Origin of the sequence: Natrinema hispanicum, assembly GCF_004217335.1 — an archaeon.
Classification (GTDB): domain Archaea; phylum Halobacteriota; class Halobacteria; order Halobacteriales; family Natrialbaceae; genus Natrinema; species Natrinema hispanicum.
In genome coordinates, this window is the sequence record NZ_SHMP01000002.1 from 1 (window position 1) to 57,671 (window position 57,671).

Sequence of the window (57,671 nt, forward strand, 5' to 3'; positions counted from 1 at the left end):
AGGAAGAGCGCATTCGAGCACGAGAGGATGAACTTGAGCGAATCAGTGCCCAGGCCGAGATGGGGCTTCAGGAAGGTCGTGCAAAGCGGACACGAGCGATCGCTGCGGACCAGAGCAAAGCGCGGCGTGTGGAATTCCAAAAACGGGCGGCGAGCGTGGACCCAATGGCGGACCCGGAGCGAGCGGATCCCCGGACAGAACTTACTCAAGAACAGTTGGCGGCCGTGAACAAGCAGTCGATACGACTCGCAAAGCAGTTGGATGGTTGGTCTCAAGCAGCGATCAGCCGGCGGTTGAGTGAGGCCGTTGTCGGTGGTCAAGACCTGACAAGTGCGGTCGTCAACGTGTTCGAGGAGCTGCAGACGGCGCCCGGACACGTCATCCCCATTGGAAAACTCGAGGAGGTTGCTCGAAAAGAGGTGAGCATCGAAGGGCGTGTCGAAACCCTGTGGGATCCTTCGCATCCGAGTATCGCACAAGTCGGTCTCATCGCAGACGACAGTGGACAGACACGCGTGACGATCTGGAAGTCATCAGACGCGCCGTGGATCAAGGAAGGCGAGCAGGTGCGCATTCACAAGGCTGCCCGGAACTGGCACGAGGGCCGTGTCTCACTGGCCGTGACCGGGTGGACGACGATCCACTTCCCCGAGCGCGGTCACTGGTGGGAATAGCCAGGCCTGAGCCTCTTTTTTGCTGGTGTGAACGCATTCACCGCCACCTCCCACCACCTCCACGGTCCGGGCTGCTCACGGCCAGTGGCCGCTGCGCTGCCGGGCTTTCGCCACCGCATGAATCTGTTCCGCGACTTTGCTATCACCTAATAGTAGCCACTGAAAGTCAATGCACACCCGATCGCACGACGGCTGTGCGATCGGTGTGTAAGTCGTTTCAGTTGTTACTATAGTAGTTAGTAACACGACTTTTTCATTCAGAAATATGCCTGAAACTGAGTCGAGCAATTCGGTAACTACATCTGCGGATTGATCGGAGGTTCGTCCTTCCCGGGCGTGAGAGTGACCGAGCCAGAGAGTTCTTGTGTCGCCCATATTCATCATCAGTGTGTACCGAAGAGAAGTGCTCCAGACGATGAGTGTCGGCGCAGTTGCTCTTGGTGGCGGTTGTTCAGGCCTACTCGACTCTCGCGGCTCGTCGTATCTCGAAGACGTCACGATCAAGAATGGGGATGACATCGCTCATGACTTCGAGCTGACCGTCAAGCAAGCAGACTCGGTCGTCCATGAGGCCACGGTCGAACTGGAGGGAACACAAACGCTAGCGACGGTTGCCTGCGAGTGGTCCGGACGTGGTCCTTTCGTGGTGACGTGCACGCTTGATGGAGACTCAACAGAGACAGTTCGGATAGACGACGCTATCCAGCAGGGGGCAGGAGAGTACGCACAAGTCACGTTCACAGTCACTGAGATGGCCGAACTCGACTGGTCGGGTTTCTTGGATGACGGGGGTCGGGAGTGTCCTCGATCAGCATCTAACTGACGACCTTGTCGGCAGTATCCTGTCCGATGATAGGTACATCATCTGTACTTACCGCGAGTTCCGCAAGGAGTCCTGAATAAAGGAACCATGCTACGGTCTACTTCGAGATAGGTTTCTCTACCCCACGAGCTGGTGAGGGGCAGTCGGAGTTGCTCATTGCCCCTCGTGAACACCATGACTTTCAGAGAGGTTTACGAGACAACATTCGACGAAGATGTCCAGCCCAACTCGAGCGCCAGTCCGTGCCCCAAATGCAACGGACGGGTGACCACCAACGCAGTCGAAACTCGTTGTGAAGACTGTGGATTCCTTCTCGAACCGCAACAATACCAGGCCCAGAAAAGAGTCAATCCCACTTAGATAGAATGCTATTTAGAAAAACTACACAAGTATTGCAACAAGATATTTACTGGAGTAACAACATAGATTTGGATAATGCCAGAATGTGATGGCTGTGGCTCTCATGTCACCGAGAACTATTTCCGGGTTTTCGCCGTTGATGGTGATCTGCCAGCATGTATCCACTGTGCCAGCAACCGTGAAGCTCGAGAAGCAGGACTCCGCCACCAATAGCGTCCCAGTGATCACATTTCCAGATTTTCTCTATCGAACTGGAGCCTGCGTCGAGACGTGAGACAACACGATCCACCACCCACCAATGACTGACCGAGATTCTGACTTCGAGGAGCTTCGTCCGACCGGCGAAGCGTCGCATATCCCAGATGAGACACTCAGCGAGTGTACTGAGGGTGAGCCGAATCGACAGCGAGTTGCAACGGCGACGACTGGATATCCAGACACTCCAACGGAAACAGACACTGAGTGTCGCTCCTGTGGCGCACCGATCCCAGCTGATCAGACCAAATGCCTGTTCTGTCTTACTAATCATCTTGAGAACTCCTCTTCTGAGACAGACGCACCAGCGACAGAATGGACACTGCTTGGCGTTGTCCACATGCTTGTCGAGTCGTCGACGTTCTATGGCGCTGTCGCGAAAGGCGCAGCCGCTGCGACACTCCTTGCCTCGAGTGCGACGGAATCAACGGTCGACGACTGCACGATCATCTACGATCTCGAGGACGAGCCTGCAGCCCAATTGACTGATCGGTGGCCTGTACTACCCGCTGCGGTACGGATCTCGTCCACTGACGGTGAGCAGCTTTTCGCAGCGGCCTATGATCGAACAGCGTGGACTGACCAATCAGCGGTGGATAGCGACTGCGAACCAACAACCTATCTCTACGACGAGGGTGGATCCGGCATTCGCGACGAGCAGCGGCTTGCGACGTTGCTCGACAACGCCGGTGATGATGCGTGGCTAGTTCCTGCAATTGCCCTCCAGCAGGCACCTCAAGAACGTGAACCTGAGCATCAGGACAGTGGCATTCCGACCAAAGAACGCCTCGAGTGTCACCAGTGCGGACGCACAACCGATCACCAATTCAGCGCTCATGAATCGGTTCCCGACGAAACCTGGACCAGCCACGCAATCTGGGAGTGCCAAGTCTGCGGGACGCCGCGCTATGGGCCGAGCCCAGAATGACTTGCTCCGCGTCATGTCTTAACCAACAGACGTCGATGGTGCAGCGTGGCTGTTGGTTAACAAACCGGTCGCCTATGCTGTCGTATTCTGTTTGTCTGCGCCGCGATCGGCCGAGGCGCATTCAATGGACCCAGGAAACACACCAGGATACAGACTGCATCGTGCACTCAGCCAACTCAACCATCTCGAGGGCGATCAGCTGACTGACGCAGACAGAGAACGAATCGAGACAGCAACGGCGCTCTTGGAGGAAGTGAGTCTTCTCACTCGACCAGAGCGTGGTGAATCTACTGATACCCACATTGATTCCTAACCGAGCGGGTCATAGGATCTGTCACGGACCCATTTGACGCTGTAGTGAACGGTCAGTACAGGCGGACTATTGAGTGTCTTTTAGGTGAACGTACGAATCCTCGAGAGCAAGGATCCACTTTGTATGTAGCTCATCAGCTGTTGCATTTCCTGGGAAAAACACACACTTGTCAGCTTCTCCCGGGTCTTCGATTACGACATGGATAAGTTCATTTTGATCCGAAGTATCGGTTGAAGGGGCGTTTTCAGGTATTCCATCCATGTCATGTCAGCACACGACCTCTGAGCTGAAAAACCTTACATATGGACAATAGGATGCAGGTCTTCAGACAATAATAGTGATTTCTATTTATGAGTCTATACGCACTGATATATCTGTGTGGGCGTTGTCAGCCCAATTATCTTGAATGAGCAACACTCGACTGGACAGGAGATCGTCGCCATCTGTCCTAACTGTGAGGCCGTTTATCCTGCTATTCGGCTTCCTGATGGGAAAATAAGACGGAAGGTACCCGTATTATCAGTGCGTTATCAAATCCCTTGTCGAAATTGAAAGCAAACAGTAGCCACATCTACTTACCGGCTGATTCAATAAAAGTGAGCTGAAATAAATCGCTCATGAGTCTTCTATGATGTGCTCCACTCAAGGCAGGGGTGCAGTTTCGGAAGGCACTCGCAGCCAATTCGAAGCTGTCGACGAGTCGAGCGACCTGACGATCGCTGTCGATGCTATCCGGATCGCTCTACTCCATGAGACAGACGCGTTGCACCGTGATTTTGTGCGCCGATAATGGCTGCCGGCGCACTGAGTAAGAACAGACGAGTACTGACCAGAGCGTCGGCACAGTGAGGTATCCCAGATGCATATGTTAATTTACGCACTAGTAGAGGCATCGACAGCAGAAGAGGCACTGTCAACCGGAAAGACCGTGTTCGACCGACTGGTTGGCGCAGAGCCGGACTCCTGTGCAGTGTTCGACTACTACGTCACCTTCGACGAAGAGGAGACGACAGTGGCTGGAAAAGCACGGTGGGGCGACCTACCGACAGCTGCACCCGTTACGTCCGACGAAGGTGAAGAACTCCTCGAGCGGGCCTGGAAGACTACGACGGAAACATTCCAACGCAATCTGGACCGGGTGAAGAAAGCACTCGAGGAACATAACGACGACGAGATCATGCGCGACGAGGGCCTCGCTCGGCACGCCTTCCAGCGCGTCGGTGCTTCCCGTGGCCCGTCGATCTGCCTGTATGATCAACACGCGACAGGCATCCGCCATCGCGGACATCTCGATCGCCTCCTCAAGGAGATTGATGAGCGCGAGACATGCTGGGTCGTGCCAGCAGACGTCCATTTCTGAGTACTCATGCCCCGAATCACCAACTGGACACGAGAGAGTCGAACACCCACGCTGGCATATCGAAACACGGAGACTGGAGCACGAGCGGTCCTGCATCGTGCCCCGGATTCCTACGCGTACAAGTGGCGGGCAGCGATCCTTGTCGACGGCTATCCAGTGTGGTCGCAAGGCTTCGAGACGAAGGAGGCGACCAGCGTTCGGGATGAACTTCGGAACCGACTAGCCCCCGAACTCGCTTGTCCTGAGTGTCCGAACGACGACGTCATCGTCGGCCAGAAATCTGCTGCTGGTGCAAAGCTCAAACGATGGTTTGACTGTCCCGACTGTGGCTACGAAGCCCCCTCGAAAATCGTCTATGGCGCAGAACGCTAGCAGCAGGTGAGAGCGCAAGCTGCGAAGTGAGCATCACTGCACGGCGAGTACTTTTAGTGGTCAATACTGACAGCAGAGACATGAGCGAGGATGTGGTCAGGGCCGCGTTTCCCGAACTCGAGGTGATCGAAGACGACGATCTTCGAGCGGGCGTTGTCAGTGCGTGGGCGACGGCCATCGAAGAGAACGACACCGACGACCTCACCGAGGTACCGTGGCTGCCCCCAACACAGCGTGCATTAGGGTTGGAAAACGAACGGCTGGTAAGCCACGTTCGGGACGTAACTGCCTGTGCCGTTGCGCTCGCGGAGACACTTCTTGAGCGGCGCGAGGTCACGCTCTCAGTGGATACGGTAGTTGCTGGTGCACTCATCCACGACGTGAGCAAACTCGCCGAATTCGACGGGATGACCGAGACGCCGGTCTACAACCTGCTCGGACATCCCTACTACGGTGTCTACGTCGTTGCAGCAGTGGACCTGCCAGTCGAACTGGCACACATCGTACTCTCCCATACGAGCCGAACGCCGGTCGAGCCGGCGACGATCGAAGCGGAACTCATCAGGAGAGCCGACGAAGTCGCAGCAGCCGCCATCCGGTCACAGGCGACAGACGACCTTCGAACCGTATAACCGCTGCATCGAACGACCGGTGCTTCCGCTGTACTTGCCGTAGCACGTGGTCATCTCTCACTTGCGGAAAAACCAGTGAGCGATGCAGTTTTTCGTGCCTCGACAGGGGTAGAGGCAACATCCAATGAGCGATACGTCAGAGCAACCTCCAAACTCGAGCGAACTCTCACCAGCTCAGCGGCTCGAGGCACCAAACACACGGCTGATTGATGCCAGCATCGCGACGATCAACGATATGGAGACGCTTCGAGCCTGCATCGCCTATGAAAACCAGCACCAACAACGTGTTCCGATCCTCCGCCTGCTCGAGAAGCGGGCTATCGAACTCCGCTCACAGGACGACGATGACTAACTCGATACTGCCAGTGTCAGATTGCAGGACGACCGGGAGGAACCTTGCCAATTCCTTGCCCAGTACGTGATGACGTGAAAGCCGTCACCAGTCATCGCTGTACTTCTGTCCCTGCTCGGAAACTCGTGAGGTCGTCGATACGCTCTTCGAGTGCTTCGATTTCCTGTTGCAGTTCTTCAGCTTCTGTCTCCTCGCTGGCGGCAAGCCGGTCCTTCAAGCCCTGGAGGCGCGACTCCTTGACGTCGTCGTCGACCTCCTGCCTTGCGAACGTACTCGCTCTCATCGATCTCGTAGACATCAGACTCGGTGAGCGTCGTCACCTCGAGTGCTTCGTCGACCTTCTGGCGATCAACGCTCATGACGCGCTCGCGGTCGATCCCTTCCGCCTCGAGCATGGAGATGACGTCTTCGTCATCTTTGAGCGAGCGGTTACGGCGACTCGTACGCTGGACGGAGCCATACTGACCGGCAACAGGACGGTCGTGATGGAGGCGTGAGAGAAGTACGTCAGCGACCTCCTGGCGAAAGTCGTTGGCGTCACGCTGGACATCCGACAGCAGCGTGTAGAGATTGACGAGCGTGGCCGTCTCCAAGTCAGGCAGGTCAGTTACGTCGTGGCGCTCGAGTGCATCGATCAGTAGCAGCGCATCCGAGTAGACATCAAGACCCTCAGGTTCGGTGCGGTCGTCGTCGGTGTCTGGTTCATGTGCTGTGTTGGCCAGTTGGGTCGTCGTCGGACCATCTGTCTCAGCGATCACACCCGCGTCCTCGTCGATCTCGAACCGGGGATGAACACTCAACACCGCTGGATACGGGTCAGCATCTGGCGGCAGCCGGTCGAGATCGAATCCATCGTGCGCGGTCTGTATCTGATGGTAGAGTGTCCCGAACTGCTCACGTTGGAGCGGACGCTTCTCGCTGGACTCGTCGAACTGGACGATAACGCGGTGTTCCTGGATATCTATGATGTGAAGGCGAGAGTGCGACAACGGTGTAATCAGTGTCGCGTCCGCCGGCAGCTCATCCAGATGCTCGAGAAGCGTGTGCCAACTGACGCTGAATGGCATACGGGGGAATTACGCGCCGTCCCGACTAAACCTTGTTCTCGACGGGTATCAGAGAACTCTCCAATTGGTTTGATCCACCGACGGCTGCGGTGAATTGGCCGGTAAGTAGGTGTACAACTATATTCGTTTCACACACCAAAATACTATACTCAAACACGAGAAAGGTTCTATATGGTAGCTGACACACTGACCGCACTTTCCCAACGCAATGAGGCTTTCTGGATAGGCCTAGGCTTACTGTTCACAGGCGCGCTCGTTTCCTCATTCGTCCAGATTAGCAATCCGCCAGTTGGAGAGATACTTGGAATACTCGGAGTGACTGTTCTCGCGGTCAGACTTCTTGTAGGCCTCTATAAGATACTCCGAACGTCGGCCAAAGCAGGACGAACAGGGTATCAAGAAAGCAAACAAGATAACTGATATAGCGCTTCTCTTTACTGTTCACGCTCGAGGTCTGAGAGCGTCTTGATTCGCTCATCAGTTAGTGGATGTGGTCCAAAGAGGTAGCGTTTGAGTCGGTGTGTCCACGTCACGAGCCACCAATACGACGGTTCAGTGTCTCCTTCCGGTCCGACATGACTTTTTCAGGTTTATCCAATTCAAGTGGGAGAATGGATAACGAAGAGACGCTCGAAACTTCACGCAGATCTCGAATCAGTGTGTCGGCTATTTCCTCGTCGAGTTGCCGGAGGAGAGTCGCAAGCACAGCAGGTGATCCGGTCAGCTCTGCAGCTGCTCGATCCGCCGCTCGTTCTCTGGTTCGGGACAGGCGAGCCGTGATCGCTGATTGCAGATGAGCTTCAGCATTCTGCCCACCAAATCGTCGGCTAATTACCATCTGGCGTGAAAATATCGTTCCATGACTGAAATCGGACTGGTGAGTTGCACGAAAACGAAGCGCGAACACGCAGCACCACCGGCGAAACTTTACTCTCCGTCGGCGTTGTTCAGCAAAGCGCGACAGTATTGTGAGCAATATCACGACGACTGGTATATCCTCTCGGCGAAGCACCAGCTACTCGAGCCAGACGGCCCACCGATCGAGCCGTACGATGAGACGCTGGCCGGCGCGCGAGTCGCACGAAAGCGAGAGTGGTCTCAAGCTGTATACGAGGAGGTGAAAGCAGCAGGTCTGCTCGAGTCCAACATCACGCTCGTGTTCCATGCAGGGAAAGCATACTACGAGGAACTACTCCCGCTGCTCGAGGACCACGACGTTGCGATAGAGATTCCAACGGAGGGGCTACTGATCGGAGAGCGACTCAGTTGGTACAATCAGCATCTATGAACGAGCGAGAGCAGGTTTCAGAAGGTGCGACGGGCAAAGCAGCGGTGTGGGAATCATGGCTCGAGGACACGCTCTTGCCGGACCTCCGCTCTAATGAGACACCGGACCCAGTCCCGTTTTTCGAGTCTACTGACAACGGACTCGAGACGAGCGATGCACTGGGGAGCTACAAATGGGGGATGAACGACGGTGACTACCTCTATTTGATCTACCTCTTGGATGGGCCGGCTGCAGACGCTCAGAGCGTGATCCCTGTGTACGTGGGTGAATCGAACGACATCAGCTCACGGATCGGACAACACTCCCGGAAGATCCGCAATTCGCTTCCAATTACGGAGTGGGAAGACGACGGCGAGTGGGGAAGCTTCTCGAAATACGATCAGATCGCAGCAGTTGCCGAACGCGCAGATAGCCCGTTGTACGTCTGGATCGTTGACGTCGACAAACTCGAATCCGGACCCTATAGTTTCGAGACGTATCGTCAGGAACTCGAGGCAAAGCTCGTTGGATTGGTTCACGCACAACCCGAGTACGAGCGGATCTTCGCCAATCGCGAGTTCGTTCCAAATCGGATTCTACACGAAATCGGCAAGGCTGGGACGGAGTGGGTCGCAGACGAAATTACCGCACAGGACAGACAGTGGCCGAGTAGCAGCGAAAATACGCCAGCCACCCCCATGACGAAGGCCGAGTGTTGGGAAGCGTGGGCTGAAGAGTACATACTGGCTGATATCCAAAGCGAAGGACAGTCAGATCCGATCCCGCTCTTTGATGTGACTGACGACTTGCAGGTTCGAACACGCGACGACGGAACGCTCGAGCGTTCTGCCGAGATCGATTCCTGGATTCGCCGTGAAGGCCGGAAGTGTGTCGACAGTGATGGCATCCGTGCGGACGGCGACGATGGCCTGCTGTACATCATGTACCAGCTCGAGGAACCTGCAGAGACTGCGACACCTACTGATATCGTGCCTCGGTATATCGGCAAGGCAGAGGCATACGGGAAGAAGCGAGAGCTCAGTGCGAATTTCACAGAGATCGCCCACAAGCGGGATGGGACGCGAAGCTTTGCGCGGTGGGGCGGTGGAAACTACTGGCATATCGGCGAACTTTCACAGGCACTCGCTGGCGACGACGAACGCAAACAGCACTGGGTTGAGGCACTCTTTGAGCCCGACTCACGGACGTTATCTCAGCAGACGTATCTCTGGGTCCATGCCTGGAATGGGACAGCGGACAGCAGCCCATATGGAGCACCCGCAACCCTTGCAGAGGTCGAACCACTGCTAATCGGGACGGCGTACGATGCATACCCAGCGTCTCTCCTGAACAAGAGCGGAACGCCAGATGACGCGCCGATCAAAGTGGAGAAGCCAGCGTCCGCTGATTAGCGGCTCTTCAGCTGCTCGAGTCTGGCGTCTTTTTGAGACCCCCTGAGGGGTGGAGGTCTTCTCGAGTTCAGTTCGATTCGATTCGACTCGAGAAGCAGTGATCGAACATGGCTACGAGCAGCAGCTCCCGGGAAACGTTCGACGATTCGGACACCCGGCACGACAAGATGCACAGTACGATCGAGGCGTGGGTCCAAGACCTCGTCGACGAAGTCGATGACGCCGTCTCGAGCGAACAGTTCACAGAGTGGTTGGACGTCCAGAGTCGTTTCCACGACTACTCGCACCGAAACACGCTGTTGATCAAACTCCAGTGTCCACACGCGACACGCGTTGCCGGCTATCGAACATGGCAAAACGAGTTTGACCGGCATGTGAAGGAAGGAGAGACAGCGATCTGGATCTGGGCACCCATCATCGCAAAGCAGTGTCCCGACTGCGGAAACTCGCCGTCGTACCACGAGCGCAGTGACTGTGAATACGATGAAACCCCTCCGGATAGCTGGGAAAAGGGACTTGTGGGCTTTCGGCCAGCACCCGTCTTCGATATCTCACAGACTGACGGCGAGCCACTGCCCGACCTCGAGACGGAAGCCAAGGGACAGGCTAACGAGTTAGTCCCTGCACTCCTCGAGGCAGCAAACTCACTCGAGGTAGACGTGGAGGTCGTGCCACCCCAGGACTGGTCGCATGGGAGTGCCAAGGGCGTCTGCGAGTACCGGCCTCAAGAGCAGCCACGCGTCGTCGTCCGTGATCGCGAGAACGACGCTGATCTCGCCGTCACGCTCGTTCACGAGTACGCGCACGCGCTGTTACACAGCGGCGTCGACGACGAGGCTGAGCGATCGAAGCGTGAGCTCGAGGCCGAAGCGGTCGGTTACATCGTTGGACGGCACTTCGAGTTGGATACCAGTGGGTCAGCGTTCTACCTCGCCGCGTGGCACGGTGACGAGCCAGAGACGATCCTCGACCGGCTTGAGCGCATTAGTTCGACCGCCCAGGAGATCATCGACGTCACCAGCGAGGTGGTCGACGATGAGTGATCGACCGCTTCTGCTCGAGATCATCACTGCACTCGAGGAACAGGGCTTCGATCGAGACGAGTACCAACTACAGTGGATGATCGACGCCGAAGCCCTCAAGCGGCTTGTAGACTCGATGGGCCCACAGACTGATCTCGAGGTTTGATTCTCGGTTAGTGAGTTCCGTGTGGTGGTGACATCATCCGATGTTGCCGTAATCAAGACTTCGTAGAACAGGACGCCAAAACAAGGCTGTCATAGACTATTTTACTGTTGAGCTGATAATCGCAATGAATGATAAGTACAGGGCAAGCAGTTATCGAAGTGGCTATCCATCTATCCGAACTATGCCAAAAGCCGCCTGCTGAATAGAGAGGATGTGGTCAGCAGCACATCTTGGCTGAAGTGAGATCCTAAATACTTATCACCTACTCACAATAACAGGCGATATTATGGCTGAAGGGAAATGCGACTTTTTCCATAGGGTTTGGCAGAATTGGATAACCGAAGGTGGTGCTGGCCCTTGTGACGGGTGTCCAGCACACTGGTCTATCAGAGAAGATTTTCCCGGCGATCCAGAAACGCGGACAAACTCATTCGGTCATCGACCATTTTTCGGTGATGGTGCGTTGACAGACGTTGATGTAGCGATTTTAGGCCATGAGCCGGGGAAGGCGTCAATTCCGGAGTACACCGAGGAGAAAACAAACCACACACAGAACACTTTCGACGAGGTCCGAAGGGACGACGTGACCAAAATTCCCAACATTGCGGGAACGATCCGTTTGGCAAAGCCGTTGTTTGAACTGCTTGATAAGGAATTTAATGTATACTGGACTCAAGTCAAAAAATGTAATGAGATCCATTACGGAGAAATAGGGATAGAGCCGGATGGACGAAATCGTACAGCCGAGAAGCAATGCGCGGGTGTAGGTGGGTATTCCGGGCATCTCTGTGAGGAGTTACATACGGTTGATCCGAAATATGTAATTTCCCTTGGCAAACGACCTTACGAGCTATTCTGTGAAGTCTTTGATGTTGAAAGCCTTGGGGAGAATTTCAGTAGGGGGATTGGATCAGGAAATCACAAGTCGGGACTTCGAACACTATCTGTAAGCGGTGAATCTTTCATCTACATACCGACTGCTCATCCAACACGAGGGGTTCACAAACAAACCACCGAACAGCTGTCGATTACCGAAAAGAGTAATCAAAGTAAAACCGAACGGTACTATGAAGCCTTAGCGGAGGATCTAATCAAATTCAACCAAATTAATACATAATCCACTTTTAGTTTCTTAGCCGTAAGATGCGCGCTCTGTATTCATCACGACTCTTCGAACAGATACGCTGGTTGGTAGGTATCTCAGCGGTCAATAAGCAGATCCATTTGTCGGCCGATTCATCGAGAAGTGGAGGCAATTAACTTCATGAGAAGTGGTCTGTGACACACTCTATCAAAACCACTAGCCGTGTGATGGCTTCACTGAACGAGAAGATTTAGGATTCAGTGATTCGTTCTGATCGACATGTCTCTCCTCTTCGAGAGTGCGATCGGCAAGTTCGACCTCTCGAGTGCTGCCCTCCATTCACCGGCAGACGAGACGTTTGAACCGGTGCGAGATGACCCCATTCCAATCGATGGGATCGTTGAATATGCGAGCTACCACGACCAACTCGCACATCCCGAGAAAGACGACTGGATCGTAATTCCACTCCATGCGCGCAATAGCGCAGCACTCTCGGGCGAATATCTCGCCTTCACAGAACACGCACTCCATGGCGACATTTTCATCTACGATGATGGCGACGACTATGCTTCGGTCGATCAAGACACGTTTGCCGTCTCATCGCTAGCCAACCGGGTACGCTTCTGGCACTCCGATTACGCGCCTGACGATCCGCCGTCGTACTTCGACTCACCCATTGCAGAGCGGGAACCACCGCGAAATCCGCTTTCCGACAACACGGACTCCTTCTTTGACGAACTCGAGTCATTTGTCCAAGCGGAGATGGATGCCCAACGTGATGAAAACCGAGCGAAAGCAGCCGCTTCAACGCCCGAAGCACTCCGTGCCGAGGGGTTCGGTGCGATTCCATCGCTTGCATCCCTTGGTCAACCAGAAGATGGTGTCTACCGATTCAGAATCGATGACGGGCAAGTAGATCGGCAGCATGACACGTATCGAGTCGTCCAGAGCGAATTCCGGATCTTCGAAGGAAACGAAGTGCTCCTCCACCCACCAAGTAAAGAACACTCACCAGACGCGTTCCCGATTCCAGCGACAGTCGATGCGATCGAGGGACTAACCGTCAGTCTCGCTATCGACTGGTATACGATCGAGAACCGGTCGGCTGTCGGTGCGTTCCTCCGCCAGAAGCGACGGGATTTTGCACTCACTCAGCTGTTAAATCCCGTTCCGTACGAGCGCGAACTTGCTGCGATTACGCGCGTTCGCGAGCGTGATGATCAACGCGCGCTCTTGACAGGCGACACAGCAGTCACCTTCGGGGACACGGCTGGTGTCAAGAGTAGTCAGCAAGACGTCGAACTGAATCAAGAACAGGAGCTTGCAGTGTCCTGTGCCCTCCTTGCTGATCACCTCTTCTGCATTCATGGACCACCAGGCACAGGCAAGACGCGAACGCTCGTCGAAGTCGTCAGACGGTCAGTCGAGGCTGGGGACGACGTCCTCGTCTGTGCCGATTCGAACCAAGCAGTCGACAATCTCGTTGCTGGCTCGAGTACAGCGACTGAGACCGACGACCGATCACTGCACGCCCATGCACAACACGGTGCCGGCGAGTTCGTACTCCGACGCGTGAACGCCAGCAGATCATCAAATGAAGTCGTTAGCACCCAGTATGCTACCTGCGACGGACTAGCCGATGTTGTCGCAGCGACGAACAGCAGCGCAGCGACCCTCGAGCGAGAGTTCGATGTGCTCGTCCTCGACGAGGCGACACAGGCGACATGCACCGCCTCGTGTATTCCGCTTGCGCGAGCGGACAAAGTGATCCTCGCAGGCGATCACAAGCAATTGCCGCCATTCAGTGCAACCGAAGAACCGCCGGAGTCTGCAGCCGGTCTCTCCCTGTTCGAACACCTCTACGCTGACGGCGGTATTTACGAGGAAGTCGGTATCCAGCTCCGAACGCAGTACCGGATGCATCGCGATATCGCCTGGTTTCCGAACAGCCGCTTCTACGACCGGGCCCTGCGGCAAGGGCGTAACGTTACCGCACTCGAGGACCGGCCTGCATTCGTCGGATATGATATCGGTGGAAGCGAGGAGACGATCGATCACTCCAAGCGCAACGACGCAGAGGTGCGACTCGTTGCCCATATCGTCGGCGAACTGCTCGCCGATGCAGATCTCAGCCCATCCGAAATCGGCGTCATTACGCCATACACGGCTCAGGCTAACGCGATTCGAAAGAAGCTAGCGAGACATCTTGATTCTGGAAGAGACATCACGGTCGACACGATCGATTCCTTCCAAGGGAGCGAAAAAGTCGCAATCGTAATTTCGTTGGTTCGGAGTAACACAACGGGCGAGACAGGCTTCCTCGGCCGTCCACTTGATGGTCCCCGACGGTTGAACGTCGCGATGACTCGTGCCCAACAGTTCTGTGCGATCGTCGGCGACTGGTACACGTTACGCTCATCCCCAGACGGCACTGACGAAGACACTGGCCTGTACGGCGATCTCTACTCGTTCCTCGAGAGCACCGGGAGACTACGTCAAGTCGAACCAGAGTTCATTCCTGTTCCCAAGTGACCGCATGGTTCGGTTTCTGTGGTGCCACATTGGTGGACACCATGACAGATCATCCGACGCTCTCGGAGTTCACCACGAATGAGACAACTGACTCGAGACCGGCGAGTCAGCCATCGACTGAGGAGACCGTGACGATGACGGCTGACGAGCGGGTCGCAACGTACCTCATCGAAGACCAGATGGCGGATCTCACAGACGCGATCCGTGAAGCGGTCCAAAACGGCATCGACAGTCCTGGGTCATCCCGTGTGCTGGTCAGTATCTCGCCTGAGCGGTCGCTCATCCTCGATGACGGCGCTGGTGTCGATCTCGAGTCGACCGAGGGACGACGCAACCTGTCGGTGCTTGGTGCGGGAAGCAAGCAACGGTCGGACGACGAGACAATCGGCGAGTGGGGCATCGGCAAGGGTGCGATCATCGCGAAGGGTGCCGTTCGTATCTGGAGTCACGACACCGCATTGTGTTTCGACTACCGAGATCGACGCGACTCGGGGCCGTGGGCAGACGTCAGCGGGCGCGATGGCCAGCTCGTGGACACTGAGCATCATCTCGAGGGGATGCTCGTCGAGATCGATCACTACGAAGACGAAGTGCCGGACCCGGACAGCTACCGGTGGCGGCGCTACGTTCGCGATCTTCGCAAGCGCTTCGCGTACGTTCAGTCTCGAACGGGCGTCACAGTCGTGATCAACGGCGAGCCAGTCGACAACGGCAATCCACTCGAGGCAGTGGCCGACTCACCGCATCCGTCGCTCACCCGTGAAACTGAGGATGCGATCCTCGCACTCGAGTACACGCCCCACGAGGGACTCGATATTTACAGCAATGGCCTGTACGTGACGACGAAACGCGAGTACGGATTGGGTGGGGTAGTCGTCTCGAAGGGGAACTTGGCGCTGAACTTTGCCCGCAACGATATCCAGTCGGGCTGTGACCGCTGGCAGCGGATCGACAGCGCACTTGAGCAGGCACGTGATGACCTGTATGCCGAGGTCTCGGACGACCGGTTGACTGCTGAGAGTCGGGAAGTGATGATCGAGGCAATGGCATCCGAGTCGTCGGACGAGCAGTGGGCCGATCGCAACCTGTTCCAGCTGGCAACCGAGTCCCGCATCAGCCTCGAGGAGATCCAGGCGGCCCCGAAAATCGGGTGGGTTGACAGTGCCCAGAAAGGTGCGGACAAGCTCGTTGAGCGAGGCTATGTCGTCCTCGATACGAGTGATGCGGCGACCCAGCGGCTTCGTGATCTCGCCACTGACGAGGACACATCGATAGCGGTGCCGGAGACGTTCGATGTTGGCGAGCAAGCAGAGTCAGAGGGTGTATGGACGGGCTATCATCGCATCGAGGACGAATCGCAGTTGAACGCTGATCAGCGGCGCTATCTCCGCTTTGCTCGAGTGCTCTCAAGGGAGATTGGGATTGAGCGAGAGGTGTACTACGGCGAGGCGAGTGCCGATGCCTGGACTGACGGCAGGACGTACATCGTGATCACCGACTCGGCCGTGACGAGCCGCCAGCGTGCAATCTGGATGCACGACCTGTATCTCGTGGTGTTACACGAAGCAGCCCACGAAACCTCGAGTCGGGATCGGCCTTCTCATGGGCATCACTTCGAGAGTGCGTTTCGGTCGCTTGTTGAAGATCCAGATAATCGAAGTTCGTTCGCGAAGCTTGTCCAGCAGGTCGTCGACGAGGGATTCGAGTCCGTGTTCAAAGAATATGGGGAGAGGATCTAGCAGAACGCAGCCATCGATTCTGGACAATTCCGGTAATGGAGTGGCGAGATGGAGGACTGATTTGAAGAGACTGCAGTGGCTCGAGATCAGTATAGTGCGCTGACCTATCAAGATGCAGGACGGCTCTTCGAAGAGTCGTTGCCACTGCTCTTCTGGGGATGTAACCCGAAGTTCGTCTTCGACTTCGTAGAAGTAGCCCCGTTCGAGGAGGCGCGTAAGTGCGTGCTCGACGTCCCGTTGCTCGAGTGCTAACACTGCATCGGCGACCAGCATATCGGTGGCGTCGTCGTAGTCGATCAATGGCACACTGTCCTCTCCATGGTCTGGCCGACATGCCTGCGTACACAGCCGGTCGTAGCACTCGAGAACGGACAGCAAGACGGGAACTTCGACGTCTCTGATTTGAGGTAATGTTCTGAGTTTACTTTACATCGACTTCTTTCACGTCTTCTGCCCTCTCCTTCAATAGAATACGGTTTCCACACATAGGGCACCGAATTCCGCCATATTTGAAGAGCGTGACCTTCCGTTTACACTTAGAACATTTGTAGGTTACATTTGGATTATTCGGGCATGGTCGATCCTGAGTAGAACCAGCTGTTGGGATCGGATGACCATGCACGTCTTCGTGACACGGATGACAGAGTGTCTTAAGATTGTTCTTAGAATTGGACCCACCTTCTGAGAGTGGTTCGACATGGTGAACATGCAGTTCCTTCTCTGTCTCACCACAGCTCTTACACTGATACCCGTCTCGCTCGAGCACCTCTTTCCTGATTGAGTTCCAATTTGAAGGATACTGACTATCAGTCCATCCCATCTATAAGATCTGGGAGTGAATTTGTTATCAATATTCCGGCATACAGGTAGACGGTTTCAAAATATTGAGATAGCTTTCTCATCCCGTTGCGTCGGCTTCTTCCTCTCTACGTTGTCAAGGGCATCTTGCAATTCCTCGACAAAGGTCTTGTCGAGATTATCCACTCAGTTTGAGTACAAAGTTCTAACCGATACTATAATTTCGAAACCGTGCAACGAGCTATGCAAGATAAGAACGATATCTATCAGGGGTGATAAGTAGCGCTAATTAAGCGAGTTTATAAGAACGCCCCGCCGCATAGTTGAGATAAGATGGGTCAGTACGAGATTGCGAAACTACTCTACAATTCAGACGAAGGAGTCTCCTTCAGGAGAATTCAAAGCAAGACTGGTGGTGTGGAATCCTCTGTCCGAACATCTATACATAAGCTGATGCGGAAAGACCTCATAGTCGAAGAAGAGCCTGGGAAGATGTATAAGTGGAACCCCGATGCCACTAAAAAAGATTTAGAATCAATTCGTACGTATACAATAGATGAGTTGCGGGATTGATTCGATAGTATGTTAGATGCCGAGCAGACGAATGAAGATTATCTATCTAAAGACGTGTCTATCGCAAATATCGTTGCTTCTGCTCGGTTCGATATGGAAATCGAACTATCTGCAGTTGCAGAAGAATTAGGATCACTTGACAGCGAATGGGTGGAAGATATTGACCATCGATACGAAAAGGGCAACAGACTCATAATAAGTATATCTGATAATAACACAGTAATCATACTCGCTGCATCAGGCGTACATGTCCTTACAGGCGCTAAATCCTATGATGAACTGATTGATGCTCGGCAAAAGTTCTACTACGCACTCGAGGAAATTGGCTTACTTCACTCATCTGAATTCGAGGACATCAGATTCATAGATAAATTTAACGTGAAAAACCTAGTTTGTGTAGGCGAGCTTGACTCAGAGGTGAACTTAAATGCTGCACCAATTGGATTGGGGCTCGAGAATACAGAATACGAACCTGAGCAATTTTCAGGGCTGGTATACCGTCCTGATGAAGGCTCTGCTACCCTCTTGATATTTGCATCTGGGAAAATAGTTATCACTGGTAGCAGAGGTACAGAAACGTCTCAAGAGCTATTCGAACAACTCGAAAAAAGGTTGAATATATTGTTGGAGTAGACCTCTTCTCGTGAAGAGGTGAGGTTAGTTACTTCGCGTCGAACTCGTATTTCCAGACTCGCTCCGTGCTCACCTTGTCGTCCCCATCCTCCTGGTAGACTTCGAACTCGAACAGATAGAAGTGGCTGTTCTCGTCCAGTTTGACGGCGAGTGTTTCTACCGAGTTCGGGTAGTCAGACTTATGTTCAATACCTCGAGTGTTACGGATGAGCTGATTGCGGTTCAGGGTTTCACCAGCACCCTTGGCTTCCACTGCAAGCGCGTGGTGGTTTTCTTCCTCATCGACGCCGACATAGAGGTCGTCCAGTTCAGCTTCGCGCCCCTTAACCCGCATCCGCAGGTGGCTCTGTAGATGGTATGTCTCCAGACCTGTGAAGTCGTCCAGCAGCCCTGCGTACCGCACTTGCGTGAGAGCTCCCTGTTCATCTTTCCCGATGTACTTCTGCACAGGGGCAGGCAGATCGCCAGCGCTCGTGGTGAACGTTGCGTCGATTTCGTCATCATCAGGGACAGGAATCAGCTGTTCCTGCTTCGTGAACATGTACGTCGGGTCAGACCCTTCGCGAGTGTCATCGATGATGACGGCGGTGTATCCGTATTCCGCGATATCCTTGGGAAGTGGACGGCGGCTTCGGTAGGCGTACGGGATATCTGGTACATTCCCCACGCTGATATCCAGCTCCTCCATTGCGTCTTCGATATCACTACGACGGAACGGAATTTCCTCCTCCGTCCCGAACTCTTCGGCCTTCTTCTCGAAGACCCGTTTGATAACGGGTTCGTACTTCGCCATTGCGACCAGACGTTCACATATTGGGACACTAAACATGTCGTTCATTTTATTTATCTTTGTAGATATACCTTAGAAGGCTTTGAAGAACCTCGATAGACAAAAAAGAAAGTTTAGAAATCAACCGTACCTGCGTCCTCAAACACAAAATGATAATCGTCAGGAACTAATTCGAACTCAAGCGACTTCCCGTCCTTTGGTACTGTGAATTCTTTCCGAGGGCGATTCCCAGGACCGCGTACATTCTTCGATTCAAGGAGCCCTCTGTTCTCGAGCTGATTTAGGTTGTTCACTATACTCTCAGCTGTAATATCAAACTCTCCTGAATCAGCTAAATCGGGAGCAGAGATTGGACCGTCTTCTGCTGCTTTCTTCAGCAATCGCAAGCGAACCTCTGAGGCAAGAACCTTGTATATGGATTCTTGGTAGGCGAAATCCTCCGCTTCATCAGACATAGTAGCGACTCCAGAGCGCGAGTTTAAAATACCATTCTTTAATTGAATTATATATAAAGTTATATCAGGAGTGCCTTCATAGAGTCTCGGTAGTAGAATCGAAAAGTAGCAAAGAAAAGAACGAAAAAGACCTACTCGAAACCATGAATACAACTCAGAACAACGAGGTTGATACGTTGAAGCACCAGAGCAATATCGGACGACTCAATGATGTGAGTATCCACAGTTGGTATAGATTTGTCTATGCGTACTCAGATAGGGTGATTACAGGGTTAGCTGACGAATTCGGTATTACCCAAGATGACCTAATCTTGGACCCATTTAACGGGACAGGCACCACCGCCCTCGCAGCGAAGAAGCTCGGCATCGATGCGATTGGTACTGATACCAGTCCAGCCAGTGTACTCTCCGCGCATGTGAAGACGAATTGGGACGTAGACTTAGACGAATTCAGGGAACGGCGGACTGAACTGTTAGACACGCTTGAACCGATTTTCCGCCAGATTAGTTCAGAGGACAATAAGACTCTCTCTGATTTCACCGACGAAGAAGAAGAGGAAATATCGCTTGAGAAGTACGATTTTAGCGAGCCAGAGAAAACACCCAAAGGTTGGTTGAGTGAGAAACCTCTGAAGAAAATGAAGGTTCTGCGGTATCACGTCGAGGAGATGCCTGATGACGAGGTGACAGACCTGTTCAAGCTGGCGATGATCGCCATCCTCCCCGAAGATGTGGGCAACGTCCGCTTTGGTCCTGAAGCTACTCGCGACCGTAAGCAAGAGGGCGATAAGGACGTTCTCATGTTCTTCGAGCAAAAGCTGCGCCAGATGGAAGATGACCTAGAGAAAGTCCAGCGCACCATGCACAAAGATGATGTGCAGCTTGGCGATGTCGAAATCATCCAAGGTGACGCCAGGAAAATTGGCGATAAACTCAAGGAAGAGTCTGAGCTCCTGAATAGTGAGAAACACGAAGGGGAAATAGACTATCTCATCACCTCGCCGCCCTATCCTGCCGAACACGACTATACCAGAAACCAGCGCCTCGAGCTCATCTGGTTGGGTGCTGCAGATAGTAATAAAGAACTACAGAAAATCAAGAAGTCAAATATTCGGTCCCATACGAAGAACATCTATGTGGCCGACGACGAAGGGGAGCAAGTCAACATCCGCGAGAACGACCACATCGATGAAATCGTTACGAAGATGGAGAACTACATCGAGGAAGAAAATGTCTCTCACGGTTTCGGGAATTATTATCCTCGTGTGATTGAGGAGTACTTCGCAGGTATGCAGCACCACTTCGAGCAAGTCTACGACATCATGGCACCGGGTGGGAAGGCAGCCTATGTCGTCGGAGACTCAGGCTCTTACTGGCAGTTCGAAGTCCCGACCGCGAAAATCCTCGGGGAGCTTGCTGAGAACCGTGTTGGCTTCGCTGACACAGAAATCAATCTCTGGAGAAATATGGCGGCCACCACAGCAGACTACGACGACATTAAGGAGAATATCCTCATTCTCACAATGCCAGAAGAGTAGCTACTACTCTGATACAGGTGCGTATCTTTTACAATTACCACAGATTTTGGACTTGTTCTTTTCCTCGTCAGGGATATCTAATTTCTCGAAGTGTGCATGCTGTCTAATGTGGATTCCGATCAAAGCGCCACAATATGATATCCTTTCATCTAACTTCGGAGCTGCAATATTGTTTGTTGGTGTTTAGTATATCCTGTAATCTAGTGTTCAAGTGTTGTAACTCTTCGATTTTCGCCATCGCCGTTGAATTGATCTGGGGGATGGTTGTCATCAGTGAGATTCCATTCGTCGATAGTTCAGTAACGACTTGATCCGATCTGTGAAGACGAGGCCGTACCTGTCATGGATAGTAATGCCAGCGAGTCTGTCAACGTTACTTTGATTCCCCCGTGCCCGAAGTTAGTGCTTAGCTTGAAATTATAGGGAGAATCAAGTATTTTGTATCTATTATTCTGAGATCAGTGTCAAAATTAGGATAGATTTTTGGGCGTTGTTCCCTGTATTTCTAGGAAAACCGAGGAATCAACGTTACGACGTGGATCGAATGAAGCCGTAATTCCATGTGTGACGATTGTGCCAGATGATGTTAAGATGATTGATGATGTGGTGCCTGTTGAGACACTGGTGAAACCGACGATATTCAGTCCCCGATGAAGACTAGGTGTTAGTATCCCTACAGGAGACTGAGGTTCGCCAAACATCAGAAGAACTTGATCGCCAAAGCAAACGCTTAGATCAGTTCACGAGTATATTCTTCCGCTATCTTCAAAATTTCTCGATTGTGCTTGGAGATTCGAGCAGACTGGCGATGACGCCTACCTCGATGGGACTGTGAATGCGTTACAGCGTAGAAGGTCGATCGATGTTCTTTTGAGTGACGGCCGTCTTCCGTCGGGCATGGCAAGTTTCACTGTCGTTGTCGGCGATCCCGACTCAGGGATGGCCTATCAGCTCGAGGCAGAAGACCAGGACGCGAACCGGTTTAGCGGCAAGTCGATCGGCGACGAAGTCGACGGCGGGTCGGTCGGCCTCGACGGCTACACGCTCGAGATCACCGGCGGCTCCGACGAGGCGGGGCGCCCGCTCAACGGCGAGGTCGCCGGGCCGAACCTGCAGGAAGTGCTGATGAACGGCCGGCAGACCGGCTATCACCCCGAGCGTGACGGCGAGCGACGCCGCATCACGGTTCGTGGCCGTGAAGTCTCCGACGCCGTCGTCCAGATCAATGCCTCGATCACCGAGCGCGGCAGCGCCGACGTCGACGAGCTCCTCGGCGAGGGCGAAGACAACGACGAGTAACTCGTATCGATTCACTCGATTCATTTTCAATAGCTGACCGAATTGCGAGCAATCATCCATCAGTGGAGACGGTCCGGTCGATGTGTACGGAGATGGTGACCGGCATCAAACTCGCAGTGCCGGCCAACGACCGCAATGCGTTAGAAAACGGGATGTCTCACTTTTCAATTCTTATCTGAATACCGCCGTCTGATTCCAAATCAGGTAGAGAAAAATAATAGGCAGCAAAGCGTTCAAAGACACTATTTTCGTCACATTTATATCGACAATTGACACCGACTCAGAATTTCTTGACAGAATTTGTGATAAGACGATGTATCGTACTACAAAATAATGGCAGACGGGCGCCGGATGTCGACCGTTCGATTCTATGGAAGTATTGAGGATCGCATGGAGATCTTGACTGAGTTGCTCTCGCTCCTTACTCAGAACGAAGAGGGAGTCCCGCGCGTCGGTAACAGGACAGGGTCGTCGACTGGATCATCTAACACGAACACAATGCAAAGGATGCAGTCGAGGATAGCTTGAATTTCCTCGAGGAACTCGGATTGATCGAGAGCCAAGATACCAACTACATTGCAACACGAATCGGTCGCTGTTATCTCAGAGAGCAGGACCCAATCGTCTTGTACAACGCTCTTCGGACAAGCGTCAAAGGCTTCGACACGATCCTCCGTGCGTTAGCAATCAAACCCAGAACCGACGAGGGCCTCATGGAGTTGCTTGTGAGCGAGTTCGAAGAGTATCAGATGGGGACACCGGGGGTAGTGACACGCCACCGCGAGTGGTTACAGATGATCGGCTACGTCGAACAAGCCGATGATCCGATCGTCGCCCGCATTACTCACGCAACCGTCTTGGACCAAGACACAGCAGCAGAGTTCACTGACGCAGTCGGCTGTGGAGACGTCACCGACGCCATCTTCCCGCATGTAATGTTCCTCGAGCCGATCTACGAGACCGACCTCCACCGGTCGATCTGGAAGCGTCTCAGGGATATTTCGTTGAAGGAGCGTGTTCCCAACCGCTTCAACGGTATCAAGATCGACCTGATCGGTGAGATATCCACGGACGGTATTGGCGTGGGGCAAGTCGTTAGTTTCCTCACAGACGTGATCAATCGAGGTCCCGCCAGCGAGGACCTCGTACAATTCCTCCGTCGTGACCGCTACATTCTCCCCGAGCTCCAGCGGAAGTTCCTCATTGAGACTGTTGACGACAAAATTAAGCAGGTACTCTTCTTTTAGCTCGTTGTCTGCTTGGGTTGATTGCACACCTTCGCCAAACAGACATTCATCCTAATCCGATGTGATCGACTGATTATTATCTCTTGCTATCACTCTGGATTCGTGGTTGGCGATTTTAATAGCGCGCTTTCACCCTAACATCTGTCTCCATTTGCAAGTGGCTGTCACAATAGATTCGTTCTGCCCTAGCTGATTTATCTAGGCCGAAAAACTGTTGGCTCAATCCGCGTTTCTAATAGTTCTATGTCGCTAAATGCACTCTCTTTACTAGGAACAATCGCTACACAGGGAATCAAAGCTTGCTTGAGTCCTTCCCGCAATTCTGACTCTGTAGGCTTTCCTGCAAAGATCGGCAATTTGGCAGTGAATGGAGTTCCATATACCATAAAATCTAACCGGTATAAGAATCCGTACTCCCGTATAGACTGTTTGTATTCCAATGTACTCTCCGAATAGTTAAACTTCCAATGTTTAGCCGCATCAAATACTGCGCCTTGTCCATCTAATTCCGTATCAACTTCGCTCTCCAAGACTGGCTTCACCCGATATCGAATCTCCATCAAAATTGGATCCACACTTGAAGCCGAATCTTGGTACACAATTGGTTTAACACTCTCTCCCTTTTCCTCATCCGTAAACTTTCCAAATCGAGAGATGAATTCTGGTGTGATTTCAGAATCAGTATGGTCAAACAAGATGGGTAAATATTTGTCTCTGCCTCCGCGAGACAACCCACTCCAAATATGCGCAGCTGGGATTCGTTCTTCCCCAGACCTCGGCTGAAGGTCGGGGATTGTGAAGATGGGTTCCCGAGTGTTAAGATCACTTTCAAATTTGGTCTTACTCATCAATCCGAACCTGCAAGTTGATAACGTCGCTCAGGCTATCGATAGCAGCATTTTCATATGCTGTATACGATACCCCTTGCTGCTTAATCAAATCAAAGAGAAGTTGGATACTCTCCTCCGGCAGCCCACCTTCATCACCTACTGTTTGCCGGCCCTCCTCAAGTGACGTAACTAACTTATCGAGATCCTGTACCGCCGCAATCGGATCCTCCGCTATTAAGTCTGCGAACGCATCTGTTTTCCGAAGAACGTCGGGTTCGCCCAGCGATGTATCCTCTGTGAGTACTCGGATTGCAGTACTGTACATATCCCATCGTGTTATGACCGTAGTCCTCCAGTCGTCATATTGCTCTCTAAGATCATGTACATCCTCAATGACTTCTTCGACATCATCAGGAGTGATTTCTGTAAGTCCGTCCGAAACTTCTTCAAGTAAGCCCACCCCAAAGATAGCTGCATCTTCCTCTGGAATAACGTTCCTGAGCTCATCGATTTCTTCTAGAGGAGTCACCATATGCGCAGCTTCTTTCAGTTCGGCTCCCAATTCCTGCAATGATGCCGCTAACGAGTCCTGTGGTGTGTTGATGATTTCATATACCCTTTCTTCAGCAGGCATTGCAGCAGGGACATCACACGCAAAGAGAACTTGAAGGGAGGCGTCGATTTCTGACAGGACTGGTTCAACGTCATCCGCTTCCGGGACTTTGTGATTAGTCCATTCGGCAGGAAAGGGGCCAATGTCCTGTTGTTCTAATTCTAACCAACCGTATCCATAAAGGATCTCTCCAATTTCCCATAGTCGAGTTCCAGTCCGCCTTGTCGCTTCAATCTGTGGTATTATTTTACCACAAGGCTCTAACAACTGTTGAGGTTTCTGGCTAATTATGCTCTTAACATGGTCTTGTTCTGCATCCCTACAATCGTCTAATAATGTAAGTATCTCATCATACGCGTCTCGCGCATCAATTAGTTCAGATCGTTCCCATGATTCGAGCTCATTTTTAAATATATTTCGAACTGAATCTTTGAAAGACAATTCGAGTTCTGATTCAATACGCGCAATGTAGTCTAAGATTCCTTGTAGCAGTGGTTCCCGAAACACCTCCTGCATTTCTCGATGAACTCTTACTATCTCTCTAGGAGGAACTGGATTCTTGGTGTATTGCTCGAATTGTGTGAATGTCTCGGCCAAAGCTAACCGTTCAGATGAGCCATATTCCTTATACGTATCAGTAGCCTCTTGGAGCCAACTGAGGAACATTTCATATTCTTCGATGTAATTTGATACTTGTCGAGTTGCGGCCTTGGTGTCCTCAATGAGTTCGTCCATTATTCACCCTCCCCCGTTGCCAGAACATCAGCATAGAAATCAGCCAGCGACGTCTGGAGCTTCGCTTGTGAATCTTGCATAGCAGCGAAATCCCGCTCAAGCTGACGAAAGGCTTGATTGAACTCGCGAATCTTGGCTTCATGCTTCTCAGCATCCTCTTCAACCGATTTGAGTGCTTCCTCTTTCAGTGGATCTATTTTTGCACCTCCTTGAGAGGCATGGAAATCAAATGCCTCTTCCGCATACGCTTCTAACTTGGTGAGAGCTTCTTCTTCCGAGTAATTCGTGTGGTTGTAGACTGAACCTTGCTCAATAAGTTGCATTGCTTGATTAAATGTCCCTTTGAGATCTTGGACAGCAAATAGATCCGCTCCTTGCACTGTATTTTGAATAGTAGTAATTTGCTTCTCGTAGAGCGAGAGATACACATCCACCACTGCAAAATACGCTACAGCTACACCAGCGAAACCACGATTGTCTTGCGTTAGCGTCACTAACCTGTCAACGTGTTCACCGAGTGAACCGAGATGACTTCGTCGGTTCCTGATTGGGTCGGTAATAATTTCTACTGAGTTTCCATAATCATCCGGAGGAGTGAGCTTGTCATTAAGTGTAGACACACGGTTTTTAGCTCGTTCCAACTCCTCTCGACCGCTCGAAATTCGATCCCTTGGTGCATCAAATAAGTCCGGTAGATTAGCAAACCTTTCAAACGCTACGGCCTCTAATATAGTTCCAAGAATGAATTGCTGTTGGAGCTGAGTAGTTACTACTGAATTCCGAAGTGGTGCTATTTGCCCGTTTTCTACGTTGGAGTCACCATCTGTGCGCTTCACACGTTTTATGATGTCTTCTGTCGATTGATCTGATAAGTCTAACAATGTTAGTAGTAAGTCTTGGAGGTTTCCGACACTTTCATCTCGAGAATTGGCTTCCTCTCGTTGGAACCGCCGCCAGAACGTTTCCAGATCGGTTGTTATACCTGAGGTAGTCAGGGTAGACTCAATAAACTGGGTAAATCCAAATTTATTTCCCGAGACCTCTATGAACTTGTTTTCGACACCTGTGTTGAGAGTACTTTCAATAGTTGCAATATCTTCATAATTTGTGAGGTCATAGCGAGATACCCCGATAGAAAATGCAAGCATGTTCAAGACCTCTGATTGAGCGCCATATACACCGGGAGCGGTGACGTCTGGCCCAACTTGGCCGGATAATTGCTCCGTCCAGATCGGCCTATCTGCTTCATGTCGAGTAAACTGATCCTCAAACGACCGCACTGCACTCCTGGTTTCGCTTTTCGCAATTTCGTTGAGTTGAGAAAATAGTGATGAAATCACATTCCGTTTGTCTCGGACATTTTCCTCAGCTAGGACATCACGCACAGTAGCCGCCTGAATTTCCCCAGTCTTCTCATATTCTTGTTCTAGATAATGTTGGAGATGGTAGACGAATTGCCAGAGTCGATCTTCTTTGTTTAAAATAATATTTATTCGATTTAATTCCTGTAGCCGATCAAATTCATCGTCATCGACATCTCCATTTGCACTACTTGGAGCAAAGAAGACGTAGACCTTCGAGAATTCGTCAGGAGAGAGTGCGTCTTTAATATGATTCTGTAAAATATTCTCCGTTGGACAAAATACAACCTCGTACTGAGTAGCACGGGTAGACACGTTGGGATCGATCGTGATACCAGTAGACAAATTCTCGCGAAGTTCCTCAGTGGTTTTTTCCGTTAAACGGGAAGGATCAACGGCGACTGGTGGATAGGCGTCGTTAACAATCTGAAGATCAGGAAGCCAAGGCTCTACTGGCGGATCGTTGACGAAGTGGTTATAGAACTCTGTTCTCCATTTCGAACACAGGGAATTAGTGTCGAGTTCCTCAAGTGCGTTGATTAATTGGGCACGGTCTCGTGTGCTTGCTTCGAAGGACAAAATCAGATCAGATAACAAATCTATAAACCCGGCAACAATCGGTTCCTCTGTGAATATCACACCTGGTACGTAGAGATTCCCCTCAGCCCTCGACGAGACGGGCACAATATTTTTCATGAGACGCTCTACGTTTTGTTCGAGAAGTTGCTTCGCGTCTGGAGAAAGTTCTGGTTCTAACTCGAGAATGAACTTGAGGATTAAATCTGCTGCATCAGATGCATAAATGGCGTCCTCCCCTTCTCTTTCCCAGTCACTGTACTCGTCGTGCATGAACATGATCTCTCGGCGAGCATCATCCCATTCAGGAGAGGGAACCTCTTGAGTCCACACCTCATTGTTGATTGGTGTAAGTCCCTCAAATTCCCGAGTACTGATATCACGCACCCATTCTGCAACTTCAGTATCTGTTTCTGGTGCTTCGTCAACGAGTTTGTTGGCCCATCCAATTCGACCTCGGGATAACCACCAGATACCTGGGGCAAGTTGTTCGTCGACCTCTGGGCGTCGCTGTTGAAGCTGAGTACGGATATCCTCGACATCGAGAATGGGAACACGTAGCTCTTGAAAACGGGCGTAGTCCGCCGGCCCGAGCTCGTAAGCAGCGACGAGACCAAATGCCCAGACTTGATAGACACCATCTGGATCATCAAGAAGAACTCGAAGGGGATTGTCATCGTCAACGAAATCTGCTTCTCGAATTCGTGTATAGGCTTGTTCAATTTCGTCAACGAGCAAGATTGCAGTTTGGTTAGCGCTTATACCCTCTGAGAGACCTTGAACATACTCTTCTTTGTCGGAAATATGGTTCCAGTTTGGTAGCCAATCTACAACCTCTCCTTCGGCGAGATCATCTACTTGAGCTGAAACTCGATTCGAGAGCCACTCAGAGATGCTAGCGTTTTCACTATTATCGAATTCGTTAAAGATCGTGTTCGCGTCGGTGTATAGTGCAGGAATTCCGTCTTCCCAGGCATTATTGAAGCCCTCATACAAGAGTTGGGTTTTGCCAGTGCGGTAGGGTCCAACGAGAGCAATAGGGTCGCGTTCATGGCCTTGATCGATATCGTTGATAGCACCGAGCAATTGCTCTTTGAGTTGAGCATGGTCGTCGGTGAAGTCCCTCCATTCATTTTCTGGGCTGGCAAGCCTGCGCTTCATTGGTAACATTCAGTCACGTACATATTTTCAGTGTTGTGATTATCGTTTGATAACAGCAATCTACTCACTCTTCGGCTGCGATCTCTCGTACGTATAATAACGTGACCTCCCGGTATTGGATACGGGGAGTCATTTTGACACAAAGATAATAGTCAGTCTCCCCATTATGTGTGACCGGTGAGTGTTCAATTACGAAAGACTGCTGTTCGCCAGGTTCTATGGTGGGTGGATTCCGATCTGTATCAGGGTGAGTAATCCAACCGTCCGTAGAATTATTATCTCTAGTCGTGAACGTGCTATCGTAGAGTCTATATTCAACTGTTGGGTCTATCATCGGTGCAGTTCCATTGTTTCGAAGTTCTACTTCGTACTGGAATCCGTTATTTCCCTCACCATAGTCACCATTGTAATAATCGTTCTCGAAGACGACGTCTGGATACGGGCGTTCTGCCTGCAGGAAGTTAGTGAAAAAGAGTGCAGTAGCATAAAATAATGTGACAATTACAATAGCATCAAAATTCGACACCTTGTATGCTACAATAACGATTATAACAGTACCGACGGTTGAGATGGCTGTCGACCAAGCTCGGACTCCTCTAGTAACATTATAGAATGTGATCCAAAATCGTACCCAAGCACGAATATGGTAACCTTTTTGCCAACATCTAATACCGATTATAATCAACATCAAAACGATAATGGCTATCTGCAAACCACTGAAATTATGTCCTACAATCAAGCCATATGGCATAGTCAGTAAGGAAGAGATTCAAGTCAATATATAAGAAACTGCCTGTCGACAAAGGCCCATTCTTTGGGTCCTGGTGAATCCATGTTTACAATATAATGAGCGTGTCATACAATAGTTCTCAACAGTCATTATTCACGCCATCAATCTTGAACAAAACCAATAATTGGCAAAACTACAGGCTCATACGCGAATTGAGAGCTGTATAATCGTCAGGCAGAGGTTGTGAGACGTATTCTATGACACGCTGATATAATAGGTATCGTCTCAAAGCGGTCTAGAGTTTCGAGCGATGGTTGAGTAGACGGTCCGGTAGTGCCGATCTCTAACGATCTCTAAACTACGTGCACTCAGTGCACGCCATTCTAACACAGTATTACTGTCTGTAGTAAGGTGCAGCCATGACTCTCAGCGGCAAACTCTAGTCTAACCGGGGCTTGTTGATCAGTGGTCATTGATCCTCAATCATATTTTTGGTGTGTGAGCCCAAGGTCAGTCGCATGGTTACCGCAGACGCTGCAACTGGCGTCATGCTCGGTCTCGCTTGTGGGGATAGTCTTGGACGTCCAGTCGAATTCAAATCAGCACGTGAAATCGAACACGAGCATGGGACCCTTACCGAAATGGTCGGGAATGGCACGTGGGGACAACCCGCTGGTACAATCACCGACGATACAGACCAAGCGCTGTGTATTGCCCGAAGCGTGGTCGAACAGAGCCAGTTCGATCCAGCCGGTATTGCACGCCGGTTCGTCGACTGGTACGATACAGATCCGTTTGACATCGGGGTTATGACTCGACGGTCGCTCCAGAATTTGAAACAGGGCTATTCGTGGGACGAGGCCGGGCAGGCAGTATGGGAGGCCAGTCCAGAAGGTAGCAACGCCGGTAATGGAAGCGTCATGCGCTGTCCGCCGCTTGCGATCGCCTACGCAACCGACCTAGATTCACTCGTCACCGTTAGTCGAGACTCGTCACAGATCACGCATGCCGATCCTCGATGTACCTACGGCTGTGCTGTACTCAATCTCACGATAGCTGGATACCTCTGCGGTGAGGATCAACCGCTCGCCATGGCGCTTGACCAGGTTCGTTCAGATGCTCCGAATGAACTGGTTACCGCACTCGAGCCGCTTGTTGCAGGCAAAGCCCCGGACCCACTCTCGACGTCGGGATACGTCATCCATACGCTTCAGACGGCCCTCCATGACGCAATCCAGGCAGATTCTTCCGAGGACGCAATCGTGACTGCTGTCAATCGTGGTGGGGACACGGATACGATTGGAGCCATTGCCGGCGCCGTCGCTGGGGCTCGATTCGGTGCGAGTGAACTCCCCGACCGGTGGCTGGCCGAGATCGACGAGGAAGCAGAACTCCGCCATCTCGCCACCGCCCTCCAAAATCTGGGTGGCGACTGATGATCGTCCTCGCGTTCGATCGTGACTGGACGGTCGACGTGAACCCCCATCCCAATCGAGAGGCCGTTTCCCTCGACTGGGTCAGACATTGGGCTCACAAAACCAATCACGAAGTATGGGCTATCGGGAACCAGGATCTCGTTTACGAGGCCGGAATTCCAGGTACTGTCGAAGCAATCCGGCGGTATCACGGCGATCTCGACGTATTGGGTGACCAAGACGACGCTGGACGGTACGAGTGGTGGCCGTCGCGCGAGCGCCGCCTCGAACTGCTCGCTGAACTGTTCCCCAGCGCAACCAGGTACATCGTCGTCGACGATCTCGACCTAGGCCACATAGATGGGTGGGATCACTATACGGCCTGGGAATTTTGCAAAGCACTCGAAAAAATCCCACTGAATGGGTATCTCTCTCTGTCGTCGAACGAGGCCGACGATTCGAACGGTATCGATTCAGAGCACGCCAAGGAGATCTACCGGAAACTTCACACTGCCAACGAAGTCGAGGTCGTCATAGATGTGTGTGGAGGGTACAGGTTTCGATCCAGGGAGTGGAAAAAAGTCCGTCCGTCTACCCTGCCGATCGGTGCACCCCCGACGATCGATTTCACGCTTGCCAGCGGGAAAACGCGCCGAGTACAGCTCCAGATGGTGATCGACGTCACAGTGATCGAAGAGATACCGGACCGAGAAGATGGCGATGACTCTGAAGACACGACCAACGTCGAACCCCCCGGTACAGGACTCATGCTGGGTCGCGCTGACCAGGCCGATTGCCTGACGACCCCGCAACGCGTCGAATTTGCGATCGACGTTCTCAAGGTAGCCACCCAGCTCGACGCTCTACCGATAAAGCTGATGGAGATGTTCACCGATGCTGTCAAAGAAGTTTCCGACGACGACACAGCTCCAGTCGTTCAGGCATCCGAATATACGGCCGAGTATCCGTCACTTCTCCGCCAGCATGTCGATGAATTGTGTACGCTGGCCGGCGTCTCGGATACCGAGGTAAGCCGGCAGGCAGTGTGGTGTCTAATGGAACTGGCCGAGGACGACCCACAGGCCGTATTTGATGCCGTTCCGACACTCAGCATCGCACTCGAACGTGATGACGTCGAGACGCGCTCCTATGCGACGTACGCACTCGCCTCCATCTCGAAGCCCTACCCGGAGGAACTCCTCCCAGCATTCGATACGCTGCTCGAACTGGCCGAAGACGAGAATCAAGCCATCCAGACGAACGCTCTTTCGACCGTGGGTCACATCGTCAGCGGATATCCCGATGCAGCCGTGGAATTCGTCGACTCCATCGCTGCGCTCCTCGAAAGTGATAAAAAACGCATCCGAAACAACGCAGCCGGACTTCTCGGTGATATCGCTCAAGAACATCCCGAGGTCGTGATCGAATACGCCGACGAACTCGCGGCACGATTTGACGACCCAAACATCCAGGCCCGCATCAACGCGTCGATCGCACTCCTCCGTGCTGAGGAGGCAGATCCAAGCGCCATCCGTGCGCAGTCCGATTGGCTTGAGCAGGCACTAGACGATACCAGTCCCGAAGTCCGAGCAAACGCCTGTGCGCTCATTGCGAACTCCGAAGTACCGGCGTCTATCGAAAAGCTGCGTGAACTCCGTAAAGCCGATCTAAATGAGACAGTCAAGGAACGGGCTTCGTGGGCGATCCAGCGGCTATCGTAGGATCACTAGACAGCGATCAGCTTACTCGTCCTAACGCAGTTCCGTTCGAATACTCCGTTATCTCTTCGTATTTGGCTGGTGAGATCCAATTTTACAGCCCACTCGTTGCCACAATCACGATCTCGCAACCGCGACTAATTGCGACTTGCTCGGCGGTAGAGCATTCCACAACCATCTGGCCGAGCTCTCCATGCTCGGCATCCTCGAATGAGAGAAACGAAACGAAGGCAGAGGTGGAGGGATATACTACGAGTACGAAGTCGACGTACCGATTGATGCAGCCCTCTCAACGTTCGAGAATTTACACATGAGCGGTGACTGGATCTGGAGTCACTGCGACAAAACGCAGAGAATGGAGGCCTTTTGTGAGTCTTTGATGATATCGGTCAGCAGAGTGTCACACACCCCCTGTTCGAACGTTTCTTGGGCTGGTGCGACATGACGTTCTACAGAATGACGCCATGTAGTTCAAACAGGTGATTATGTGGAAAGGTCTCGAGTTCGCTCGAGAAGAGTCCCTATCTTCGCTTGTCTAAGGCGGACCCCAACGATGTATCTCAAATTGTTGTTTTTGTGCGCCAACCGGCATGAGGCGCATACTCGTGTGCCTCGAGGCCACGAATGAGTGCAAATCGACCATCCGAGAGCGACTTGCATCGAGATCGACCGGCAAACGAGTACACGAGCGACCGCGATCGCAGCTATCCAGGAGACGTTGCCCGACTGAACGGACACGAACTCGTCGCGATCGACGAGTGGCTGCCAGGCGCGGAGCCAACACCGTACGAACTCAACCTCACTGATGGCTATGAGTATCGGACACGGTACTGGCGCTGCAGAAAGTGCAGCCAAGAACGCAACCATCGCGACGAGTTCACCACCCCCTGTGACAACCCCCAGCCGGCGACTGCCCTCGAGGCAGGTGGCTACTCGATCGACGACCCACGAACTCGCCGTGCACTGAACGAGAAGTTGGATGTCCGCTTTGCGACAGTGGGCCCGGTCTACGAGGTCGAGAGTGAGAGCGGGAACAGTTACAAGGTCGATATCGAGGCAGCGACGTGTACGTGCCCAGATTTCGAACAGCGCCAGCCAGATGATGGCTGTAAGCATCTTCGGCGTGTCGACCTCGAGATCCGGACGGGACTTGTTCCTGCGCCGGATGGCACGTTCAACCGCTAACTGTCGAGTGATCTCGTTGCTCGAGACGGTTTGTATCCCCCGGAAGGGGTGCGGGGGCTCGAAAGGAGCCCACCGCGACAACCCATGAGACAAAGAGAGACAACAATCACGTCGACAGCCACTGAAACAACTCGGTTCCTACATCGAGGGACCACCAGATGACTGACCGCGATGAGTGTCGGATGCCGACGTGTTCGGAACCTGCTCGCGATCGTGCAGGATATGCTGGTCGGTTCTGTTCGGACAGCTGTGAGGTCCGCTACGAGCACCTCCAAGCGGACGCTCGAGATGCCGTAGTGGATGAAGCCGAGGATCGGTACTGATGCTCGAGCAGATCGATCACCGTGGTAAGCGTTTCACGATTGATGACAAGGACGGTGTCGACGATGTCGCTCGTGAACGGTGTCGGCGGGACGAACTGCTCGAACGACAGGCTCAGCGAGAGATCCGTGAACTCGAGTGTGCGAAGGCAGTTGCCGGCCCAGTTGGAAAACACTCCGGAGTTGAGGTACTCAGGCGGTGATACCGGACTGAACTCTTAAGCTGCGTGACTCGATCCTGATCTCCGTGACTTCGAGGATTAGGTCATTCGCTAGTTCGTCGAGTTCCTAACGGATTTCGAATCCCCGGTAGTATCGGTTCGTCAGCTCTTGGAAACGGTCATCGCTCAGTGTGGTCACCCCGCACCGCTTCTCAAGATCAACCAGGACCTCGTTCACGAATGTGACGAGCTGGTCGTCGTCGCGCCCAGCGCAGGGTAGCCGGCGTCCACTGATCGAACCTCAGAATACCAGACAATCACGATATAAAGGACCCGTCAGACCGGACGAGTAGTTTGAGAAGAATATTAACATTCCTCCCCCGCTTTCGAGTAGTAAGCTTGGAAGTCAGGCTTATCTCCCGTGTACGAATCAAAAATCAGCAGGAAGCATCACAGAGAATGTCAGAAAGAGCCGTTTTTCACATCGATGGTGGGGGTGTGGGATGATATTTACACTTCGAAGACGGGGTGTCAGACGCATGGCTTACACATCGATGGCGGGGAGTGGGGAGCATAGTGACAGAACCATAATGTACAGATTCATAGAAAATCGAGGGGCTCGATTTACACATCGACGACGGGGGGCCTCCGGACGGATATACTTCGGTAGAGGTCTACTCACCTGTGACTTGAAACAGGCGAATACTCGCGTTATACACTCTATATCCTCCGGATAAACATCGATGGGGGTAAATCTTTTTAGTGCTGGATTGAGCAGCAAGTATATGGTCGGTAGTAATCAGGATGGTGCGAATCAATCTACTCTCGATGGTGGAACTCGGTCAGAAGATGGCGGTGGGCAAACAAACACGTCTGGTGGGGCGTCCACAGACGAGGGTGCATCCGAAAGGAATGACGCATCTACTAAAGATAGTACCCAGCGATCGATTCGGGAAATGCTCGACGATGAGGGGGAATCATCGGTTTTCGTCAATCGAGATCTCGTTGAGCCAGACACGATAATCGACGAAGAACGGATAGTTGGTCGTGACGATCAGCTCGAATCGGTCGTTTCGTTTCTGAAGCCGACCCTCCAAGGAAATCGCCCTCCGAACATGCTACTGTACGGGCCCGCCGGGACGGGGAAATCACTCATCATCGGGGCAGTCACAAAACAGATCATCGAACTCTGTAAGTCGAAGGGAGAACGGTTTGGAGTCGTCGATATCAACTGCCAGCCGATTAATACTCTGGACCAAGCGGTCTATGAACTCGTCCAGACCGTCGCGAAAGATGTCGATGTCGACATCGGCGTTCCTGAAACGGGTGTCTCCACGAAGCGCAAGTACAGACGGCTGTACGAACTCATCAACGAATACTACGACTCAGTCATCTTTATCCTCGACGAGATCGACCTGCTTGTCGGCCGCCGAGCAAACGAAGAACCCGCCTATTCGAAGCTACTGTATCAGCTGTCGCGCGCGAGTAATACGAACGAAATTGAAGGGCGTGTCTCGGTCGCAGCATTGACGAATGACCCGAAGTTCATGGAGGACATCGACGGACGGGCCGAGAGTTCGTTCAACCCACGAGACATCTACTTTCCTGACTACGATGCGAACCAGTTGCGTGAAATCCTCGAAAATCGTCGTGACGCCTTCCGACAAGACGCCCTCGAGGATGACGTGATTCCGCTTGTGGCAGCGTTCGCAGCGCAAAGCCACGGTGACGCACGAAAGGCTATCGACCTCTTCCGAGGTGCTGGTGACCTTGCTGATGAGCGTGGAGACGAGATAGTCACAGAGGACCACGTTCGTGAGTCGCAAGAGGAGATTGACAAAGATCGCTCACTGAAACTCGTGGAGGGACTTACCACGCAAAAGAAAATCTCGCTGTACGCGACCGCAGCTGTCGTCTGCTACTCGAAACAGATAGGGAGTTCTGTCCCAAGTCCGGTTGGATTCAAAGTCTATCAGTGGGTCACTGATGAACTCGATGCGGACCAGATGACGCGAGAAACGTACGTCAAATACGTCAAAGAACTCTCTACCTATGGATTGATTTCGACATCGCGAAAGAGTCGAGGACGAGGAGGAGGAATGTACATGGAATTTACTTTCACGGGAGATCCGGAAGCGATAATGAACCGGATCGTCGACGACACGCGGTTAGAGAGGATCGTTGAGCAAAAGAATCTCCTCCAGACAGTCGTCAACGCACAACTGAATGAGTTCCACAAGCAGTAGGATAATTAGGCATTCAGAGACTGTTTTGTGTGCCCCTCCCCCCGTGTTCGATGTGTAAACCCGACCTGCTAGGAGGCAAGGTACTCAAGAGGAGTGGAGACACCGATCGTCGATCAGACTGAATTAAGAGCAACACGTAGTCTTTGTCAGGGTCAGGAGATATGCGAGAGAAAACGTTCAGGAGAATTCGTGACCCCCTCCCCCCGTCATCGATGTGTAAATCACGGGAAGGTGGGTTTCTGTCTGGTGATGATGAAGGCTCGATGAGGAAAAGAGACTACGAGAGTCCTGAAAACGACACTGAAAGCGAATGGAACAAGAGCTACAATAGATGTTGTCGATGTTCGGTTAGTCGAAGTGTATTCTTCCTAACTCTTGTTCTTAGTTCTACTACGGGTCTGGTTATCGTGTATTACACATAAATCTTTCCTAGATATTAGGAATTCGTTATTCAAACGCAATTCTTGATCTTGGGCCTGTCTCTGGCGAGTTTCTGGGGGTATTGATGGTTTTAGGAACTTTCTCGTTCTTACCTCCACTCCTTCTGCACAGTTTTACACATCGATGACGGGGGGAGGGAGTGGCTTTGAGATATCCCACGAATGAATCTGGCCAATTCGCGGCGAGTGTCAGCTCGTCAACGTGGCGGTTCATATCCTAACTCCAGTAGCACCTTGTTCCACCTTCCAAACTCGCATCGAGATGCTCTCTCCGCTCTTTCCGAGTATCTGACACACTCGATCATTTGTTCTCTAGTGGGTGATCCTCCGACTTCGTCAGCCAACTCGTACAGTGCAGTGATTAGTTTCTCTCGAGGAATTTTGTTCTGGCCGCCCCGCATATCGATTTCCGACACACCGGTCTGATCTCTATCAGCAGTGTATTTCCCGAACTTCCTTCTAACAGCGGATACCGAGTATTCCCCGAGTTTGTCGTAGTCGTTTTTGACTGTGACTTGCCCGATTCCTAGTGCGATCTGGGACGGTCGTGTTTACGTACCAATTCTCTCGAGGCGGCTGCATGTACATTCTCTCTGCTGGCTGACTCCCATGCAAACGATATCTATGACATATGCGCAAACGTAAGCGCAAACGCACACGAATGCGGAAGCGAAAGCGTGAACGATAACGTGAACGTGTGCGATACCGAAAACGAGCGTTACAGATTCTGTCGGGCGTGTTCACCAACAGCGTCGTTCAAGTCGACCATCGTCTCCTCGGCGGCAGCTTGGAGCCCGACACGGAGGGCAAGCCGGACGATTTCACTTCGGTCGAACACCTCGGAGTGCTCGCGTCCGAGTTCGTCCTCGAGTGCCTGTCCGACCGACTGCATTTTGTCTTCGTTCCCGTCGGCATCGAGCGTCGCCAGTAACGCGGCGATCGGTTGGTCACGGACAGCGATCGTCTTCCCTAACTCGCCCTGTTCGATCGCCTCGAGCGCGTCGACGATCTCGTCGGTGAACGTCGTCGGCCCCTCGGTGTCGACTTCGTCGTTGCGGTCGCCGCGTTGGGTCGCCGCTTTGAGTTCCTCGAGTTCGGCATCGTCGGTCATGCCGAACCATCCAGGCGACGCTGGAGTGCGGTTGCGTTCTCGAGGAACGCCTCGCGTGCGCGTTCGGCGGTCGTGGACGGTTCCTCAAGTGCGAAGACCGTCTGGCCGTCGTCGGCGGCGTTGCGAATGTCCTGGCTGACGGGGACGTGTGCAGGCGCGATCGCGTCGGCATAGTCTTCGCCGAAGGCTTCTAGATATTCATTCGCGAGGTTGGTCCGGCGGTCGACCTTGTTCGGCAAGACCATCGACAGCTCGACAGCGACGTCGAAGCGATCGTGAATCTTCTCGAGGTCGTTTCGGAGTGCCGCCGCCTGTTCGCTCTCAAACGGCCCCATCTCGACGGGCGCGATGACGTGTTTGGTTGCCCACAGACCGTTGTACGAGACGTTGTTCGTCAAACCCGGTAGGTCGATAATTACGGTGTCGTAGCGATCGTCGATATACTCATTGAGGAACTGCTCGAGTCTTGAGTATCGCTCGCGGGCGTCGTCGATGTTCCCGAGGTCGGCATCAAGCGAGTCGAGCCCTGGATGGGCTGGAATCAGATCGACGCCCTCGTCGGTCTCGATAATCAGACTCTCGACGGCCGCGTCACCGAGTTTCGTAGCGATTTGATCCCACTCCTCAGCGAAAACCGTCGAAATGTTCGGCCAGTCGTCACCCTCGTCGATCTGCTCTTGCACTTCTTCCCACACGCCGAAGTGTTTCGCGAGGTCGCCCTGTTTTCCAGCAAGGTCGATCAGCAACACGTCTTCGCCGGCTTCGGCGAGTGCAACGCCGAGATGGGCCGCGGAGGTCGTCTTCCCGGTACCGCCCTTATCGAGGAACGTAGCGGCACGTTTTGTTGTTGTAGACATTTGCGTAACCGTTTGCGCAAACGTTTGCATCGGATATAAACGCTTTCGTGACAGTTCTCTTGAGGCGAGAGTCGTCCTCAAGTCGGTAGATCGATGTTTCGTCACTCATCATGGTCGCTCACCGTCCGTGTCGATCTCACTTTTCGATGGCCGGTCGTCGGTTTCTCCACAATATATGCGTTGGCACACAACGTCGCCGCTATCCTATTGCGTTAGAAGACCTGTCGCTCATCGAGTACGATCAGGAACGTCAACTGGTGGAACCAACCCCCCAGTTCGATCAGTTACAACCCCAGCTTTCAGCCATTATTGATGCCGATCCAGGTCTTGAAGCACCAGTTGGACTGTGAGATTGTCCAGAATTTGCTCTCGTACTCGCGCGCATGTGCGTAAAACAAACACTAGACGCAAACGCGCTCGCGTGATTCTAGTGGTATTTGAGATTCCGAGGTTTGTCGCCGCCGAGAAAAATCTATACAGCTGTATTTGGTTTATGAGATGTGATTTTGCACGCTCGAGTACCGGAGACTACCGAAATCGCCCGCGAGAGCTGTTTTCACATTCACTTGGTTAAAGCCCAGTTTAACCAAGGGAACTTACTAGGGTCGACACTGTACCACACATACGAATGTCTGGATCAACGGATCGACGGGCTACACGCGGGGGCACGACCGTCCACGAAGTCATCGAGAGCTACCTGCGCTATAAGATCAACGCCGACGGTTCGAAGACGACCATGCGCTCACCACTGCGTGAGTTCGCCGACCACTGTCGAGACGAGCGTGATCTCGAGTTCGTCGACGAGCTCACACCCCACGATGTCCGCAGTTACAGCGAGCACCTCTACGACCGCGTCGTAATCGACGAGGACCTGGCGGCTTCAACCGCTCACAACTACTTCGCCTACGTCCGGGCTTTTCTCTCCTGGTCGGTGCGAGAACAACACCTCGAGTCGAACCCGGCGAATACGAACACCGCGATGGACCCGCTGCCAGAGGACGACGGGAAACGCAAGCGCCAGTACTGGAGCGCCGAGGACCGAAAGACGTTGCTCGAGTACGCCACCAAGCGTGTGGACATGGCTCTCGAGGGAACCATCCGGACCGATGTAGAGGCGGCCTTCCGTGACCGGGCGATCGTCGTCATGCTCGATGGCACGGGGGCGCGTGGTGCTGAGTTGTTCGCCGATCCAAAAGACGACAAGCGCAACGGCCTCCAGTGGAAGGACGTCGATTTCGACGAACGGCTGATCGAAGTCTACGGCAAATCACGTGAGTACGAACAGGCTCCGTTCCCCGCAAGCGTCCATGACGTCCTCAAGCGATGGTACCGTGTGCAAGAGCCGACGACCGAAGCGTGGCCCGTCTTTCCGACCGGTCACTACGGCTCGAAAAAGCGCACACTTGAGGATGCACTCGGCGAGAAGGCAGTCTCTCGGGCGCTCGAGGATAGAGGTGACACCGGGAAGACCAAGGTGCTTGACCGCCTCCACCGCGAGCACGAGGTGCCGCCGCCGTCGATCTCGAAAGAGGGCGTTCGCCGACTGCTGAAACGGCTCACCGACGAAGCTGGAATCGATCCGGACGGCGAGTACGATTATCTGACGCTGCATGGCGCTCGGCGGGCACTCGGGCGTGACCTCTATACCAGCGGGATGTCCGAAAAGGCTCAGGAAGCGTTACGACACAATTCTATCGAGACTACCCACGAGGCCTACGCCGACGTCAAGATGAAAGACGTCTCCGATTCGATTGACGACGTTCGTGGGTGAGAACGAACTTGAGATACCCCTTATTCTTCGATTCTGGAATGGCTCCGTGGTGTTCGTCGACGAACTACTCAAACGGTCAGCTAAAACAGCCATCACACTGCTGATGTCCGTTGGCTTACCAGATGCGAGCATAGACAACTTTAGAACAGAGTCAAACTTTAGACAACTTTGCAGCACGACCAAAAAATCGAACCCGACCTTCGGCGGGCCGACGTTGATCTTTTCGAACGGCCGTCCTATCAGGACTTACTCGAGACGGGCTACGGCGGCCTCCAAGACGCCCTCCGTGAGCAACACGACACGACGCTTGCGGAGTTCCTTCGGTCGGTCGGCTACTTCGAGAACGACAGCGCAGGGCTACCAGTGGGGCATCGACGATGAGACGGCTATCGACGAACTCGAGTAGTACATCCGTACACTGTCGCGCCGCCGCAATCTCGCGGACAGCACTGTCGAGACGAAACGCTCGCGACTCGCGACCTACGCGCGGCTGTATCAAGACGTGCATGACAGCGGCAACCTCGCCGATCGCCTCGGCGACCTCGCACACCGGGCCGATGAAATTGAACGCGTACTCGCGGCGTTTGACGAACTGAACCACGACCTCGAAAGCGAGGCGTCGAAACTCCGCTATCTCGGCGATGTTTCACAATTCTACGACCACCTCCAGCGCCGGGGGAAAGCCGCGTATAACCCGGCTGAAAGCATCGATAAGGAATACGACTGGGACCGCCCGGAACCCGACAATCCGGCGCTTTCGAACGAGTACGTCGGCCGGCTCTACGACGCCATCGAGAGTCCCAACGAAGAACTGTTGCTGCTGCCCCTCTGTGTATGAGGCTTGCGTCGCAACGAGGTCGCGGGCTTGCACGTCTCACAGCTTGCACTCGAGAGCGACGACCCATACATCTATTTCGAGGAACGCAAGAATGGCCCCGGCACGGTCGCGTTGCTCTATGGTCGCGAGACGCTGGCCGATCGGATCGACGTCCTCGGCAGCGCCGACCGCGAAAATGGGCCGGCGATTTGGAGCGTCTTGTAGGACGGCGAGAGCAGAAGCGCGATCTGGTTGATACTGAGAAGCGTATCGGCGTAGAGGATGAAGGCGATGAGGAACTCGCCGGGGGCGAGTTCTGAATTGTAGAAGGGTGTTCCGCGTGTATGTGGTTTTCCAGTTGCAACGGCTACACCAGATACGATCAGATCCGTCGAGTGCTTGGAGTGTGTTCTGCTCACAATGTGGACAGGATCGCGCCGCCCAGATTGCCTTGAGACGCCGCTCGACGATGGCGCCGAGCGGCTCGGGCCGAAACGCTACTGGTCCCAGTTCCACAAGTTCTGCCAGCCTCTGACATGGGCAGGGCGTTCAGTGGACATGTTCGTTTCTGCCCGCTCAGAGGCTCTAATACTCTTGGTTCCGCCAGTCTACCGAAGAGCGCTCGTCAAGACAGAGTTAGTGACTCAGAATGAATCAGTTGGTGACGCTTTGTGGGGTACTGAGTCTATATAGCCAGTTGTTCCGCAATTACTGAAATCGAAATGTAGCTAGTGGTGCCAAAGAAATTAGTATGTTGAATAGAACATTCTTCTATAGAAGGATGTCGGGGGGAAATTTGCGTGCGGCGTTCGCTGTGTTGGCAGCGATACTGTTGGTAACAACTCCTGTCACAGGAGCGGTATCGTTTGACGAGAGAGGCAGTTCTGGGAATGCAATATCCTCACTAAATACTGATTCTACTCAGCTACAACTCCAATCTTCTGATGGCACTAATGCTCAGATTTTGAACTTCAATCAAAAGTCTGGGGATTTTAAATCTGGTGATCGTGTTACGGCAGAGGTAGAAGTTCGGAACACGGGTGATAGTACACACACTTTCTTTATTGGCTATAGTGTTAAGGGACCAGACGGAAACTGGTATGATAACAGTAAACAGACAGGAAAATCCGTCACCCTCGATCCAAACGAGCGAGAGTGGATTTCTCTCAGTTGGACCGTTGAGGAGGATGCTCCTACTGGTGAATACGATGCTGCTTCTTCAGTCTGGGCGGAGACTGACCGCGATAATCTTCAGACGCGACTCGACAGTGAGACCCAGGAAAATGCGTTCGAGGTAGTCAAGCCGACTGAAATTGATGCACAAATTTCTGACTTCAATGTTGAATCGGGCGAGTACAGAGAAGGTGAGTCGGTTGATGCAATGGCCACAGTCGAAAATACTGGGAATACGAAGCATACGTTCTTCGTCGGCTATTCGGCGATTGGACCAAATGGTGAGTACTATGACAACAGTGAAAGAACTGGTCGCACAGTAACTCTTGATTCTGGGGAACAGAAATCAGTCTCCTTAGAATGGACTGTCGAAGACGGCGCTCCAGCAGGTGACTATGACGCACGCACATCGGTTTGGGAGGAAAGGGATCGTGATAATATTCAAACCCGTTTGGATGATTCACGTCAAGATAACACGTTTGAGGTAGTTGAGCCTACTCAGATTGACGCTCAGATTGTCGATTTCGATGTTGAATCTAGTGAATTCACACGAGGAGAAACGATTGATGCAACAGCGGTTATCGAGAACACAGGGAATACGAAGCATACGTTCTTCATCGGCTATTCGGCGATTGGACCAAATGGTGAGTACTATGACAACAGTGAAAGAACTGGTCGCACAGTAACTCTTGATTCTGGGGAACAGAAATCAGTCTCCTTAGAATGGACTGTCGAAGACGGCGCTCCAGCAGGTGACTATGACGCACGCACATCGGTTTGGGAGGAAAGCGATCGTGATAATATTCAAACCCGTTTGGATGATTCACGTCAAGATAACACGTTTGAGGTAGTTGAGCCTGCTCAGATTGACGCTCAGATTGTCGATTTCGATGTTGAATCTAGTGAATTCACACGAGGAGAAACGATTGATGCAACAGCGGTTATCGAGAACACAGGGAATACGAAGCATACGTTCTTCGTCGGCTACTCGGCAATTGGACCAGATGGTAGCTACTACGATAATAGTGGGGAATCTGGACAAGTAGTTACACTGGCTTCTGGAGAACAGCGTTCCGTCACTCTGGACTGGAGAATTGAGAGTGACGCTCAATCAGGGGATTATGACGTACGCACATCAGTTTGGGAGGAGAGCGATCGCGATAATATTCAAACTCGTTTGGATGATTCACGCCGAGATAATGCGTTTGAGGTAGTTGAGCCTGCTCAGATTGATGCTCAGATCGCCGATTTTGATGTCGAGTCAGGAGAGTTCAAACAAGGAGAAACGATTGATGCAACAGCGGTTATCGAGAACACAGGAAATACGAGGCATACGTTCTTCGTCGGCTACTCGGCAATTGGACCAGATAGTGATTCATATAATAATGATGATGTAACTGGGCGCACTATAACTCTTAACCCCGGAGAACAGAGTACGGTGTCTTTAGAATGGACCGTCGAAAATGGAGCATCGGCGGGCGAATATGATGTACGAACCTCGATTTGGAAAGAAAGTGATCGAGATAATCTCCAGATCCGTCTTGATGATTTACGTCGAAAAGACTCTTTCTCGGTCGCAACGCCGCGCCCTTCTGTCGCTGTTGATGTGCAGAGACTCCCAGACGGCGAGTACGCGATAGGCGACACCGTCGAGACGACGGTAAGTCTTCGGAACACGGGGGACAGCGAGACGATGTATCGTGTAAAGTACAGGCTGGTAGATTCGGAGGGACGGACCGCTGAGACGAGTAATTCTCAGGAGGTGACACTTCGATCTGCCGAGGAAGAGTGGCTTACACTCTCGAAAACCGTCCCAACGGACGCGGTCTCCGGTGAAGTGGATGTCAAGGTGGTCGTGACTGCCGAACATAATGGAAGACAGGAAACCGTTGGCAGACTCACGGAATCGGGTGCCTTCACAATCGCCGCAGCGGATGTCGGTGTCAGAACTGTCGGGTTTGCGAGCGAGTCAGTCACGGCGGGTGAGCGGGCAACAGGGAAAATATCACTTGTGAATCCAACCAAAACCGACCAGCGGTATGGGGTTTCGGTGGTCCTCCTTGGACCAAACGGCGGTGAGTACCCAGTTCCGGTAGAAGACAACGGTACGGTCGCAGTCGAGGCGAATGGAGAAGGAACAACTTCACTTGCTTGGAGTGTCCGTGACGGCCTCCCCACGGGGACGTACGATGCGCGGGTAACGGTGCGGCCGACAGACGAACCACAAACAGAGACAGAGCAGCTTACGCAAATTGAGCAAAGCGAAGTCATCACAGTCGAAACAGTCTTCGAGAACCGTGCAAGCATCAAGACAGTCTCGGTCAACAATGAACTCGTTGTGCCTCAGGAGGCGGTGCGAGCGACTGTTGAGGTAGCGAACACTGGTACCGAGCGACGGACGTTCACTGTCACGACGGGACTCCGTGACCCAGACGGTGTAGTGGAATCTGCACGCAAGATGTCTCAGGCGATCACTCTCCTGCCCGGAGACACGCGGACACTCCATCCACAGTTTGGGTTGTCGGACGACGCCCCGGACGGCTCCTACGATATTGTTGTGACGGTGACTGAGGCTGGAGATGAAATCGTCACGAACACGTCTGAGGACGCCCTTAACGTGTTCTCGCGGAACTACGCTGATATTACGGTAGAGAGCATCTACACCGATGTCCACGCACAACCAGGCGAGACTGTTAGCGCGTCGGTCGGAGTGTCAGTCGGAGAGTTAGACGACGCCATCGCGGTCGGGTACGCGCTCCGCGGTCCAAATGGTGACATGATCACACCAGCCGATAACCAGCGTCGGATCAGCCCTGACGAGTTTGGCTTTCAGCAGATCGAGTTTGAGATCCCGATCAATCAGGAATATGTCAGTGGCCAGTACGATATCGTCGTGACCGCTGAACCAACGAATGCCGATAATGACACGACGGCATTCGCACAAATAACAGAAACCAATACATTCAAAGTAGATGCCACTGAGAGCGGGTCAATCACACTCTCCCCGACGACTGACTTCTCGGCGTCGGTTGAGATCCGCCGCGACGGCGAACCCATTGACAGGGATTATCTCTACAACGGTGAGGAGCTGACGTTCGAGAATCTCGCTCCAGGTCGGTACACGGTCAAGTTCCAGACGGTGGAGATTGGTGGAGGATCAACCGTTACGCGAACTGTCAAGATCAGCGACGGTGAGGACAGAACCGTGGAACTCTCATTCGACCGGGCAGCTCTCCGTGGAACCGTAGAAATTGATGGACGCCAACTGAAGTACGCCAACATCGAGATCAGCGGCCAAAACGCCTCGACCGGTGCTGATGGGTCTTTTGAGTTCGGACCTCAGATTTCCACCGGCTATCACACCCTGCTCGTGCGGTACGAGGGACGGATCATCCACCGACAGTTGGTCGAACTTGAGCCGGGCCAGACCTCGGTGGATGTTGATATTGAGTATGTCGACCCCGTTGCTGGTGACGAGTTTGATGGAGAGGAATATCTCTTGGGTGCAGCGTGTGGCGACCTCTGTTACGGGGAGGACGGGAACGGCCATGCAAACGCCGAGTACATGCTAGGATGGTTTATTGGGTCGTTCAGCCCGGTCGCTGACGCTCGAGACGGACTCGTTGCAGCGGGGCGCGGCGACGCTGTTGGCGTTGGTACCTCCGTTATCGGACTTGCTCCGTACTATGGTGACAGTCTCGCCTTCAGTAGTCGATTGGGCAAGTTCGTTGATGACGCGACACCGCGACAACTGTACAGGTTCCGTGAGATTGTTCGCCAATCTAATATCAAAGGTAAGGAAAAGCTTCTCAACAAACTGTACAAGAATTCAGACACCAGAAATGTCTTAAACAATGAATTTGGAGTTAGTTCATCTGTAACAAAGAAGATTGACAGTCCAAGAATGATGCGCACCGCTGCGGGCGATCTAAGAAGAGGTGACTTTGATGACGAGACAATCGCGAGATTTATCGAGAGTAATTATCACAAGCCGAACAAAGTCGAGGAATTTGCGGAGAGTTCCAAGTACTACTCGAAGGCTGCTGGTGGTTCACCAGGCGATATTGACAAGGTGAATATAGAGAAAAATTCGGATATGCTTGAAGCGGTGTGGCTCAATCGGATTCGGCAGGCTGAGAATGCTAAGGTAGCCGGAAAGTGGGACCATGACGATCTGGAGCCTGGGACTAACTACGTTACCTCAAACGTGTTCCTAGAGAGAGGGGATGACACCGTTGGAGAACTTGATGTCGTCGCATTCAGAGTCAGTGAAGATGGGGAAGTAACAGTAACAAAGGCTTGGGAGGCTGGGGTTGGGAAAATAGAATCAAAGCGGGATCCAGTCGAGGAGAGAGATCAGCTAGAAACGGCGCTGATGAACGCCGAGAAGTCCGATGTCAGGCGCACACACAGCTATCTTGACGCTGCTGCGTTCTCACGGCAGTCCACAGAAGCGAAGTATGGAGGATATGTAGGCCTGACCGACAAGTACGACCACAATCTGGCAAGCAAGGCCACGCCTGAACCTAGTTCGCCAGTGTATCACTTCACTGAATTCAACGACATGAATCGGGATCTGAATCTCGAGATCAAAGGGAACGTTCACGACACAGTCAATAGCATCAGGATGTCGTCAGCGCCGGTTAAGGGAGAGGTGATGGGTGATGCATAAGCTAAATTTCGCGGCCGTTATTGTCGCTGCACTCGTATGTCTTTCTGGCTGTGGAGCGGTGACTGACTTCTCCCTGAACGATGCAGAGCCGGAATCTGGTCCGACGGAGACAGCGGATACGACGCGGAACACTACCAGCGCTACAGCGACCGAGGTATCGCAGTTCCTCCCGTTCTCCTCTGACCTTCCCGTTTCCGGGTACCTCCGGACGGATGAGGAGTCGCGCTCCGGTACGGGGGAGGGACAGGTCAGAGTTGCGACTCGACACTTCGAACGGACCGACCGAGCAACCGCCGAGGGTCCATCGGAGCTCACGGTAACCGTCCAGTCATTTGAATCCCGCCAAGCTGCGAAGGCTGCCATCGAAGATCGACTTGAAGTCTATCGTGCAAATAACTCTGCAATTTCGTTCAGCAGTACACCGGTTGGCGTCCCAGTTGTTCAGGTCGTCCCCAGCAGGACGAGCGGCAAATCTCAGATTGTGTCACTTTCACAGTATAAGGATAATGTCATTGTTGCCGAGAGCCGCTCCGAATCCAGCCAGTATCCTGTTTTTTCACGGAACATAGTCGACGTAATTCTCCTTAAGATCGAATCTGAAGCTTCCTAAGGTCTTGCGAGGTTGTGGTTCTGGGATACGATTATAGACGCTTCTCCATGATTAACTCGCAGATTTCACTTGCACCGCGGGTGGCGATCTCCGTTCGCTTTTTGATATCTAAGTCCAGTACTTCGGGGTACGGCGACAGTGTTGGCTCGCTTTGCTCGTCAATGGTCTCGTAAATCTTCCTTCACCGTCACGAGGTCGCCGGGACCGACCATATCGCAAAGATCGCTTTTCAGAAAGGTAATCGTGGCCGGCGGGTCCTAGAGATTCTATCTGACGGGATAATAATGATTTTATAGAGGTCGACTAGCTCAGACTGTGTCTGGCTGAAAAAGAAGCTGGGATTGCCATTCTGACACCCTGACATTCGTTTGGTTTCACCATATCGCCGTAGCTCTGTGGCTACTCGGTGAACGTCCCATACAGTTGGCATTCGAAGGCTGTCTTTTCAGCGTAGGGTTGAACGCCTTCCATATCGACGCTAAGATGGATTTTAAGCAAAGAAGAATATGCTAATTTCCAAGGTGTTAATAACCTATGAACAGTATTCAAATAATGATATGGTTGATAATCAACTTTTTTCTCACTCCCTGTCTCGCCGAAACCTCCTGACGGACATTAGTGCCCTCACTACAGCCACTCTAACAGCTTCTAAGGTAAGCGCGCAGCAGACTTCAGAAGAGTCAAAATACGAAATTGGGCTCCCACTCGAAAAACAGTGGTATACTGAATTTGGCAACTCAGTAAGTACAGAATCACCAGCAGTTAGTCTGGGTACTATTACTAACGACATGATGTACTTGAAGCTGGATGCTACAGTCTTTGATTCAGCAAAAATCGTCGCCTATGATCTTGAGAAGCAGACACGAAAATGGGACACTACAGCAGCAGACTATGTCACAGCACCAGCTGTCGTTGATAATACCCTTCTTGTATCTGTGGTTTCGCACCTCAAAGCCTACTCTGCCTCTGAAGAATCAACGTCGACACTTTGGGAATATGAAACGGACATGGACTTTGTTTCGAGGCCGAATAGTCTTCGTGACAAATTTGCTGTCATAGAGAGCAATGCTAGCTCTCGAACCAGTGGGGAGGATGACTATGTCTACAGTGATGGACGACTTTCACTCTACGATTCTGATGGGAATCGAAAATGGTTCATTGAGGGTGATATGATAGAGAACCCCCTTCTGTATGACGATTCTTTGATTCACTACGAAGGCCGCTATTATAGTACGGATGAAGAATTCACTGTTACAAGCGGCCGTGTCGTCGCCCGGGATTTCGAGACAGGCGAGAAGAAGTGGGAAACACCTGATTTCGGTGTTTGGAATATTCAGGGTGCGAGATCTGATGTTGTTCTCGCTCACTCACGAGACGATGCTCTGCGAGGAATTAATTACAAGACAGGGGAGGTCAACTGGGAAATCCCTGTAGGCCCTCAAGTTGAAGACTTCTCTTGCAGCTCTGAATACGCTTATATTGGTACCAAAAATGATCTGCAAGCAATCGCCATTGATACCGAAGAAGAAGTCTGGTCTCGTCCTGAGATCTCGCCCTATGAAATTGAACACCATGGGGGATTAGTGTACGTAGGAGCATACAGTGGAGACTTCTATGCACTTGATGCGAAGACAGGGGACACAGTATGGGACGCATCACACCCTTCGGGGAATGGATATATTGCCTATAAAGAAGGAACACTCTATACGGTATCAGACAACCAGGTTTCTGCGTACATCGGTCAGTACGGAAAAGCACTCTCAGCCCTTTCCGATGCCCGATCAACTACTGGAGTGGGGTCCATCACTTCGGCGGTAGCGAATTTCTTTGGTCGAAAAAAAGCGTTGTCTCTTGCCGAAACAGCGATTGAAGATCAGAGATATGACGATGCGATGGAACAAATTACGAAGGCGGAAAGACAGAAAACTGGAGTCGACGCGGTTGCAGCTCTCCTCACTGGGGGGGCGGCGTATGGTGGAAGTCGAGCAGCAGCCGCTCGATACCGAAAGCACTCGCTCAAGTCTACTCTTGATGATGTAGAAGATCTTTATCCTATCCAGTCTGGTTCTTTTGAGGGCATTTCACCTAATAAACTCATTCAGCAAGCTAAAGTAGGAAACGACAGACTTTCACAGCATCGTTTAGGTCTGCCGCTCAATGAAGTAGTGCCGAAAACTAACGATTACAGTCAGCTCATCAATTCACTTAATCAAATTATCGAGCACCACGATAAGATTGTCGAACTCTCGAATAAATTACAGGAGCATGAGGATTATATAGGAACCCAAGAATGGAAAACTCAGTTTGAGAAACACCTCAATGAGGATATGATTGGACTAGAGGAGAGCATGGAACGATGTCGCCGTGCACTCGAACTCACTAACAATTATATAATTGTCACACAGAATTCCTGCATCGAATCCTTCGATCTCAGTTCATTAGAGTCATTACTTGAGAAGATACAGTCACCGACGACGAGCGTGGACTCATCACTCACAATGTATTGTGAAACCGCTCTTAATGCGCTCAATACATATGTGTCCGCCCAGGATGTTCTCGTCCAGTATGACCTAACGACTGTCAAAGAGAATATCCAAACTTCTCTCACTACCAATGCTGCCCAATACAGTTCTGCGCGAAAAGACCTAACATCTATCAATACTACTTTAAATTATGCGAAACAAGCAGAGAACGATCGAAGGAGTATTGATTTCTCTCAGAGCGATCTTACAGCACGTGACATCAAACAGTGGATTCAAGACGGGCTCCGAAACCCGTCTGCAGAGCAAATAAAGCAAGTGCGAAGTACTGTTAGAAACCTCAGCCGAGGTATCTGGGAGACGGCACACCTACACACGTATTCGCCCACTGAGTTTGAGTACCTAGTTGCCGATCTCTATGCAGATATGGGATACCGAACCCGAGTGACGCAAAAAGGTAGCGATGGCGGAATCGACGTAATGGCACACGGAGGTGCCAAAACACTGGCAATCCAAGTCAAGCAGTACTCTCCTGGTAATAAGGTTGGCCGGCCGACGATCCAACAAACTGCTGGTGTCCGAGAACAAATAGGTGCTGACAAAGCAGTCGTTGTTTGTTCTAGTAGCTTCACAGGAACCGCTCAGCAGGCGGGTCAGGATTATGGGAGCCGTCTAGAACTTGTGAATGGGCGTGATCTCCTCAAGATGCTTTCCCAATCAAGTCTTGCTCCACCGGTGCAAACGCGCTCACGGAACCAAAATCGGTACCGGAAACGTCGACGACAGAGTTAAGAATCCAGTCACAGAGCTAGCGTTATCAAAACCCTCAACTCTCTTTCAAAAGCTGAATCATCTTCTAACAATGCAGTGTTGAACGCAAGACAGCGCCACCATAGGAATTTTGACATTCACTTTTCCACCGGTAGCTACGCTCTATCGGTAGGTTCTGAGATCGGACGATTCGATTTCAGCCGACTTGTGCAGTGATCAAAACATCAGTTTCACAAGATGCTGCACGAAGTGTGAGATGGACGATGGCGATGCCTCTCTCGAATACGTCCGGAGAAGAGGAGCAGGCGGCGAGCCTTAACTCGCCGCCTGCGCGAGGTTATGGACGATGCACTTCCGTGTGAGCTCCCGGAACTGGCCATGCCAGCTCCGGGAGCGGATCTCGTCGCCGTCGTCCTTCAGCATCGCAAATACGGTCTCACTCATTGACCGTTGATTGTAGACTTCGTCGTCAATTCTGGCGTTGTGAGCCTTCTTGAGTGCGTTTTGCTCACAGTGTTTAATCACTGGTCGCGTTGACGCTTCACGACAGGCCTCCCGGAGATTGCTCCATGAGTACATCTTGTCAGCCAGAAGTGCCTGCAGGTCTTCGGCGTTGCGCCGAAAGACCTGCAGCCCAATGTGGCCGTCATAGGCTTTCTTCGTGGTGAAATGAGCGTCCATAATAGCAAGAGACTCCGTATCGACGAGCAGCGTTGTTTTCATCGCATTGAACGAGTAGCCGACACGATTTCGGTAGTGCGAACTAGCCTGATCTCGCTGGAAGCCGCTGGCATCGATCGAAGCAGTTCCCGAGAGCCCCGCCTGCTCCGCTGATCGGCGGAGCAGGCGGCGCAACTCTTTCATCGGGAATTCTCCGTCCCATACGCTGAAAGACGTGTAATCAGGTGATTTCTCAAGGCCGAACACAGCAAGGATTCTCGGCATCTCGTTCAGATAGTCCTCAAACTGTCGGAGTGGCTTGTTGACTTCTTCTTTGAGCAAGAGCAACGCAATCTTCGTGGATTTGTCGTACCCGTCGTCGCCGTCGGCGACGGCGGGTACGTCTGGCTCTTCTACGTGGGTCGTGGCGAACTCGTGAAACGTCTGTGCGAGGTTCCTGAGACGTCCCATATCGCCAGACGGCGTCCAAATCCCCTGAAATCAGCGATACAATCCGCAGAGGGCGTCGGCGTTCAACGGAGCATCTAACAATGCGTAGCCTTCTACCCATCGCCCAAAGACCAACTCTGAATCACAGTGGGTTGGCTTAAATAATATCATTTGATTATTAAGAGCCTGTCATAGAAAGCGTCACGTACGAAGCGGCAGGGTGCGCGAAGTGTGTCCAACACCAGCACAGCCCTGCAAGACGTAGCTTCGGTAGACGACTTCTTGAATGTCGCGGCTACCGAGACGGTACCGCTGTTCGACCATCTTGAGTTCGAGTTTCTGCTGGAGTACGACGTGTTCGCCCCCGCTTCGAGGGGGCGAACACGAGTTCACGAGCCACCTGATCTCTTTCGCGGCTTTTTGCACTGCTACTACGAGGATGTCTACGGCACGCGTCCGGTTACACGAGAACTTCAGAACGGCCTTGTCTGGTACTACTGCGGACTCGACAAACCGCCATCCAGAGATACGGTTGATCGCTTTCTCACCGACCTCGAACACGTTATTGACGATGTCTTCGACAGACTCGTCGAGCAGGCCGCTGCCCGCGGCCTGCTCGACTCCACGTACTCCATCGATTCGACCCACGTTGAAGCGATCCAACACAACGACGCTGCCTCGTGGAATTACGATCCAACAGCTGAAGAATACTACTACGGCTTCGGCTGTACGATCGTTTCAACCGGTTCAAAGATCCCGATAGCAGCGGAGTTCACACAGGCCAAACAAGCGGATCAGGAGACGGCGATGCGCGTCACACGTGACGCGCTCGCCGTCGATACACCGGTCTGGATGCTGGGAGACAGCGCCTACGACATCCTCGATTGGCACGACCCCTGCGGCCAGCAGGTGGTCGTGCCAATCGCTCCATACAATCCGCGAAACACTGACGACCCGATAGACATCGAGTACAGGGTCGAAGACCGAATCGAGGAACACAGCGAGGACGTGCAGCTGAAACAGTCCATCTTGGAGGAGACGTACAACAACCGGACAGGAGTCGAACGAACCAACGATGCAGTCAAGGACTGCGGCCTCGGGCACGTCCGCGCCCGAGGCCGCGTCCACGCACGGACAGAAGTGTTCCTTGCGCTGTGTCTCCGACTCGTCGTGGCCATCACCAACTACGAGCGAGGAAACAATCCGGGCTGTGAGAAGCTATGAGATGGATTCTATGACAGGCTCTATTAATTTAAGATAGATAAATACGCACCTTCTCAGCATCTCTTGAGAATGATAGCGGATTTTAGGGATCAAAACTAACTCCATTAGTAAGTTCTACCGGAAATTTTTATATAGTATATTCAATAAGTGTTCTGTGTGTTCAACTCTAACGAGAAATGAACCATGGAGAACGCAGACACTATGAGTAGCTTGGGCAAACTGATCGATGCAGTATCAGTCCTCCCGCGACCCGGGCCACGTACGCCTACTAGGTCCCAAGACGTACTGCTCGAGCAGACGTCCTTCGACGAGACTTGTTCTCGCAGCTCTCGAGGCGCTGTTCGAAACATTCCATGCAGACCATTCCACCAATGAATACCAATTCACCGCGTAAGTCGTCAGAGGCGTCGACTGAAGGTCTTGATTTGCTGGCTGAGGTTCGACAAGCGTATAGACGAGTCGCGCCGGCAGCGACCTCACTCGCTGTGTGGCTGGCCTTCATCACCCTCGCTTCTGGATCAGTAGCTGCTCAGTCGAATGTGGGTGATGTCTACTGTGGTACCGGTGTCGAGACTGGCATTGGCATCGTCTTCGGAGCTGTTGCTGGTCTCGGTCTTCCAGCAACGGGGTTCTACGTCGGTCGAGCCGGCCTCTCGTACATGCGCGCTGGTGGGAATCCCGAAAAGAAGAATCAGGCCAAAGAGAGACTTGTGATGTCGGGTATCGGGTTCGGGATCATCGTCCTTGCGCTGATCTCACCCGAACTGATTGACAAGGTTGGCAGTCAGATGGGATTCGGCTTCTCAGACTGTGTCAAACCGTTCTGAGCCACCAGAGCTTGCGGTTGCCTGAAGCCCAATGACCACGCCACGTGTGATCGACGTCGCCCTCATGCTTCTTGTCGCAAGCGGAGGCGCTGTGTTCTTGGCTGTCGGTGTCGCTGTTGCTGAGCCGAATTCGAGTCCAGCGATTCCTGCGGATGGGCCAGATTACGGCGTGAACGAGACACGGTTCCCACTGTTATGGTCGGACGACCTCGATCAGCAAAACCGCTCGAGTGACGAGTTCGAAGAGACGGTTTCCTCTGCACCAGAGTTTTCGACCCGGCTTGCAGGGTCGACAGACGTCCCGTTCGAGAAGCCAATCGAAGACGTCGAGAGGTGGAACAGCGGTGATCTCCAAGACTTTGACCCTGGTGGTGAGAAAACCTCTGTCCATCCAGAACGGGCACACCTCGAGGATGGGTTCTACATCCGGGATGCGTACACGAGCATCGTTGCAGTCCAGCCGTCGACGGTGCTGCACTCGGGGAACACCTCGACGCGGTACATCACGCCAGACGGCGAGGTCCTTGTGATAGCCGATTACCGGGTCCGTGTCCCAGACGATGACACAAGCGGCTCGGTCCGCCATCACTGGTCGATTGCTGACACTGCCGTTGACACGGTTGTCCTACAGACAGATAGTTGGGTGCTTGACGCTGATCGTGGCCATCGCTCCACGCTCCAGTATCGGGGACTGTCGGGAGCGCAGAATCTGACCGTTGAAGCGACAGTTACCGCTCGCCTTCGGCATGAAACCCGGACGTGCACTGACTACAATAGCACGATCGGCTCCTGTGAGGGTTCGTGGGAGACAGAGGTCGACTATCCAACAGAACAGGTAACAGCAACTGATTCACGCCACGCGGTTGTGGCACAGATCGATGATAACGGTGCGAAGCGCGTTACGTTCGAGAGCGATGCGACTCACACTGGTGTTGTTATCCATCCGGGAACTCGGTGGTCTGCAATCGATGTTGGCGGTGATGCGCGTTTGCGTGGAAACTGGCGGTTCTATTCGGCGGGAGTCGATGGCTGGCGGACGATGGTGTCTCGGACGGAAACAGAGACGACTCGGACGAACTCGTCCGTTCGTCCGGCACAACTCCACGCTATCCCCACGCAGAAACGGCCGGATATGCCGAGCGAGGCAACGGACGATGCCGAGCCGCCGTTAGTGATCGAAGAGGCGTGGGGGAACAAACACGCTGGCCCGTCCCTCTCGAGTGAGATCGCCATTCCGACGGTTGACAACTATACGAATGCGACGTCGATCGCTGTCCGATCAGAAACGCTTCCAGCAGCGACCTTCGACGAGGTGACTGTCCACGGAATCGTTCGTGGCCAGTCAGAGACGATTTCGGTCACCGACAACGGAACCGTTCGTGACACCACTCTCGAGTTGACGGTTCTCGAGGCAAACTCGTCGGGAACGCTCGTTCAGGTAACCGTCACGGAGACAACGACCGGCGATCCGGTCACGACTGGGCGAGTCGCCATCGGCAATCAATCGGCTGCGCTGAACGCGAGCGGAATGGCTGTGCTTGAACTCGAGAAGCGGCCGTCGTCGTTCATCGATGGCCAGTACGTTCCAGCAGACTGGTGGCGTGCAGACCAGCTGTACTCCGCAGCCGAGGATCGGGCGACGGTTCCCCCGAACTACCCCGAGTTTCAGAAGCTTGTCCAGCTGTTCCTCGTAACGCTGCTCTGGTTCCTCCCGGTCGCTCTGGCTATCTACGGCTTTGATTACCTGACTGGCGGTGCGGTCCTTGGACTACGAGACCACCCATGACAGAAAATACTAATCGAGACGACAGTGGTATCGCTCGCCGAGCAGTCCTTGCTAGCCTTGGTGTGAGTACCGCCGCCCTTGCCGGCTGTACGTCGGACACGTCCACAGACCCATCAAACAGCAGTAATAGTACGGATGACAACGGGATTAGTGCAGAAGGGAGTGACGTCTTCACTTCTGTCGAGATAGGTGACACAACCCTCGAGATCGAGGTTGCTGATGATGCGTCAGTAGAGTTCATCAACCTCATCGATCCGAACGGCGAGTTGTTTGATCAACAACGCCTCGCGACCGGTGAGACCACGACATCGTTCGAAATTCTCGGTCGCTATGAGGACAGTGTGCCCACTGGGGACTACGAACTGGTTGCTCTCGATGGAGACGAGAAGGTCGATACGACGACACTCACGCTCGAGGCGGAGTGTACGATTACGGATGTGCTGTGGGCAGCAGAGAACCCCGACATGGAGTGGGACAAGAATTCGCCTGTCTGGGATGAGTATGCAGCAGTCGTTATTGAGAATACAGGCACGATCCCTTCATTACTTACTGAACTTCGGTGGAAGGGGGCTCCAGCTGCTAAGCTCGGGTTGGATGATACGGTATCGTACTACCATGAGACACGCCTGCCACCTGGTAAGACGACTGTCTATTCGTTTAGTCAGATTTACCAAACGAGTGGTGCGGGTGGGTCGCTTGATTGTAGCGAATTAGGAACAGAACCGATGACAGTGACAGCTGTCGTTCAGGTAGGACAGAATCCATCGTATACACAGCAAATCAAGTACGGAGGGGACCAGTCGTGTAATCTTTCAATTGTCGAGGAGGGTCAAGGCAAATCGCTCTCTGATGGGGGTGAGAGTTAGATGGGCTGGCTACAAGAGGAAGTCGAGAATGCGATTGAAAGTGTCCTCGAGAGAATTACCAATGCACTTCTCGGTTTGATAAACGAAATCTATGAGGCACTGTTGAGGCCGGTTGTGGGTGTTCCAGCGCCCATGTCGGATTCGAGTTATATCGTCGTTGGCACACCAAGTGATGAACCTTGGACAAGTTTGTATCAAGATGTTTACTTGGCGTATATTATGCCACTGGCGATCATGCTGGTTGTCATTGCTGCCGCCTTCGTCGGCATTCGTTCTGGCTCAATGAGTGAGTATAGACGCAAGCGCCTTCTGCGGCGGCTAGGTCTTGTGTTTATGGGGACATTCGTTTGGTTCCCATTAGTATCTCTTCCCTTGCAGTTTATCGATGCAATTGGAATGACGATTGCTCCAATC

46 protein-coding genes and 10 pseudogenes (1 of these 56 running past the window's edge) are annotated in these 57,671 nt (G+C 52.6%); 37 read left to right on the plus strand and 19 right to left on the minus strand.

Going from position 1 to position 57,671, the window contains the following annotated elements:
* From BDK88_RS00290 to BDK88_RS21640, 5 genes are all read left to right on the plus strand, one after another.
* Positions 1–674: SOSS complex subunit B family protein (locus BDK88_RS00290; protein WP_130498644.1), on the plus strand; the 674-nt coding region annotated here is incomplete at its 5' end.
* A gap of 388 nt (positions 675–1,062) precedes the next feature.
* Complete coding sequence (locus BDK88_RS00300; RefSeq protein ID WP_130498646.1) at positions 1,063–1,497, plus strand: hypothetical protein; 435 nt, start codon at positions 1,063–1,065, stop codon at positions 1,495–1,497.
* A 435-nt stretch (positions 1,498–1,932) separates the two neighbouring features.
* Complete coding sequence (locus BDK88_RS22475; protein ID WP_449406692.1) at positions 1,933–2,070, plus strand: DUF7563 family protein; 138 nt, start codon at positions 1,933–1,935, stop codon at positions 2,068–2,070.
* 85 nt (positions 2,071–2,155) lie between these two features.
* Positions 2,156–3,040, plus strand: coding sequence for a biosurfactant protein 1 (locus BDK88_RS00310; RefSeq protein WP_130498647.1), 885 nt, complete (start codon positions 2,156–2,158; stop codon positions 3,038–3,040).
* 124 nt (positions 3,041–3,164) lie between these two features.
* A complete protein-coding gene (locus BDK88_RS21640; RefSeq protein ID WP_130498648.1) occupies positions 3,165–3,353 on the plus strand; it encodes a hypothetical protein in 189 nt (62 codons plus the stop codon).
* A gap of 66 nt (positions 3,354–3,419) precedes the next feature.
* On the opposite strand, the gene BDK88_RS00320 is transcribed toward BDK88_RS21640, so the two are convergent.
* Positions 3,420–3,614 carry a DUF7511 domain-containing protein gene (locus BDK88_RS00320; protein WP_130498649.1) on the minus strand — a complete coding sequence of 65 codons (195 nt, stop codon included), beginning with the start codon at positions 3,612–3,614 and terminating at the stop codon, positions 3,420–3,422.
* A 598-nt stretch (positions 3,615–4,212) separates the two neighbouring features.
* On the opposite strand from BDK88_RS00320, the gene BDK88_RS00325 reads away from it, so the two are divergent.
* The 4 genes from BDK88_RS00325 to BDK88_RS00340 all read left to right on the plus strand — a co-directional run bounded on the left by BDK88_RS00325 (position 4,213) and on the right by BDK88_RS00340 (position 6,069).
* Complete coding sequence (locus BDK88_RS00325; RefSeq protein ID WP_130498650.1) at positions 4,213–4,713, plus strand: hypothetical protein; 501 nt, start codon at positions 4,213–4,215, stop codon at positions 4,711–4,713.
* Positions 4,714–4,719: 6 nt separating this feature from the next.
* A complete protein-coding gene (locus BDK88_RS00330) occupies positions 4,720–5,085 on the plus strand; it encodes a DUF7568 family protein (protein WP_130498651.1) in 366 nt (121 codons plus the stop codon).
* A gap of 80 nt (positions 5,086–5,165) precedes the next feature.
* A complete protein-coding gene (locus BDK88_RS00335) occupies positions 5,166–5,717 on the plus strand; it encodes an HD domain-containing protein (RefSeq protein ID WP_130498652.1) in 552 nt (183 codons plus the stop codon).
* 124 nt (positions 5,718–5,841) lie between these two features.
* Positions 5,842–6,069 carry a hypothetical protein gene (locus tag BDK88_RS00340; protein ID WP_130498653.1) on the plus strand — a complete coding sequence of 76 codons (228 nt, stop codon included), beginning with the start codon at positions 5,842–5,844 and terminating at the stop codon, positions 6,067–6,069.
* A gap of 91 nt (positions 6,070–6,160) precedes the next feature.
* Here the strand turns inward: BDK88_RS00340 and BDK88_RS00345 are convergent.
* Positions 6,161–7,136 (minus strand): annotated as a pseudogene (locus tag BDK88_RS00345) (hypothetical protein).
* Positions 7,137–7,570: 434 nt separating this feature from the next.
* Positions 7,571–7,917: pseudogene (locus BDK88_RS21645) on the minus strand (M48 family metalloprotease); the annotation flags it as partial.
* 78 nt (positions 7,918–7,995) lie between these two features.
* Between BDK88_RS21645 and BDK88_RS00355 the strand changes: the two are divergent.
* From BDK88_RS00355 to BDK88_RS00385, 7 genes are all read left to right on the plus strand, one after another.
* Entirely contained in the window at positions 7,996–8,424 is a 429-nt protein-coding gene (locus BDK88_RS00355) for a DUF6884 domain-containing protein (protein WP_130498654.1), read from the plus strand.
* Positions 8,421–9,815 (plus strand): GIY-YIG nuclease family protein, encoded by a 1,395-nt coding sequence (locus tag BDK88_RS00360; protein ID WP_130498655.1) that lies wholly within the window; start codon positions 8,421–8,423, stop codon positions 9,813–9,815. The genes BDK88_RS00355 and BDK88_RS00360 overlap by 4 nt, the downstream gene beginning before the upstream one ends.
* A gap of 107 nt (positions 9,816–9,922) precedes the next feature.
* A complete protein-coding gene (locus BDK88_RS00365; protein WP_130498656.1) occupies positions 9,923–10,858 on the plus strand; it encodes an ArdC-like ssDNA-binding domain-containing protein in 936 nt (311 codons plus the stop codon).
* A complete protein-coding gene (locus BDK88_RS00370; protein ID WP_394342653.1) occupies positions 10,851–11,003 on the plus strand; it encodes a hypothetical protein in 153 nt (50 codons plus the stop codon). The genes BDK88_RS00365 and BDK88_RS00370 overlap by 8 nt, the downstream gene beginning before the upstream one ends.
* A gap of 286 nt (positions 11,004–11,289) precedes the next feature.
* The gene (locus BDK88_RS00375) at positions 11,290–12,120 is read left to right on the plus strand and encodes a hypothetical protein (protein WP_130498657.1); all 831 of its coding nucleotides are present in this window, start codon (positions 11,290–11,292) and stop codon (positions 12,118–12,120) included.
* 246 nt (positions 12,121–12,366) lie between these two features.
* Entirely contained in the window at positions 12,367–14,619 is a 2,253-nt protein-coding gene (locus BDK88_RS00380) for an AAA domain-containing protein (RefSeq protein WP_130498658.1), read from the plus strand.
* Between the two features lie 41 nt (positions 14,620–14,660).
* A complete protein-coding gene (locus tag BDK88_RS00385) occupies positions 14,661–16,358 on the plus strand; it encodes an ATP-binding protein (RefSeq protein WP_130498693.1) in 1,698 nt (565 codons plus the stop codon).
* A gap of 144 nt (positions 16,359–16,502) precedes the next feature.
* Here BDK88_RS00385 and BDK88_RS21650 read toward each other — a convergent pair.
* The 4 pseudogenes from BDK88_RS21650 to BDK88_RS22480 all read right to left on the minus strand — a co-directional run.
* Positions 16,503–16,760: pseudogene (locus BDK88_RS21650) on the minus strand (hypothetical protein); the annotation flags it as partial.
* A 19-nt stretch (positions 16,761–16,779) separates the two neighbouring features.
* A pseudogene (locus tag BDK88_RS21655) lies at positions 16,780–16,914 on the minus strand (DNA-directed RNA polymerase subunit P); the annotation flags it as partial.
* Positions 16,915–16,986: 72 nt separating this feature from the next.
* Positions 16,987–17,178 (minus strand): annotated as a pseudogene (locus BDK88_RS22255) (HNH endonuclease); the annotation flags it as partial.
* 65 nt (positions 17,179–17,243) lie between these two features.
* Positions 17,244–17,342 (minus strand): annotated as a pseudogene (locus BDK88_RS22480) (IS630 family transposase); the annotation flags it as partial.
* Between the two features lie 147 nt (positions 17,343–17,489).
* Here BDK88_RS22480 and BDK88_RS00400 point away from each other — a divergent pair.
* Together BDK88_RS00400 and BDK88_RS00405 are read left to right on the plus strand one after the other, a co-directional pair.
* Positions 17,490–17,729 (plus strand): hypothetical protein, encoded by a 240-nt coding sequence (locus tag BDK88_RS00400; protein WP_130498660.1) that lies wholly within the window; start codon positions 17,490–17,492, stop codon positions 17,727–17,729.
* Positions 17,730–17,738: 9 nt separating this feature from the next.
* Entirely contained in the window at positions 17,739–18,362 is a 624-nt protein-coding gene (locus BDK88_RS00405; RefSeq protein WP_130498661.1) for a TATA-box-binding protein, read from the plus strand.
* A gap of 28 nt (positions 18,363–18,390) precedes the next feature.
* Here the strand turns inward: BDK88_RS00405 and BDK88_RS00410 are convergent, their stop codons facing one another.
* Together BDK88_RS00410 and BDK88_RS00415 are read right to left on the minus strand one after the other, a co-directional pair.
* Complete coding sequence (locus tag BDK88_RS00410) at positions 18,391–19,155, minus strand: hypothetical protein (RefSeq protein WP_130498662.1); 765 nt, start codon at positions 19,153–19,155, stop codon at positions 18,391–18,393.
* A gap of 110 nt (positions 19,156–19,265) precedes the next feature.
* Positions 19,266–19,607, minus strand: coding sequence for a helix-turn-helix domain-containing protein (locus tag BDK88_RS00415; protein WP_130498663.1), 342 nt, complete (start codon positions 19,605–19,607; stop codon positions 19,266–19,268).
* Positions 19,608–19,750: 143 nt separating this feature from the next.
* On the opposite strand from BDK88_RS00415, the gene BDK88_RS00420 reads away from it, so the two are divergent.
* From BDK88_RS00420 to BDK88_RS22485, 3 genes and pseudogenes are all read left to right on the plus strand, one after another.
* Positions 19,751–21,145, plus strand: coding sequence for a DNA methyltransferase (locus tag BDK88_RS00420; RefSeq protein WP_130498664.1), 1,395 nt, complete (start codon positions 19,751–19,753; stop codon positions 21,143–21,145).
* 897 nt (positions 21,146–22,042) lie between these two features.
* Positions 22,043–22,444, plus strand: coding sequence for a 30S ribosomal protein S6e (locus BDK88_RS00425; protein ID WP_130498665.1), 402 nt, complete (start codon positions 22,043–22,045; stop codon positions 22,442–22,444).
* A 29-nt stretch (positions 22,445–22,473) separates the two neighbouring features.
* Positions 22,474–22,584 (plus strand): annotated as a pseudogene (locus tag BDK88_RS22485) (DUF7112 family protein); the annotation flags it as partial.
* A gap of 780 nt (positions 22,585–23,364) precedes the next feature.
* On the opposite strand, the pseudogene BDK88_RS00435 reads toward BDK88_RS22485, so the two are convergent.
* From BDK88_RS00435 to BDK88_RS00455, 5 genes and pseudogenes are all read right to left on the minus strand, one after another.
* Positions 23,365–23,718, minus strand: a pseudogene (locus BDK88_RS00435) (ISH3 family transposase); the annotation flags it as partial.
* 167 nt (positions 23,719–23,885) lie between these two features.
* Positions 23,886–24,539 carry a hypothetical protein gene (locus BDK88_RS00440; protein ID WP_130498666.1) on the minus strand — a complete coding sequence of 218 codons (654 nt, stop codon included), beginning with the start codon at positions 24,537–24,539 and terminating at the stop codon, positions 23,886–23,888.
* Positions 24,532–25,869, minus strand: a complete 1,338-nt coding sequence (locus tag BDK88_RS00445) for a hypothetical protein (RefSeq protein WP_130498667.1) — start codon at positions 25,867–25,869, stop codon at positions 24,532–24,534. Before BDK88_RS00445 ends, BDK88_RS00440 begins: the two co-directional genes overlap by 8 nt.
* Positions 25,869–28,967 (minus strand): hypothetical protein, encoded by a 3,099-nt coding sequence (locus BDK88_RS00450; RefSeq protein WP_130498668.1) that lies wholly within the window; start codon positions 28,965–28,967, stop codon positions 25,869–25,871. Before BDK88_RS00450 ends, BDK88_RS00445 begins: the two co-directional genes overlap by 1 nt.
* 64 nt (positions 28,968–29,031) lie before the next feature.
* Entirely contained in the window at positions 29,032–29,493 is a 462-nt protein-coding gene (locus BDK88_RS00455) for a hypothetical protein (RefSeq protein ID WP_130498669.1), read from the minus strand.
* A 722-nt stretch (positions 29,494–30,215) separates the two neighbouring features.
* Here BDK88_RS00455 and BDK88_RS00460 point away from each other — a divergent pair.
* The 6 genes from BDK88_RS00460 to BDK88_RS00485 all read left to right on the plus strand — a co-directional run bounded on the left by BDK88_RS00460 (position 30,216) and on the right by BDK88_RS00485 (position 36,742).
* Positions 30,216–31,133, plus strand: a complete 918-nt coding sequence (locus BDK88_RS00460; RefSeq protein ID WP_130498670.1) for an ADP-ribosylglycohydrolase family protein — start codon at positions 30,216–30,218, stop codon at positions 31,131–31,133.
* Positions 31,133–32,833, plus strand: coding sequence for a HEAT repeat domain-containing protein (locus BDK88_RS00465; protein WP_130498671.1), 1,701 nt, complete (start codon positions 31,133–31,135; stop codon positions 32,831–32,833). The genes BDK88_RS00460 and BDK88_RS00465 overlap by 1 nt, the downstream gene beginning before the upstream one ends.
* 621 nt (positions 32,834–33,454) lie before the next feature.
* Positions 33,455–34,015, plus strand: a complete 561-nt coding sequence (locus BDK88_RS00475; RefSeq protein ID WP_130498672.1) for an SWIM zinc finger family protein — start codon at positions 33,455–33,457, stop codon at positions 34,013–34,015.
* A gap of 158 nt (positions 34,016–34,173) precedes the next feature.
* Positions 34,174–34,338 (plus strand): hypothetical protein, encoded by a 165-nt coding sequence (locus tag BDK88_RS21005; RefSeq protein ID WP_165396890.1) that lies wholly within the window; start codon positions 34,174–34,176, stop codon positions 34,336–34,338.
* The gene (locus tag BDK88_RS00480) at positions 34,338–34,538 is read left to right on the plus strand and encodes a hypothetical protein (RefSeq protein WP_130498673.1); all 201 of its coding nucleotides are present in this window, start codon (positions 34,338–34,340) and stop codon (positions 34,536–34,538) included. The genes BDK88_RS21005 and BDK88_RS00480 overlap by 1 nt, the downstream gene beginning before the upstream one ends.
* A 701-nt stretch (positions 34,539–35,239) precedes the next feature.
* On the plus strand, positions 35,240–36,742 hold the full coding sequence (locus BDK88_RS00485) for an orc1/cdc6 family replication initiation protein (protein ID WP_130498674.1): 1,503 nt from the start codon (positions 35,240–35,242) through the stop codon (positions 36,740–36,742).
* Positions 36,743–37,379: 637 nt separating this feature from the next.
* On the opposite strand, the gene BDK88_RS22260 is transcribed toward BDK88_RS00485, so the two are convergent.
* The 3 genes from BDK88_RS22260 to BDK88_RS00495 form a co-directional block, all read right to left on the minus strand.
* Positions 37,380–37,583, minus strand: a complete 204-nt coding sequence (locus BDK88_RS22260) for a homing endonuclease associated repeat-containing protein (RefSeq protein WP_394342654.1) — start codon at positions 37,581–37,583, stop codon at positions 37,380–37,382.
* Between the two features lie 317 nt (positions 37,584–37,900).
* Positions 37,901–38,293 (minus strand): hypothetical protein, encoded by a 393-nt coding sequence (locus BDK88_RS00490; protein WP_130498675.1) that lies wholly within the window; start codon positions 38,291–38,293, stop codon positions 37,901–37,903.
* Positions 38,290–39,150, minus strand: a complete 861-nt coding sequence (locus tag BDK88_RS00495; RefSeq protein WP_130498676.1) for a ParA family protein — start codon at positions 39,148–39,150, stop codon at positions 38,290–38,292. The genes BDK88_RS00490 and BDK88_RS00495 overlap by 4 nt, the downstream gene beginning before the upstream one ends.
* Before the next feature lie 628 nt (positions 39,151–39,778).
* Here BDK88_RS00495 and BDK88_RS00505 point away from each other — a divergent pair.
* Positions 39,779–40,921, plus strand: a complete 1,143-nt coding sequence (locus tag BDK88_RS00505; RefSeq protein ID WP_130498678.1) for a tyrosine-type recombinase/integrase — start codon at positions 39,779–39,781, stop codon at positions 40,919–40,921.
* Positions 40,922–41,089: 168 nt separating this feature from the next.
* Positions 41,090–41,933, plus strand: a pseudogene (locus tag BDK88_RS22265) (site-specific integrase); the annotation flags it as partial.
* A 17-nt stretch (positions 41,934–41,950) separates the two neighbouring features.
* Here the strand turns inward: BDK88_RS22265 and BDK88_RS00515 are convergent.
* Positions 41,951–42,298, minus strand: a pseudogene (locus BDK88_RS00515) (IS1595 family transposase); the annotation flags it as partial.
* A gap of 236 nt (positions 42,299–42,534) precedes the next feature.
* Here BDK88_RS00515 and BDK88_RS00520 point away from each other — a divergent pair.
* The 3 genes from BDK88_RS00520 (at position 42,535) to BDK88_RS00530 (ending at position 51,465) form a co-directional block, all read left to right on the plus strand.
* The gene (locus tag BDK88_RS00520; RefSeq protein WP_130498679.1) at positions 42,535–47,583 is read left to right on the plus strand and encodes a hypothetical protein; all 5,049 of its coding nucleotides are present in this window, start codon (positions 42,535–42,537) and stop codon (positions 47,581–47,583) included.
* Positions 47,576–48,193 carry a hypothetical protein gene (locus tag BDK88_RS00525; protein ID WP_130498680.1) on the plus strand — a complete coding sequence of 206 codons (618 nt, stop codon included), beginning with the start codon at positions 47,576–47,578 and terminating at the stop codon, positions 48,191–48,193. Before BDK88_RS00520 ends, BDK88_RS00525 begins: the two co-directional genes overlap by 8 nt.
* 506 nt (positions 48,194–48,699) lie before the next feature.
* A complete protein-coding gene (locus tag BDK88_RS00530; RefSeq protein WP_130498681.1) occupies positions 48,700–51,465 on the plus strand; it encodes a restriction endonuclease in 2,766 nt (921 codons plus the stop codon).
* A gap of 294 nt (positions 51,466–51,759) precedes the next feature.
* Here the strand turns inward: BDK88_RS00530 and BDK88_RS00535 are convergent, their stop codons facing one another.
* Positions 51,760–52,575, minus strand: a complete 816-nt coding sequence (locus BDK88_RS00535) for an IS5 family transposase (RefSeq protein WP_130498682.1) — start codon at positions 52,573–52,575, stop codon at positions 51,760–51,762.
* A gap of 210 nt (positions 52,576–52,785) precedes the next feature.
* Here BDK88_RS00535 and BDK88_RS00540 point away from each other — a divergent pair, with 210 nt between their 5' ends.
* The 5 genes from BDK88_RS00540 to BDK88_RS00560 all read left to right on the plus strand — a co-directional run.
* Entirely contained in the window at positions 52,786–53,778 is a 993-nt protein-coding gene (locus BDK88_RS00540) for a transposase (RefSeq protein WP_130498683.1), read from the plus strand.
* 371 nt (positions 53,779–54,149) lie between these two features.
* A complete protein-coding gene (locus BDK88_RS22270; RefSeq protein ID WP_130498684.1) occupies positions 54,150–54,605 on the plus strand; it encodes a pilin in 456 nt (151 codons plus the stop codon).
* A gap of 31 nt (positions 54,606–54,636) precedes the next feature.
* The gene (locus BDK88_RS00550) at positions 54,637–56,391 is read left to right on the plus strand and encodes a hypothetical protein (protein WP_130498685.1); all 1,755 of its coding nucleotides are present in this window, start codon (positions 54,637–54,639) and stop codon (positions 56,389–56,391) included.
* On the plus strand, positions 56,388–57,257 hold the full coding sequence (locus BDK88_RS00555) for a hypothetical protein (RefSeq protein ID WP_242611587.1): 870 nt from the start codon (positions 56,388–56,390) through the stop codon (positions 57,255–57,257). The genes BDK88_RS00550 and BDK88_RS00555 overlap by 4 nt, the downstream gene beginning before the upstream one ends.
* On the plus strand, positions 57,258–57,671 hold the 5' end (the start) of the coding sequence (locus BDK88_RS00560; RefSeq protein WP_130498686.1) for a hypothetical protein. The gene runs 798 nt beyond the window's last position; only the first 414 of its 1,212 coding nucleotides appear in the window; it begins with the start codon at positions 57,258–57,260; the stop codon falls past the right edge of the window.

Bases quoted from the DNA above. Each gene is read 5' to 3' on its own strand.
- BDK88_RS22475 (WP_449406692.1), top strand. From the start codon at position 1,933: ATGCCAGAATGTGATGGCTGTGGCTCTCATGTCACCGAGAACTATTTC.
- BDK88_RS00310 (WP_130498647.1), top strand. From the start codon at position 2,156: ATGACTGACCGAGATTCTGACTTCGAGGAGCTTCGTCCGACCGGCGAA.
- BDK88_RS21640 (WP_130498648.1), top strand. From the start codon at position 3,165: ATGGACCCAGGAAACACACCAGGATACAGACTGCATCGTGCACTCAGC.
- BDK88_RS00320 (WP_130498649.1), bottom strand. From the start codon at position 3,614: ATGGATGGAATACCTGAAAACGCCCCTTCAACCGATACTTCGGATCAA.
- BDK88_RS00325 (WP_130498650.1), top strand. From the start codon at position 4,213: ATGCATATGTTAATTTACGCACTAGTAGAGGCATCGACAGCAGAAGAG.
- BDK88_RS00330 (WP_130498651.1), top strand. From the start codon at position 4,720: ATGCCCCGAATCACCAACTGGACACGAGAGAGTCGAACACCCACGCTG.
- BDK88_RS00335 (WP_130498652.1), top strand. From the start codon at position 5,166: ATGAGCGAGGATGTGGTCAGGGCCGCGTTTCCCGAACTCGAGGTGATC.
- BDK88_RS00340 (WP_130498653.1), top strand. From the start codon at position 5,842: ATGAGCGATACGTCAGAGCAACCTCCAAACTCGAGCGAACTCTCACCA.
- BDK88_RS00355 (WP_130498654.1), top strand. From the start codon at position 7,996: ATGACTGAAATCGGACTGGTGAGTTGCACGAAAACGAAGCGCGAACAC.
- BDK88_RS00360 (WP_130498655.1), top strand. From the start codon at position 8,421: ATGAACGAGCGAGAGCAGGTTTCAGAAGGTGCGACGGGCAAAGCAGCG.
- BDK88_RS00365 (WP_130498656.1), top strand. From the start codon at position 9,923: ATGGCTACGAGCAGCAGCTCCCGGGAAACGTTCGACGATTCGGACACC.
- BDK88_RS00370 (WP_394342653.1), top strand. From the start codon at position 10,851: ATGAGTGATCGACCGCTTCTGCTCGAGATCATCACTGCACTCGAGGAA.
- BDK88_RS00375 (WP_130498657.1), top strand. From the start codon at position 11,290: ATGGCTGAAGGGAAATGCGACTTTTTCCATAGGGTTTGGCAGAATTGG.
- BDK88_RS00380 (WP_130498658.1), top strand. From the start codon at position 12,367: ATGTCTCTCCTCTTCGAGAGTGCGATCGGCAAGTTCGACCTCTCGAGT.
- BDK88_RS00385 (WP_130498693.1), top strand. From the start codon at position 14,661: ATGACAGATCATCCGACGCTCTCGGAGTTCACCACGAATGAGACAACT.
- BDK88_RS00400 (WP_130498660.1), top strand. From the start codon at position 17,490: ATGGGTCAGTACGAGATTGCGAAACTACTCTACAATTCAGACGAAGGA.
- BDK88_RS00405 (WP_130498661.1), top strand. From the start codon at position 17,739: ATGTTAGATGCCGAGCAGACGAATGAAGATTATCTATCTAAAGACGTG.
- BDK88_RS00410 (WP_130498662.1), bottom strand. From the start codon at position 19,155: ATGGCGAAGTACGAACCCGTTATCAAACGGGTCTTCGAGAAGAAGGCC.
- BDK88_RS00415 (WP_130498663.1), bottom strand. From the start codon at position 19,607: ATGTCTGATGAAGCGGAGGATTTCGCCTACCAAGAATCCATATACAAG.
- BDK88_RS00420 (WP_130498664.1), top strand. From the start codon at position 19,751: ATGAATACAACTCAGAACAACGAGGTTGATACGTTGAAGCACCAGAGC.
- BDK88_RS00425 (WP_130498665.1), top strand. From the start codon at position 22,043: ATGGCAAGTTTCACTGTCGTTGTCGGCGATCCCGACTCAGGGATGGCC.
- BDK88_RS00440 (WP_130498666.1), bottom strand. From the start codon at position 24,539: ATGAGTAAGACCAAATTTGAAAGTGATCTTAACACTCGGGAACCCATC.
- BDK88_RS00445 (WP_130498667.1), bottom strand. From the start codon at position 25,869: ATGGACGAACTCATTGAGGACACCAAGGCCGCAACTCGACAAGTATCA.
- BDK88_RS00450 (WP_130498668.1), bottom strand. From the start codon at position 28,967: ATGAAGCGCAGGCTTGCCAGCCCAGAAAATGAATGGAGGGACTTCACC.
- BDK88_RS00460 (WP_130498670.1), top strand. From the start codon at position 30,216: ATGGTTACCGCAGACGCTGCAACTGGCGTCATGCTCGGTCTCGCTTGT.
- BDK88_RS00465 (WP_130498671.1), top strand. From the start codon at position 31,133: ATGATCGTCCTCGCGTTCGATCGTGACTGGACGGTCGACGTGAACCCC.
- BDK88_RS00475 (WP_130498672.1), top strand. From the start codon at position 33,455: ATGAGTGCAAATCGACCATCCGAGAGCGACTTGCATCGAGATCGACCG.
- BDK88_RS21005 (WP_165396890.1), top strand. From the start codon at position 34,174: ATGACTGACCGCGATGAGTGTCGGATGCCGACGTGTTCGGAACCTGCT.
- BDK88_RS00480 (WP_130498673.1), top strand. From the start codon at position 34,338: ATGCTCGAGCAGATCGATCACCGTGGTAAGCGTTTCACGATTGATGAC.
- BDK88_RS00485 (WP_130498674.1), top strand. From the start codon at position 35,240: ATGGGGGTAAATCTTTTTAGTGCTGGATTGAGCAGCAAGTATATGGTC.
- BDK88_RS22260 (WP_394342654.1), bottom strand. From the start codon at position 37,583: ATGCGGGGCGGCCAGAACAAAATTCCTCGAGAGAAACTAATCACTGCA.
- BDK88_RS00490 (WP_130498675.1), bottom strand. From the start codon at position 38,293: ATGACCGACGATGCCGAACTCGAGGAACTCAAAGCGGCGACCCAACGC.
- BDK88_RS00495 (WP_130498676.1), bottom strand. From the start codon at position 39,150: ATGTCTACAACAACAAAACGTGCCGCTACGTTCCTCGATAAGGGCGGT.
- BDK88_RS00505 (WP_130498678.1), top strand. From the start codon at position 39,779: ATGTCTGGATCAACGGATCGACGGGCTACACGCGGGGGCACGACCGTC.
- BDK88_RS00525 (WP_130498680.1), top strand. From the start codon at position 47,576: ATGCATAAGCTAAATTTCGCGGCCGTTATTGTCGCTGCACTCGTATGT.
- BDK88_RS00530 (WP_130498681.1), top strand. From the start codon at position 48,700: ATGCTAATTTCCAAGGTGTTAATAACCTATGAACAGTATTCAAATAAT.
- BDK88_RS00535 (WP_130498682.1), bottom strand. From the start codon at position 52,575: ATGGGACGTCTCAGGAACCTCGCACAGACGTTTCACGAGTTCGCCACG.
- BDK88_RS22270 (WP_130498684.1), top strand. From the start codon at position 54,150: ATGAATACCAATTCACCGCGTAAGTCGTCAGAGGCGTCGACTGAAGGT.
- BDK88_RS00550 (WP_130498685.1), top strand. From the start codon at position 54,637: ATGACCACGCCACGTGTGATCGACGTCGCCCTCATGCTTCTTGTCGCA.
- BDK88_RS00555 (WP_242611587.1), top strand. From the start codon at position 56,388: ATGACAGAAAATACTAATCGAGACGACAGTGGTATCGCTCGCCGAGCA.